Annotated in this window: 44 protein-coding genes (1 of these 44 cut by a window edge); 15 read left to right on the forward strand and 29 right to left on the reverse strand. The window is 62.8% G+C overall.

Annotation, left to right across the window (positions count from 1 at the left end):
• The 3 genes in view from JAO74_RS16090 to JAO74_RS16100 are tightly spaced (at most 42 nt apart) and all read right to left on the reverse strand, a layout consistent with a single transcriptional unit that may run on beyond the window.
• Window positions 1–1,061 carry the 5' portion of a PepSY-associated TM helix domain-containing protein gene (locus JAO74_RS16090; RefSeq protein ID WP_199040466.1) on the reverse strand. 532 nt of this gene lie to the left of the window's left edge, so 1,061 of the gene's 1,593 nt are visible here — the first part of the coding sequence; its start codon is at window positions 1,059–1,061; the stop codon falls past the left edge of the window.
• A gap of 10 nt (window positions 1,062–1,071) precedes the next feature.
• Window positions 1,072–1,377, reverse strand: coding sequence for a hypothetical protein (locus tag JAO74_RS16095; RefSeq protein WP_199040469.1), 306 nt, complete (start codon window positions 1,375–1,377; stop codon window positions 1,072–1,074).
• Window positions 1,378–1,419: 42 nt separating this feature from the next.
• Window positions 1,420–3,672: a TonB-dependent siderophore receptor gene (locus tag JAO74_RS16100; protein ID WP_199040472.1), complete on the reverse strand. Its 2,253-nt coding sequence runs from the start codon at window positions 3,670–3,672 to the stop codon at window positions 1,420–1,422.
• 237 nt (window positions 3,673–3,909) lie between these two features.
• Here JAO74_RS16100 and JAO74_RS16105 point away from each other — a divergent pair, with 237 nt between their 5' ends.
• A complete protein-coding gene (locus JAO74_RS16105; protein WP_199040475.1) occupies window positions 3,910–4,338 on the forward strand; it encodes a response regulator in 429 nt (142 codons plus the stop codon).
• A 39-nt stretch (window positions 4,339–4,377) separates the two neighbouring features.
• Window positions 4,378–5,160, forward strand: a complete 783-nt coding sequence (locus tag JAO74_RS16110) for a hypothetical protein (RefSeq protein ID WP_199040478.1) — start codon at window positions 4,378–4,380, stop codon at window positions 5,158–5,160.
• Window positions 5,161–5,183: 23 nt separating this feature from the next.
• On the opposite strand, the gene JAO74_RS16115 is transcribed toward JAO74_RS16110, so the two are convergent.
• The 3 genes from JAO74_RS16115 to JAO74_RS16125 all read right to left on the reverse strand — a co-directional run bounded on the left by JAO74_RS16115 (window position 5,184) and on the right by JAO74_RS16125 (window position 6,795).
• Window positions 5,184–5,771: a GDSL-type esterase/lipase family protein gene (locus tag JAO74_RS16115; protein ID WP_199040481.1), complete on the reverse strand. Its 588-nt coding sequence runs from the start codon at window positions 5,769–5,771 to the stop codon at window positions 5,184–5,186.
• Window positions 5,772–5,846: 75 nt separating this feature from the next.
• Window positions 5,847–6,218: a hypothetical protein gene (locus JAO74_RS16120; RefSeq protein ID WP_199040484.1), complete on the reverse strand. Its 372-nt coding sequence runs from the start codon at window positions 6,216–6,218 to the stop codon at window positions 5,847–5,849.
• Between the two features lie 172 nt (window positions 6,219–6,390).
• Window positions 6,391–6,795: a DUF3597 domain-containing protein gene (locus JAO74_RS16125; RefSeq protein WP_199040487.1), complete on the reverse strand. Its 405-nt coding sequence runs from the start codon at window positions 6,793–6,795 to the stop codon at window positions 6,391–6,393.
• Between the two features lie 156 nt (window positions 6,796–6,951).
• On the opposite strand from JAO74_RS16125, the gene JAO74_RS16130 reads away from it, so the two are divergent.
• On the forward strand, window positions 6,952–7,527 hold the full coding sequence (locus JAO74_RS16130; protein ID WP_199040490.1) for a DUF4142 domain-containing protein: 576 nt from the start codon (window positions 6,952–6,954) through the stop codon (window positions 7,525–7,527).
• 60 nt (window positions 7,528–7,587) lie between these two features.
• Here JAO74_RS16130 and JAO74_RS16135 read toward each other — a convergent pair whose 3' ends face one another.
• Window positions 7,588–7,977, reverse strand: coding sequence for a type II toxin-antitoxin system VapC family toxin (locus JAO74_RS16135; protein WP_199040493.1), 390 nt, complete (start codon window positions 7,975–7,977; stop codon window positions 7,588–7,590).
• The gene (locus JAO74_RS16140; RefSeq protein ID WP_199040496.1) at window positions 7,970–8,218 is read right to left on the reverse strand and encodes an AbrB/MazE/SpoVT family DNA-binding domain-containing protein; all 249 of its coding nucleotides are present in this window, start codon (window positions 8,216–8,218) and stop codon (window positions 7,970–7,972) included. The genes JAO74_RS16135 and JAO74_RS16140 overlap by 8 nt, the downstream gene beginning before the upstream one ends.
• 484 nt (window positions 8,219–8,702) lie before the next feature.
• Here JAO74_RS16140 and JAO74_RS16145 point away from each other — a divergent pair, with 484 nt between their 5' ends.
• Both JAO74_RS16145 and JAO74_RS16150 read left to right on the forward strand, forming a co-directional pair.
• Window positions 8,703–17,438 (forward strand): autotransporter-associated beta strand repeat-containing protein, encoded by an 8,736-nt coding sequence (locus JAO74_RS16145; protein WP_199040498.1) that lies wholly within the window; start codon window positions 8,703–8,705, stop codon window positions 17,436–17,438.
• A gap of 126 nt (window positions 17,439–17,564) precedes the next feature.
• Entirely contained in the window at window positions 17,565–18,242 is a 678-nt protein-coding gene (locus JAO74_RS16150) for a recombinase family protein (RefSeq protein WP_199040500.1), read from the forward strand.
• 29 nt (window positions 18,243–18,271) lie between these two features.
• On the opposite strand, the gene JAO74_RS16155 is transcribed toward JAO74_RS16150, so the two are convergent.
• Window positions 18,272–20,425: a TonB-dependent siderophore receptor gene (locus JAO74_RS16155; RefSeq protein ID WP_199040502.1), complete on the reverse strand. Its 2,154-nt coding sequence runs from the start codon at window positions 20,423–20,425 to the stop codon at window positions 18,272–18,274.
• Window positions 20,426–20,510: 85 nt separating this feature from the next.
• On the reverse strand, window positions 20,511–21,176 hold the full coding sequence (locus JAO74_RS16160) for an HAD family hydrolase (RefSeq protein WP_199040504.1): 666 nt from the start codon (window positions 21,174–21,176) through the stop codon (window positions 20,511–20,513).
• 217 nt (window positions 21,177–21,393) lie between these two features.
• Between JAO74_RS16160 and JAO74_RS16165 the strand changes: the two genes are divergently transcribed.
• Window positions 21,394–23,958 (forward strand): GAF domain-containing protein, encoded by a 2,565-nt coding sequence (locus tag JAO74_RS16165; RefSeq protein ID WP_199040506.1) that lies wholly within the window; start codon window positions 21,394–21,396, stop codon window positions 23,956–23,958.
• Between the two features lie 214 nt (window positions 23,959–24,172).
• Here the strand turns inward: JAO74_RS16165 and JAO74_RS16170 are convergent, their stop codons facing one another.
• Both JAO74_RS16170 and JAO74_RS16175 read right to left on the reverse strand, forming a co-directional pair.
• Window positions 24,173–24,964: a glutathione S-transferase family protein gene (locus tag JAO74_RS16170; RefSeq protein WP_199040508.1), complete on the reverse strand. Its 792-nt coding sequence runs from the start codon at window positions 24,962–24,964 to the stop codon at window positions 24,173–24,175.
• Window positions 24,961–25,425 carry a MarR family winged helix-turn-helix transcriptional regulator gene (locus tag JAO74_RS16175; RefSeq protein ID WP_199040511.1) on the reverse strand — a complete coding sequence of 155 codons (465 nt, stop codon included), beginning with the start codon at window positions 25,423–25,425 and terminating at the stop codon, window positions 24,961–24,963. Before JAO74_RS16175 ends, JAO74_RS16170 begins: the two co-directional genes overlap by 4 nt.
• Window positions 25,426–25,529: 104 nt before the next feature.
• Here JAO74_RS16175 and JAO74_RS16180 point away from each other — a divergent pair, with 104 nt between their 5' ends.
• A complete protein-coding gene (locus JAO74_RS16180) occupies window positions 25,530–25,955 on the forward strand; it encodes an organic hydroperoxide resistance protein (protein ID WP_199040514.1) in 426 nt (141 codons plus the stop codon).
• Between the two features lie 7 nt (window positions 25,956–25,962).
• Here JAO74_RS16180 and JAO74_RS16185 read toward each other — a convergent pair whose 3' ends face one another.
• From JAO74_RS16185 to gntA, 6 genes are all read right to left on the reverse strand, one after another.
• A complete protein-coding gene (locus JAO74_RS16185) occupies window positions 25,963–26,238 on the reverse strand; it encodes a ribbon-helix-helix domain-containing protein (protein ID WP_199040517.1) in 276 nt (91 codons plus the stop codon).
• Window positions 26,235–26,885, reverse strand: coding sequence for a ParA family partition ATPase (parA, locus tag JAO74_RS16190; RefSeq protein ID WP_199040520.1), 651 nt, complete (start codon window positions 26,883–26,885; stop codon window positions 26,235–26,237). Before parA ends, JAO74_RS16185 begins: the two co-directional genes overlap by 4 nt.
• Before the next feature lie 253 nt (window positions 26,886–27,138).
• The gene (locus JAO74_RS16195; RefSeq protein WP_199040522.1) at window positions 27,139–27,945 is read right to left on the reverse strand and encodes a helix-turn-helix domain-containing protein; all 807 of its coding nucleotides are present in this window, start codon (window positions 27,943–27,945) and stop codon (window positions 27,139–27,141) included.
• Window positions 27,946–28,342: 397 nt separating this feature from the next.
• Window positions 28,343–29,323 carry a replication initiator protein A gene (locus JAO74_RS16200; RefSeq protein ID WP_233151100.1) on the reverse strand — a complete coding sequence of 327 codons (981 nt, stop codon included), beginning with the start codon at window positions 29,321–29,323 and terminating at the stop codon, window positions 28,343–28,345.
• A 251-nt stretch (window positions 29,324–29,574) separates the two neighbouring features.
• A complete protein-coding gene (locus tag JAO74_RS16205; protein WP_199040525.1) occupies window positions 29,575–30,168 on the reverse strand; it encodes a DUF1989 domain-containing protein in 594 nt (197 codons plus the stop codon).
• Window positions 30,165–30,872 (reverse strand): guanitoxin biosynthesis heme-dependent pre-guanitoxin N-hydroxylase GntA, encoded by a 708-nt coding sequence (gene gntA / locus JAO74_RS16210; RefSeq protein ID WP_199040528.1) that lies wholly within the window; start codon window positions 30,870–30,872, stop codon window positions 30,165–30,167. Before gntA ends, JAO74_RS16205 begins: the two co-directional genes overlap by 4 nt.
• A 197-nt stretch (window positions 30,873–31,069) precedes the next feature.
• Here gntA and JAO74_RS16215 point away from each other — a divergent pair, with 197 nt between their 5' ends.
• From JAO74_RS16215 to JAO74_RS16225, 3 genes are all read left to right on the forward strand, one after another.
• The gene (locus JAO74_RS16215; protein ID WP_199040531.1) at window positions 31,070–31,450 is read left to right on the forward strand and encodes an antitoxin Xre/MbcA/ParS toxin-binding domain-containing protein; all 381 of its coding nucleotides are present in this window, start codon (window positions 31,070–31,072) and stop codon (window positions 31,448–31,450) included.
• A 52-nt stretch (window positions 31,451–31,502) separates the two neighbouring features.
• Window positions 31,503–32,165: an RES family NAD+ phosphorylase gene (locus JAO74_RS16220; RefSeq protein WP_199040534.1), complete on the forward strand. Its 663-nt coding sequence runs from the start codon at window positions 31,503–31,505 to the stop codon at window positions 32,163–32,165.
• 164 nt (window positions 32,166–32,329) lie between these two features.
• Entirely contained in the window at window positions 32,330–33,721 is a 1,392-nt protein-coding gene (locus tag JAO74_RS16225; RefSeq protein WP_199040537.1) for a sugar transferase, read from the forward strand.
• Here JAO74_RS16225 and JAO74_RS16230 read toward each other — a convergent pair.
• The 9 genes from JAO74_RS16230 to JAO74_RS16270 form a co-directional block, all read right to left on the reverse strand.
• On the reverse strand, window positions 33,715–34,833 hold the full coding sequence (locus tag JAO74_RS16230) for a glycosyltransferase family 4 protein (protein ID WP_199040540.1): 1,119 nt from the start codon (window positions 34,831–34,833) through the stop codon (window positions 33,715–33,717). The genes JAO74_RS16225 and JAO74_RS16230 overlap by 7 nt on opposite strands.
• Complete coding sequence (locus JAO74_RS16235; protein ID WP_199040543.1) at window positions 34,830–36,143, reverse strand: hypothetical protein; 1,314 nt, start codon at window positions 36,141–36,143, stop codon at window positions 34,830–34,832. The genes JAO74_RS16230 and JAO74_RS16235 overlap by 4 nt, the downstream gene beginning before the upstream one ends.
• An 8-nt stretch (window positions 36,144–36,151) precedes the next feature.
• Window positions 36,152–37,351, reverse strand: coding sequence for a glycosyltransferase (locus JAO74_RS16240; RefSeq protein WP_199040546.1), 1,200 nt, complete (start codon window positions 37,349–37,351; stop codon window positions 36,152–36,154).
• Complete coding sequence (locus JAO74_RS16245; protein WP_199040549.1) at window positions 37,351–38,424, reverse strand: hypothetical protein; 1,074 nt, start codon at window positions 38,422–38,424, stop codon at window positions 37,351–37,353. Before JAO74_RS16245 ends, JAO74_RS16240 begins: the two co-directional genes overlap by 1 nt.
• 116 nt (window positions 38,425–38,540) lie before the next feature.
• Window positions 38,541–40,703 carry a GumC family protein gene (locus JAO74_RS16250; RefSeq protein ID WP_199040552.1) on the reverse strand — a complete coding sequence of 721 codons (2,163 nt, stop codon included), beginning with the start codon at window positions 40,701–40,703 and terminating at the stop codon, window positions 38,541–38,543.
• An 18-nt stretch (window positions 40,704–40,721) separates the two neighbouring features.
• Window positions 40,722–41,321: a polysaccharide biosynthesis/export family protein gene (locus JAO74_RS16255; RefSeq protein ID WP_199040555.1), complete on the reverse strand. Its 600-nt coding sequence runs from the start codon at window positions 41,319–41,321 to the stop codon at window positions 40,722–40,724.
• Window positions 41,322–41,496: 175 nt separating this feature from the next.
• Window positions 41,497–42,789 (reverse strand): O-antigen ligase family protein, encoded by a 1,293-nt coding sequence (locus JAO74_RS16260; RefSeq protein WP_199040558.1) that lies wholly within the window; start codon window positions 42,787–42,789, stop codon window positions 41,497–41,499.
• 155 nt (window positions 42,790–42,944) lie between these two features.
• On the reverse strand, window positions 42,945–44,669 hold the full coding sequence (locus tag JAO74_RS16265) for a hypothetical protein (protein WP_199040561.1): 1,725 nt from the start codon (window positions 44,667–44,669) through the stop codon (window positions 42,945–42,947).
• Window positions 44,666–45,610, reverse strand: coding sequence for a rhamnan synthesis F family protein (locus JAO74_RS16270; RefSeq protein WP_233151101.1), 945 nt, complete (start codon window positions 45,608–45,610; stop codon window positions 44,666–44,668). Before JAO74_RS16270 ends, JAO74_RS16265 begins: the two co-directional genes overlap by 4 nt.
• Window positions 45,611–45,797: 187 nt before the next feature.
• Here JAO74_RS16270 and JAO74_RS16275 point away from each other — a divergent pair, with 187 nt between their 5' ends.
• On the forward strand, window positions 45,798–46,676 hold the full coding sequence (locus tag JAO74_RS16275) for a glycosyltransferase family 2 protein (RefSeq protein ID WP_199040567.1): 879 nt from the start codon (window positions 45,798–45,800) through the stop codon (window positions 46,674–46,676).
• Between the two features lie 173 nt (window positions 46,677–46,849).
• The gene (locus JAO74_RS19180; protein ID WP_199040570.1) at window positions 46,850–47,962 is read left to right on the forward strand and encodes a glycosyltransferase; all 1,113 of its coding nucleotides are present in this window, start codon (window positions 46,850–46,852) and stop codon (window positions 47,960–47,962) included.
• A gap of 4 nt (window positions 47,963–47,966) precedes the next feature.
• Here JAO74_RS19180 and JAO74_RS16285 read toward each other — a convergent pair whose 3' ends face one another.
• A complete protein-coding gene (locus JAO74_RS16285; protein WP_199040573.1) occupies window positions 47,967–49,415 on the reverse strand; it encodes an oligosaccharide flippase family protein in 1,449 nt (482 codons plus the stop codon).
• A 197-nt stretch (window positions 49,416–49,612) separates the two neighbouring features.
• Complete coding sequence (locus JAO74_RS16290) at window positions 49,613–50,911, reverse strand: glycosyltransferase (RefSeq protein ID WP_199040576.1); 1,299 nt, start codon at window positions 50,909–50,911, stop codon at window positions 49,613–49,615.
• Window positions 50,912–51,072: 161 nt separating this feature from the next.
• Here JAO74_RS16290 and gmd point away from each other — a divergent pair, with 161 nt between their 5' ends.
• From gmd to JAO74_RS16305, 3 genes are all read left to right on the forward strand, one after another.
• Complete coding sequence (gene gmd / locus JAO74_RS16295; RefSeq protein WP_199040579.1) at window positions 51,073–52,110, forward strand: GDP-mannose 4,6-dehydratase; 1,038 nt, start codon at window positions 51,073–51,075, stop codon at window positions 52,108–52,110.
• The gene (locus tag JAO74_RS16300; protein ID WP_199040582.1) at window positions 52,110–52,970 is read left to right on the forward strand and encodes a GDP-mannose 4,6-dehydratase; all 861 of its coding nucleotides are present in this window, start codon (window positions 52,110–52,112) and stop codon (window positions 52,968–52,970) included. Before gmd ends, JAO74_RS16300 begins: the two co-directional genes overlap by 1 nt.
• Before the next feature lie 166 nt (window positions 52,971–53,136).
• The gene (locus JAO74_RS16305) at window positions 53,137–53,454 is read left to right on the forward strand and encodes a hypothetical protein (protein WP_199040585.1); all 318 of its coding nucleotides are present in this window, start codon (window positions 53,137–53,139) and stop codon (window positions 53,452–53,454) included.
• Window positions 53,455–53,997: the final 543 nt, after the last annotated feature.

A 53,997-nucleotide genomic window follows, 5' to 3' on the forward strand; every position in this document is an offset into this window, starting at 1 on the left:
ATCACCGTGCCGCCCAGCCCGCACAGGAAATACAGCCAGCGCATCGTCAGGTCGCCGAAGCGGCCGGCGTGCAGGCCGATCATCGCGCCGTATGTGGTGATCGCGCCGTTCGGCGGAGGCGACCGCCACAACAGCCGCCCGGTGACGCCGTCATAGGTGACGCGCGCGCCATAGGTGGCCAGCGTCGCCTTGCTGGCCCGCGTCATCGTGACGCGCGCCGCGGCGTCGCCGGGTTCGGCCACCTCGATAAAGCCGACCGGGCCGCCCAGCTGGTGCTCGCCGTCGCGGACCAGCGCGGCCAGATCGACCAGCGGCGCGGGGCGGCCGGTCCGGGCGACCGCCTCCGACGCGGGGAACAGCGCGGTGAACAGCTTCGTACCGTCGGCATAATTGGCGACGGTCGCCCACGGCATCAGCATCGTCGCCAGCGTGACGAGGCCGGTATAGGTAATCATCAGATGGAACGGCAGGCCCAGCACCGCGGTGGCGTTATGCCCGTCGAGCCACGACCGCTGGCCCTTTTCCCGGCGCAGCGTGAAGAAGTCTCTGAAGATCTTCTTGTGCGTCACGATCCCGGTCAGGATCGCGACCAGCATCATCATCGCTGCCACCCCGACCAGCCAGCGCGCCCAGATCACCGGCATGTAATGAAGGTCGAAATGGAAGCGGTAGAAGAAGTCGCCGCCCCGCGTCTCGCGCGCGACGGGCGCACCGTCCGCGCCGATCAGCGCGAAGGTGTCGCGCCGGCGTCGCCGCTCGCCCTTGGCGGCCGGATCGGGCTGCGGCACCCAGAAGACATAGGTGCCGGGGCCGTCGGTGCCGGCGATCGTGACGAACCACGTCTTCGCATCCGGCACCTTCCGCTCCAGGAAACGCTGCGCACCGGCGAGCGCCGCCAGCGGCCGTTCGACACGCGGGGTTTCCGGTCGCATCCAGCGGTTGAGCGGCTCGCGCCAATAGGCGGCGGTGCCGGCGACGAAGATGATGAACAGCACCCAGCCGAGCAACAGCCCCGACCAGGTGTGGAGCGTCGATTGCGACTGGCGGAAGCCCCGGTTCATGCCCAGATGCTCATACCCGGCCCCCCATCGCGACCGACAGCCATGCGATGGCCCCGGCGACCGCGCCAGCGACCAGCAATGTCCACAGCGCCCGCCAGCCGCTGCGCGCGGCATAGGCCCACATCGCGGCCCCGGCGCAGAGGGCAAAGGCGACCATGGTGGCGGTGACGGTCGCGCCCGCCGGCGTCATCGGCAGCAGCCGGGCCAGCGCCATCGCCCACAGGCTGGCGACCGCATAGCCGACCGGCATGGCGGCGAGGATGCGAAGGCTCGCATCGCCGCGCCGTCGCCATGACATTCCTCTGCGCCGCGCCATGTCCGGTCCCGCCCTGTCCGCTCCCATTGCCCGGCTCGCCTTCTAGAAGGCCACGCGGATGTTGCCCATCACCCGCCGCGGTTCGCCATAGAAGCCGCCCGGCCCGCCAAAGGCGAAGCGGACGTTGCGGTAATAGCCCTTGTCCAGCAGGTTGGTGGCGTTGACGCTCAGCGTCACGCGTTCGGTGATCTTGTACCGGCCGAGCAGGTCGACGGTGGCATAGGCGCCCTGTTCGACCGTGCCGGGGATCAGCACCGGCGTGCCGTTGGCGTTGAAACGACCCGACGGCACGTTGCCCCGGTCGAAGATGCGCGACTGCGCGGTGACGCCCCCGCCGATCGTCAACCGGTCACCCGGTAAACGATACGTCGTGTAGACGCGCCCGACATGCAGCGGGAACCACGGCACGGCGCGGACGCCCAGCCGATCCTCGGTCCGGGCATAGGTATAGCTGCCGTTGATCGTCCAGCCGGGCAGCGGATCGCCCGACACTTCCGCCTCGCCGCCCCAGGTCTTGATGCCCGACACCGAGATCGACGGCGTCAAATTGCCCGGCAGCGAGTTGGGAATGCCGTTGGGGTCGGTAAGCGTCAGATTGTCCTGCTTGATGTGGAAACCCGCGACCGACAGGGTGAAGCCTTCGCCGAACGGCGTCGCCTTCACCCCCGCCTCGTAATTCGCGCCCGTCGTCGGGGGCAGGACGTCGTTGTTCACGTTGCGCGCGGACACCGGATTGAAGACCGACGCGTAGCTGGCATAGAGCGACACCGCCTTGGTGAGATCGACCACGACACCGCCATAGGGCGCCCATTTCTTTTCGTGCTGCACGCTGTTCGGACCATCCGGCACCAGCGCACCGGCGGCATTGTAATCGTTCCGATCGACGCGGTAATCGGTGTAGCGCGCACCGACGATGACCTTCAGCCAGTCCGCCGGGTTCAGTCGCACGACGCCGTATCCGCCGATCTGGCGCAGGTCCTGCGAGAACAGCAGCGCATCGGTACGGACGATGGCCGGCCGGGGGATGGCGGGGTTCCACGGATCGATATCGATCGTGGCGGCGGTCGGATAACCGGGAGTAATTGCAGTGGTGAAGCCAGTGCGGCCAGCCGCGAAATCGCGCTCGAAATAGTTCAGGCCACCGACCACCTCATGCTCGCGGCCGAACAGCCTGACCTTGCCCGCGACATAGCCATCGACCGAATCCTCGTTCTGGTCGACCTCGCCGTAAAAGCTGAACGGCGTGCCGATGCCGGTGCCGTCGCGATTGGGATAGCCGTTGGGCGCGTTGAACAACGTGCTGTCATTGTCGCCGCGCCGACCGTTGTAGCTGACCCGCGCCACCCAGTCGCGACCGATATCCTGTTCGACCGACGCGAACACCGTCGTCGTCTCGCGCAGCCACTGGTTGAAATTGGCGGCGGTGCTGAACGATCGCGGGAAGTTCGTCTTCGTGCCGTCGCTATAGAGCAGCGGCACCGATCCCCAGCCGGAACCGCGCGAATCCGTGCGCAGATAATCCGCCCCGATGCGCAGCCGGGTGTGCGGCGTCACGTCCCATTCGATCGTGCCGTACAGCACGGGAATACGATCATGCTGGTAATCTATATACGACGCCCGGTCGGTGTACGCCGCGACGATGCGCGCGCGGACCGATCCGTCCTTCGTCACCGGCCCGCCGACATCGCCCTCGAAGCGATAGGTCGAGAAGCTGCCGCCCTGCATCGTGTAATAGCCGCGGAATTCGGCCGGCGCGCGCTTGCGGATCAGGTTCACCGTCGCCGACGGATCGCCGACCCCCGCGACCAGACCGGCCGCCCCGCGGATCACCTCGACCCGGTCATAGATCGCCATGTCGCCGACCGCGCTGTTTTCGTACCCGCTGACCTGATAGATCGTCGGCACGCCATCCAGCTGGAAATTGCGCACCGCGAAGCCGCGGATGTTGAAATTGGTACGGTTGCTGTCGGTGGTGGAGATCGTGACGCCGGGCGTCTGGGCCAGCACCTCGATCACGCTGGTGAGGTTGAAATCCTCGATCCGCTGGCGATCGACGACGGTCACCGATTGCGGCGTTTCCTTCAGCGTCAGCGGCAGTTTCATCGCCGTGGTCGGCCGTTTGTCCTTTTCGCCGGTGACGACGATGTCCTGATCCTGATCGGGCTCCCCGGCACCGGTGCCGGCGTCCGCTGATGATGATGACGATGGGGACGGCGACGGTATTGCGGCAGGATCGATCGCCGGCGCCCCCGCCAGAACAAGCGCCATCGACAACAGGCTAGAACCAGCCAACACTTCACCACCCCTTTATTTGATAGCTATTCTCATTAGCGAACAAGGGCGGGGGCGTAAACCCTCATGACGGATCGTTCATGGTTTTTATGTCCCGGATGGAACCCACCGGCGGAAACGGGTGCGTTAACCCATATTTACTCCGGAAGATTTTATACCCTCGCATATCTTATCGTCGGCAAAACCGGTGATAGGCCCGGCCGGCACGCATCCCGCCTGCATACGGGCGTGAAATATCCTATGGAAATCAGTGCAATCGCCGGCCTGTCGGTCCTGGTCGTTGAGGACATGTATCTGATCGGCGCCAGTCTGGCCGCGGGGCTGGAACAGGCCGGCGCGCATGTCATCGGCCCGATCGGCACCGTCCGGGAAGCACTGGCCGCGCTCGATCCGCTGCCCGATCTCGCGACGCTGGACATACAACTGGACCGCGAGACGTCGTTCCCGGTCGCCGACGAACTGGTCCGGCTGGGCATCCCCTTCGTCTTCGCGACGGCGACGGGCAGCAGCATTCCGGCCGCGCATCGAGAGCGTATCGTCTGCGCCAAACCCTATACGATCATCGCGATCCTGACGGCGCTGCACCGCGCGCTGGCGGGTGCCGGCATCAGCAATCCGCCCGTAATGGCCGCGACAATCGTCACGCAACGCCTTGTCTTATCGGCCTGAAACGGACATCCGCGAACCGAACAGGCTGGGGGCAGCGCCGTGAACACCAACCGCACCATGGACGTCGCCGCGCTTGCCGCGCTGGTATGGATCGCAGCCGCCACCCTGCATGAAGGGCTGGGGCACGGCGTCGCGTGCCGGCTGATGGGCGGCGACCCGATCGGCTGGAGCACCTTCCACTTCAACTGCGACCATCGATCGGTATCGCTGCCGGGATGGCGGACGATCGCGGGGGCGGGCACCGCCGTGAACGTCGTCCTGATGGTATTCGGCTATCTGTGGTGGCGTCGCGGCATCGACCCGATGGCCCGGCTGGCGGCGTGGACCGTCGTCGCCGTGAACGGCCTGACGACATTCGGCTATCTGGTGTTTTCGGCGGCCTTCGGGATCGGCGACTGGAATACGGCCGGCGTGATCGCCGGCGTGTCGAACACCGGGCTGGCGCGGGCCATGCTGGCGATCATCGGCATCGCCGGCTATGTCGCCGTCATCCGTTTGAGCGGCACGATGCTGTCACGGATGCTGCAAGGCCCGACCGCGACGGCGGACGCGCGGCGGATCACGACGACCATCTGGCTGACGACGGGTATCGTCTCGCTGTTGGCGGGCCTGATGGCGGGGGCCGACTGGCGCTCGACCCTGGGGGCCGCGCTCGGCGTGGCGCTGGGCGGCAATGCGGGGCTGCTGACCATTCCCCGCTTCACGACGTCATCGAACGAGCCGGGGACGTTCGCGCCCCGCAAAAGCGTGGCGTTGCGCGTGGTGGCGGTCCTGTCGGTCGCGGCCTTCGTATCGATCCTCGGTCCGGGCGTGCGCCTCTGACGGCTGGCGGCTTCAGGCCGTTTTCAGCCGGCCGCCCGTATCGCCCCCGTATCGCCCAGCGCCCGCTCGATCGCGGGCATCATCGCATCGGCGACCAGCGTGATGGCGGCTGCGTTGGGATGAAAGCGGTCGGCCAGCACCATCGCCGGATGGCCCAGCACCCCGGCGGGGAAGAACGCACAAGTGTTCGCGCCATGTTCGGTCGCCAGCAACGCATGCACACCCAGATACGCCGCGGCGCGATCGCGCAGGATGGCCGGCGGATCGACGATGGTCAGCAGCACGGGCACGCCGCACCGCCCCAGTTCGATCAGGATCGCCGCCAGATTGGCACGCATCGACGCCGGGGCTACCTGACGCAGCACATCGTTGGCGCCCACCTGCACGATCGCGAGATCGGGGCGACGGGTCAGCCGCGACATCACCGTCGGCAGGCGGCGCAACACGTCCCCCGTCATGTCGCCGGATACGCCGGCATTGATGACGCAGGCGTCCGGCCAGTCGACGCGCAGACGCTGTTCGATCCGGGCGGGCAGGCTGTCGGCCGAGGTCAGGCCGTAACCGGCGATCAGGCTATCGCCGATCGCCAGGATGAGCGGGGAGGAAATCATCGTTCCCGAACAGATAGGAAGAACGATGGCGGCCGGAAAGGATGCCGGTCCATCGCCGATGGACCGGCGATCGACCTATTTCGCGTCCGACGCCTTGCGCCGCGTGCCGGTCGCGGCTTTCGCGCGGCGGGGCTTGGGGGGCGATTTCGGTGCGGACCGGGGCGATGATTTCGGCGCAGGCTTGGCTGGTGCCTTCTTGCGGCCGGTCAGCGCATAGAACAGTCCGCCCACCACACCCGCCGCCACGACAGCGATCGCACCGATATAGGCGGTGCGCGGTTCGACCGACGGCAGCCGGGCGACGATGTCGGTCACGGTGCTGCTGACCGTGCCGTCATCCTTGCCCGACGATGCGTCCGCTGCGGGGGCGGCGGACTTGGCGTGGGGCGGCTCGGCGATCGGGTAGGGGGACTGGTTCCCGGCCGGGACGGTAGGAGAATGGGACATGATGATCTTTCGCGGTTGATCCAGGATAACGTCTGGTTGCCCGGAGGGTTGCTCGGGGATGAACCACTGACGGATCATCCCCCCGCCGTTCGGCCTGAGCGAAGTCGAAGGCCAGTTCTCCGCAAAGTGCTTCGACTTCGCTCAGCACGAACGGGCTGATTAAATCTGATCCTCAGTTGCGCAGCGAATCCGGCACCACGCCGCCATTCTCGGCCAGCTTCGCCATCACCGCCTTGTGCAGCGCGATGTTCTGTTCGGCGCTGCCGTCGGCACCGGCCTGCACGCCCAGCTCGTCACCCAGTTCCTTGCGCGCGGACAGGCTGGAATCCAGATCGAGCAGTTTCAGCAGATCGACGATCGACGTCTGATAATTACCGCCGCCATCCTTCATCGACGCCATTTCCGACAGCACCGCGCCGACATCGACATTCTGTGGTGCCTCGGCCGGGGCGGGCGCGGGGGTCGGGGTGGCTGCCGGAGCCGCCTGCGGGGCGGGAGTTGGCGCGGCGGGGGCCGCAGGGGCGGCCGCCTTGGGGTGGCCGAAGATCTTCCCCATGATATTGCCGAAGATGCTCATCGTGTCCGTCCTTCATGACGCCCGCACCGGGGCGATTGTCGCCAAGAACGACGCGGACCGCGCAGAAGGTCCGTGCCGAATAGGGCATACCGGAACGTAACCCCGCCGATGCGCGCTTGTGACCCGATGCGCCCACGCGCAGCCAGGAGACACAGCATGAACATCCGCCACACGATCATTGCGTCCACCGTCCTGCTGGCACTGGCCGCCTGCGGCAGCGGCAAGCAGTCGAGCGATGCCAATGCCAACGCGGCCGGCTTCGACGCCGCCAACGTCTCGGCCCCGGCGACCGCCGCGCCCGCGGTCAGCGCCGCGCAGACCTTCGCCAACACCGCGGCCGCCAGCGACGCGTTCGAGATCGCGACCTCGCAACTGGCGCTGACCAACGGATCGGCCGCATCGGTGAAATCCTATGCCCGCAAGATGATCGACGCGCACACCGCCTCGACCGCCAAGCTGAAGACCGCCGCAGCCGGCGCGACGCCGGCGGTGACACCGGACCCGACGCTCACCCCCGACCAGCAGCAGAAGGTCGATCAGTTGAAGGCGCTGAACGGCAAGGCGTTCGACGAGGCGTACATCACCGAACAGACCGCCGGCCACCAGCAGACGCTGGACGCGCTGAAGGCCTATGCCGCGACCGGCGACACCCCGACGCTGAAGGCCTTCGCGGCCGGTCTGGTTCCCACCGTCACCGCGCATCTGAACATGGCGAAGGGGTTGAAGGCGTAAGGGAAGGCGTTCCCTCCCTCTCCCGGCGGGAGAGGGAGGCCCACGATGATATCCGGTCGGTCAGCTGCGAATATCGGTCGCCGTGATCGCGACGTCCGTCTTCGTCAAGGCGGCATCCGTCGTATAGATTTCCGCATCCAGCTCGATCGCCAGCGCCAGACAGGCGCGATCCCCCAGCGACAGGCCGAGCGGCCGGGTGGCGGGACGCAGATCGCCGATCAGCATCGCCTGCGCCGGCGACAAGGGGCGGACATCGAGATGCAGCCCCCCCAACGCTTCCCGCACCTCGTCCAACGAAAGACCGCGCTCGCGGAGTTTCGACACGACCTCGGCCAGATTCACCGCGCCGATCATGGAGCGGGTCAGAACCTCCGCAACCCGATCCGCACCGGGTTCGTCATTGAGCAGGCAGAGCAATGCCGACGCATCGAGTACGATCCTGTTACTCATGCTCCGCCTCGGCACGACGGTCATCGATCAGCTCATCGGCCAGATTGACGCCTTCGGGAATATGACGGCGCAGGATGGCACGCGCGCGTTCCAGCGCCTTGGACACCGATCGCACCCGTAGCTCACCGTTGTCGATATCGACCAGAACGGTATCGCCTGCCCCAATTCCCAGTTCACGACGCATCAGAGCAGGGATTACTAGCTTGCCCCCCTCGACGATCTTGACCCGCTGCGCTTCCATTCCAGAAAACTCCATGCTCTGACCTGTTTGAGAAAAAGGTATCATTTTCTCATTTGGGTGTCACCCCGGCATCAGGTACATTCATATTCTAATTACCGGCTCATAAAGGTCGGTTAGCTTGGCCAGGCTACACAGCATCGCCCTTGCCAGTTATTGGCCATCACCGGTAATGATAGCCACCAGAGGTGTACCCCAAGGAGCCATCGTATTAGTCATAATCGCGTACTTACTTGGTCAATCAAGGATCTAAGCGAATATAAAACCTCCATGCCCTTCATATGCCAACTCAGATCAAGTAGTACTTTACGCGAATTTAAGAACATCGATTTACCTCGACCCCTGCCGTGGGGGCGGGGTTCATCAAGAACCGCATTCTGGTAAAACGACGTCTCGGACGCAGCTTGCTTTTTGCAAATTGCGTCCGCGGCGATGCTTCGCCTGCCAACAAACCTCCATCGGTGTGAATCTTTGGGGTTTGATGAATATGAATAATCGCGTGAAGCTGCTGGCGTCCACGGCACTGATCATCGGTCTGCAGATGGGAAGCTCGCCGGTTCGGGCGCAGACCGCGACGCAGGTTGTTGACGGTGCGGGCGGCAAGGGCTTCATCGTGTCGGGGGGCGTGTCCAGCGCAGCCAATCCAACGGTGATCGGCCAGACCGCGACCGTCGGCCATGCCGACAGCGCGACGGTTTACACCAATTTCAACACTGAGGGTGCGGCCGGATCGGGCGGCGGAGCCGGCTTTGGCGGCGTGTTCTTCATTGATCGCGGCGCCACGCTGACCCTGTCGAACGTCAGCTTTTCCAGCAACACGACAAAGGGCGGCGAAGGAGGCGGTGCGCCAGTTGTCTCGGTTGCCCCACAGGCATTCTCTCTGGCGAGCGCCACAGCAGATGGATCGTCGGTCCAGCTGTTCCTGCCAGGTCTGACCGCCACCTACACCGGCGGCAAGGTCAGCGTCACCGGCCTGACGCTGAAGCAGAGCAACCCTCTGCTGGGGGTTGGCAGCGGCTTGGGCGTAACCGGGTCGGCGCTGGGCGCAACAATCTCAACAATTGGCACGGATAACGACGGCAACCAGCAGATCACGTTCGATCAGGCCTATGAATTGCCGACATCGGCAATCATCGAGGGTACATATCAGAACACCCCCGGTGCTGCGGGCTTCTACGTCAGCGGCTCGTTCGAGGCATCGAAAATCCTTCCGGGCGCGGTCGTCTATGGCAGCGGCATCCCCGCCGGCACGACGGTGAAGACCGTCACCTACAACAACGATCAGACGATCAAGAGCTTCACGCTGTCCGACAACAGCATCACCAGCGGCAACGTCGCCGTGGTGTCGGCCGCGACGTTCGACGTCACCCGCTATTCAGCAAAGCTGCCCGGTTCCGGCTCGACCTTGTCGGACACGATCACGCCCACCGGGCCGATGGCAGGGTTCGAGGTGGGCATGACCGTGACCGGCACCGGCGTGCCCGCCGGCACCATCGTGACCGCGATCGACGCCGATACCGGCGCGATTACGCTATCGAACCAGATCGACCTCAGCACGGTGACGTCGATCAAGGCGGCATCGAACCCGGTCCTGTCCAACGTCGGCCAGGCCGTGGTCAAGCTGCGCTCGACATCGGGCATGGTGGTCGGCCAGGCGATCAGCGGCCAGGGCATTCCCGCCGGCACCACGATCACCGCGATCAACGGCGACACGATCACGCTCAGCACCACGATCGGCGCGGCGGGTCTCAGCGCGGTTCAGGCCGGCAAGATGATGGTGACGCTCAGCCCGGTCGCCAGCATCAACACCGCCGCCCGCACGGTTACGCTGGTGGCGATAGACGGCCTGCGTGTCGGTCAGGTGCTGACCGGCGATGCCGGCATCCCGGACAATGCGGTCATCACCGGTATCAACACCGCGACGAAGACGATCAGCTATGTCATCGATCCGGCCGTCGCCAACCTGAACAAGGGCGGTGCGATGAACGGCATCGTCACCACTGCCGCGTCCGGCGCGAACGGTGGCAACGGCAGTGCCGCCAGCAGCTTCAATGCGATCCTGGTCGATGGCGAAGGCTCTAAGGGGACCAACGGCTATAATGCCCGTAACGGTGCCGGTGGCACCGGCGGTAACGGTGGCGTGGGCGGCAGCGGCAGCAACGGCATTCCGTTCAACACATCGATTACGCTGGACGTGCTCAACAGCGGTCTGGGTATGGGAGAGGCGATCGGCGAGGTCGCGGGAGCGCTCGCGAATTTTCCACCGGGCGTAGCGCTGGCCGCGGCCCTGGGCGTCAAGGTTGGCCTGGCGGCGACCAATCTGGCGCTGTCGATCGCCAACCTGACGACCTGGAATATCGATCTGGCGCGCGGCAAGGTCGCGTTCGGTGGCGATGGCGGCTCTGGTGGTAACGGTGGCAATGGCGATACTTTCTTCGGGGGGGGTGCCGGCGGTGCGGGCGGTGCGGGCGGATCAGGCGCCTTGCGCATCACCGACGGCGGTGAAGGCGGCTATGGTGGTGACGGTGGCGCGGGTGGTTTCGGCGCTGGCGGCGGATCGGGTGGTCGGGGCGGTGCCGGTGGCTCGGGTGGGCAAAGCCTGACCGGCCTTGATGGAACTGGCGGCATCGCCGGTTTCGGTGGTGGCGCGGGTTCGTCGGCGGACGTCGGCGGTGGTGGCGGCTCCGGCTATGGCGGTGCGCTGTTCGTGCGCAACGGCGGTACGCTGTTCGTCACCGGCAACGCCCTGTTCGACGGCAATGCCGCCCTGGCCGGTTCCAGCAACAATGGCGGCGCGGCGGGTGGTTCCGCGGGTTCCGACCTGTTCATGATGAAAGGGTCGACCGTCTATCTGACGCCGGGTGCGAGCAAGACGATCACCTTCAACGGCACCATCGCCGACGACAGCGCCGCCAGCATCGGCAGCACGTCGATCGCTTCGGGTGCCGGCGCGGATATCCACATCGGCGGCGGCGGGCTTGTCCAATTCAACAGTGCGAACACCTATACCGGCACCACCTATCTGCATGGCGGCACACTGCAGGCGGACGACGGCACCGGCATCAACGCCAACAGCCATATCCTGTTCGCCGGCGCCAGCACGATCGGCAGCGGATCGGGCCTGACCACCACGGATGCCGGCACGCTCATGACATCGGGTACGATGACACGCCGCGTCGGCACGATGCCCAACCAGGTATCGTGGACCGACACGACCGGCACGGCTGGCGGCAGCGGCGGTTTCGCCGCGACGGCCGATGGCCTGACGCTGAACTTCGGTTCGCTGAACGGCGGTCGCGGCCAGACGCTGACGTGGAACGCGGGCGGCTTCGTCCGCACCACCGACACCCTCGTCTTCGGGTCCGATGCCGTGGAGGCGACGGGCTCGGTGACGATGCTCAACAACATCAACCTGAACGGACTGGTGGGCAAGGTCGCGGTCTATGACAATGCCGGTGGCGACGGCGACCGGGCAGTGATGTCGGGTGCGATCACCAACGGCCAGTTGCTGGTCAACGATGCCCGTTATGCCGGTTCGCTCTACCTGACCGGACAGAACGGGCTGACCGGTATCACCGTGCAGAACGGGCTGGTGTCGACGAAGCTGGGCGATACCGCCGGACGCCTGATGAATGCCTCCAGCGGCGGTTATGTCGCCGTCAACGACGGCACCCTGATGCTGAGCGGCGCCGAAAAGCTGACGACGACCAATGTCGCGCGTGGCGGCACACTGACGGCAGCAGGGGCGATCCAGGCGACCACCGTCACCAATGCCGGCACGATCGCCTTTGGATCGACAGCGAACACCGGCGACATCGTCAACACCGGCAACCTCGTGCTGGGCGGGACGGCCGTGGCGGGCAACGTCGCCAACGCGAACGACGTCGCGCACGGCCGGACCGGCACGGTGCTGATGAACGCCGATATGACCGCCGCGTCACTCGTCAATGACGGCGCATGGTCGATGAACGGCAACCTGACCACGACCGGCCCGACAATCAACAACGCGCTCATCGCGGTGCAGGGCAACCGCACGCTGCACACCACCGGATTGTCCGGCAGTATCGACGGCGTCCTCGCGCTGGGCGGCGCATCGACGCCCGCCACGCTGACGATCGACCAGTCCGGCAACAGCACCTATCAGGGTGTCGTGACCGGCGCGGGTTCGATCGCCAAGACCGGCGCGGGCACGCTGACCCTGACCGGAGCGAGCGATTTCACCGGCGGCCTTGCGATCAATGCCGGCACGCTCGACACGACGGGTGGCGGCAAGCTGGCCGACACGCTGCACGTCGCGGTCGCGGCGGGGGCGGGTTACGTCGTGGGTACAGCCGACATGGTCCGCTCGATCACCAATGCGGGCACGCTGACCGGCAATGCCGATCTCGCCGTCGCCACCCTGACCAACAGCGGCACGACCCAGTTGAATGCCCGTCTCGGCGCGAGCGGCACCGTGACCAATACCGGATCGTTGGTGGGCATGGCCGATGTTGGCGTCGACTCGCTCGTCAACAACGGCACAGCGACCCTGGCCGCCCGGCTGGGCGCGACCGGCGCGGTGAGCAATACCGGTTCGCTGACCGTGGCCGGCGACACCGGCGTCGGTTCGCTCGCCAACAGTGGCACCGCCGGTTTCGGCCATGGCCTGCTGGCGAGCGGCGCGGTGACCAACAGCAACCAGCTGGCGGTTGGTGGTGATGTCGGGTCCGGATCGTTCGCCAACACCGGCACCACGACCCTGGCCGGACGGCTTGCCACCGGCGAGGCGACCAACGGCGGTATGCTGACCATCGGTGGCGATGCCGACGTCGCGTCGCTATCCAACGGCGGCACCGCGCAGATCGGCGGTGCGTTCGCATCGACCGGCAATGTCGGCAACGACGGCACGCTCTCGTTCGCCGGCACCAGCCGCACGAACGGCAGCTTCGCCAATACCGGCATCGTCGATGCCGCGGGCCTGACCATCGTCGATGGCCAAGTGACCAACGCCCGCAACGCATCCGTGACGCTGCGTGCGCAGGCGGCCTTCGGCAGCCTGACCAATGCGGGCATGGTGATGGCCGATGGCGCGCTCGTCATCGGGGGCGCCTATGTCCAGAATGCCGGCACGCTGACCGCCAACGACGATGTGACGACGGGTTCGCTCTCGGGCCTGGGTGGCGACATCGTCCTGACCGGCGCGCACCGGATGATCGTCGACCAGACCGTGGACGGCACCTATGCCGGCACCATCGCCGGCAACGGCATCGTCACCAAGACGGGCACCGCCACGCTGACGCTGGCGGGTGCGGTCGACAGCATCGCGCCGACGGCGCTGGGGATCGCACAGGGACAGGTGACGGCGGCCAATGCCGGCATCCTGAACACCGCGCTGACCGTTGCGGTCGGCACCGCCGGCACGCTGGTGGTGCAAGGAGACCAGTCGATCGCCACGCTGGCGAACGACGGCACGACGACGCTGGCGGCCGACCTGACTACCAGCGGCACGACCACCAACAACGGCCTGTTCGCCGTACAGGGCACGCGTACGCTCCACACCGACGGTTTCCAGGGCAGTGCGACCGGCATCGTGACGCTGGCCGATGCGGCGCTGACGATCGACCAGTCGGGTGCCAGCACCTATAACGGCATCGTCACCGGCACCGGCGCGCTGGCCAAGACCGGCGCGGGTACGTTGACGCTGACCGGGGCGAGCGACTTCACCGGTGGCCTTGCGGTCAATGCCGGCACGCTCGACACGACGGGCGGCGGGACGCTGGCCGACACGCTCGACGTCACGGTCGCACAGGGTGCGGGTTACGTCGTGGGCACGACCGATGTGGTCCGCTCGATCGCCAATGCCGGGACGCTGACCGCCAATGCCGATCTGGGCGTCACCACGCTCGTCAACGACGGCACGGCACAGCTGAATGCGCGGTTCGTCGCGACCGGCGCCGTCGCCAACACCGGCTCGCTGACGGCGGTGGGTGAGGCCGGCGTCGCATCGATGGTCAACGACGGCACGGCGCGGTTCGCCGACCGGCTGGTGGCGACCGGCGCGGTGGCCAACAACGGCGTGCTGACGGTCGCCGGCGATACCGGCGTCGGCTCGCTCGCCAATCGCGGCAATGCCGGCTTCGGCCAGCGGCTCGTCTCGACCGGTGCCATCACCAACAGCGACCGCCTGACGGTCGGCGAAAACGTCGATGCCGCCTCGCTCGCCAATACCGGCGCGGCGCAGATCGGCGGAGCCTTCACGGCACCCGATAACGTGACCAATGGCGGCACGCTGACGATCGGTGGCGACACCACCCTTGCCTCGCTCGCCAGCACCGGCACGACGCAGGTCGGTGGGGCCTTCACGGCGACCGGCAACGTCAGCAACGACGGGGCGTTGTCCGTCGCGGGGAATGCCGGCGTCGGCTCGCTCGCCAATCGCGGCAATGCCGGTTTCGGCCAGCGGCTCGTCTCGACCGGTGCCATCACCAACAGCGATCGCCTGACGGTCGGCGGAAACGTCGATGCCGCCTCGCTCGCAAATACCGGCACGGCGCGGATCGGCGGAGCCTTCGCGGCGCCGGGCAACGTGACCAATGGCGGCACGCTGGTGATCGGTGGCAATGCCACCATCGCCTCACTCGCCAGCACCGGCACGGCACAGATCGGCGGGAGCCTCGCGGCAGCCGGCAATGTGAGCAACGACGGGACGCTGTCCGTCGCCGGCGACAGCCGCGTGGGCGGCACGTTCGCCAACACCGGCCGGGTCGATGCGCTGGGCCGGATGGTCGTCGGCGGGGCAGTGGGCAATGCCCGCAACGCCGTGCTGACGCTGGGCGCCCAGACGGCGTTCGGCAGCCTGTCGAATGCGGGTACGTTGACGACGGCGTCCTCGCTCGTCGTGGCGGGCGCGGTGGCCAATGCCGCAGGTGGCACGATGTCGCTGGCCGCAGGGTCCGGGCATGCGTTCGCCAGCCTGACCAACGCCGGCACGATGACGGTCGATGGTGGTCTGGCGATCACCGGCAGCTATGTGCAGAATGCCGGGACGCTGACCGCCAATGCCAATATATCGACGGGGTCGCTGTCGGGCGCCGGCGGCCGGATCGTGCTGAACGGCACGAACCAGCTGACCGTCAACCAGACGATCGACGGCACCTATGCCGGCACGATCGCCGGCACCGGCATCGTCGTGAAGACGGGGGCCGCCACGCTGACGCTGGACGGCGCGGTCGACAGCTTCGCACCCTCGGCGCTGGCCATCGCACAGGGTCAGGTGACCGTCACCAAGGCGGGTATCCTCGACAATGCGCTGCAGGTGGCGATCGCCGGTCCCGGCACGCTGGCGCTCCAGGCCGACCAGACGATCCGCGATCTGACCGGCACCGGCGTACTCAACATCGGCAGCAGCAACCTGACGCTGGCGACCGGCGGCAACTTCACCGGCAAGGTGAACGGCAACGGCCGCATCCTGCTCGCTTCGGGATCGCTGAACCTCGATACCGCCACCACCACCAGCGGTACGTTCACGGTGCAGGCGGACAGCACGCTGAATGTCGGCGCCACCAGCGCGATCACCGCCCAGACGCTGAACGTCACGCGCGGCAAGATCAACCTGTCGGGCAATGCCACCGCCACGACGACGAACCTGACCGATGGCGGCATCCTGCACCTGGGCAACGGGCTGGCGCCCGGTGCGGCGGGTGCGACGATGGGCACGCTGACCAGCGTCACAACCATCATCAACGGTGGCAGCTCGGCGACCGGCAACGGCTCGATCACCGGCACCACGCTGGTGGGCGGCGCGTCGATGGGTACGGTCGCGCCCGGCAACTCGCCGGGTGTCATGACCTTCGGTGACCTGACCTATGGCAACCGCGCCATCGCGGCGATGCAGATCGACGGCGCGCGTGGCGCTGGCGTGACGGGTGGCCACGATCTGGTCGTCGTCACCGGCAAGCTGACGCTGACCGGATCGTCGACGCTGGCGATCGACAAGTCGCTACCGGCATCGACCTACGAGATCCCGCTGGGCACCGGCATCCGCATCTTCCAGTTCGCGCCCGGCAACGTGACCGGATCGTTCGGGTCGGTGACGAAGACGAATTTCGCGCAGAACATCGTCTTCAACGTCTCCAACGGCACCGTGTTGGGACTGGGCAGCTACACCCCGCAAAGCTTCACCGCGGCGGTGACGAGCACGCAGAACCAGGCATCGGCGCTGCGGTCGATGTTCGTGACCGACAATGGCGGCGTCACGCAATATCATGGCGGCAACCTGCTCCCCACGCTGACCGCCGCGCTGGCGAGCGGACCGGACAGCGTGAAGGCGGTGTTCGCGCGCTGGTCGCCCGATGCCTATGCCGGCATCGTCGACGAGATGAAGGTGTCCGTGCTGGATAACCTGCCGGCGGTGGGCGATTATGCCACGCTGTCGCCGGGCCGCACCTCGGCCACCGGGGCGCTGCATCGCGACGGGATCAAGGGCCGCGAGGTCGATGGCTATGCGCGCAACCGCTTCCGCGGCACGGCGTATAATCTGGGCTTCACCCATGATCTCGACTTCGCCCGGATCAACCTGTCCTATGGCCGGTCCGACGGCGGCTTCCGTGGCGACAACATCGATGCGGATGTCGACGGCAACCAGTACGGCCTGGCGGTGTCCGCGCCGCTCACCGCGGATCAGGCGCTGCGCGTCACCGGCCGCGTCGTCCATGGCGACTACACCTCGCGTGGTAGCCGCAACGTGCTGGGCGGTACTGCCCGGTTCCGGGCGGTCGACAGCGCCATCACCGCCCTTGGCGGGGGGGTCGGCTATTACACGCAAAGCGGGCGGACATCGTTTGGTGGTACGGCCGAGTTCCTGGGGCTGCACCAGACGGTCAATCGCTTCACCGAAACGGGCACTGCCGGACTCGATCTGTTCGCGCTGCGCCGCGTCAGCCGCGATACCGGCATCGGCAAGGTTGACGTCAAGCTGGGCCATGCCTTCACGCCCGGCATCACCGGTTTCGTGAAGGGCGACTATGTGCATGAATTCGGTAACGGCTTCACCGCGATCGATGCCGATGGCGTGACCGATCCGATCAGCCTGCGCATGACCAATGCCGGCCTCGGCCGCAACCGCGTCAACGGCGGGGTGGGAATGCAGATCGACCTGACGTCGCGCTTGCAGATGAACCTCGATGCGACGGCCGGCACCTACCAGACCTATCGTCTGGGCGGCAGCATCCGCCTGACGTTCTGAGGCAGGCGTGACGATGCGGTCCGCCCGGTATGACCGGGCGGACCGCCATTGCCGGTCGATCGGTTGTCATGATCGGATGCGTACTCGTAGAAGTCGCGTGCAGATATGATCCGAAAGAGCCGGTAAATGACGAGCGACAATCATATGATCCGCGCCGCGCGCGTCTATCTCCGCGTCAGTACCGAGGAACAGGACCTCGCGCGGCAGGAGGCGATCGTCGCCGGCGCACGGGCGGCGGGATATTATGTGGCGGCGGTGTACCGCGAGAAGGCATCGGGCGCGCGGCCCGACCGGCCGGAGCTGTTGCGGATGGTCGCCGACCTGCAACCCGGCGAGGTGGTGGTGGCCGAGAAGATCGACCGGATCAGCCGCCTGCCACTGCCCGAGGCCGAGCTGCTGGTCGCCGCGATCCGCGCAAAGGGTGCGCGGCTGGCGGTGCCGGGGATCGTCGACCTGTCCGATCTGGTCGCCGACAGCGCCGGCGTCGCGCGCATCGTGCTGGAGGCGGTGCAGGACATGCTGCTCCGCCTGGCGCTCCAGACCGCACGCGACGATTACGAGACGCGCCGCGAACGCCAGCGCGAGGGGATCGCGATCGCTCGCGCGGCAGGGCGCTATACTGGGCGGAAAGCCGACATCGCCCAGCATCGCCGCATCGTCTCGCTACGCGAGGCCGGCATGAGCATAGCCCGCACCGCCGAACTCGCCGCATGCAGCATCGCGCAGGTCAAACGGGTGACGGCGCTGCACCGGGCGAAGGCTGGCATCGCCCCGACCCATCCCGTTCGTCCCGGGCAGGACTGAACCATTCGGGGGCTAACCGATAGACGCCCTCAATACCGGAAGCTCACCGTCCCCAGCACCGTACGCGGCGCGCCGTAGAAGCCCTGGTCGTAATTCAGCGCCCCCAGATACTTGCTGTTCGTCACGTTGCGCAGGTTCGCGCTCACCGCGAGGTTGTCCGTCAGCGCATAGCGCGCGAACAGGTCGAGCAGCGCATAGCCCCCTTGCGTGATCCGCACCTGCTGCTGGGTGGTGGACGACACGACGCCCACCGGCTCCAGATAGATGCGGCTCTGATACTGGAACGACGCGCCGATCTTCGCCCGGTCGAACACGGGCGGCGCATAGCTGATGTTCAGGCGCGCGGTGTTGCGCGGTACGAAGGTGCGCACCGCCCGGTCGTCGTCGCCGCGCACGCGCATGATCGTGTAGCCGCCCGTCGCCTGCAGGCCCGGCGCCAATTGGCCGCTGAATTCCAGCTCCACACCCTGCGATGTCGCATCGACGCCGCGATAGATCGTCCGCAATAGGACCGGGTCGTAACCGGCGCTTTCCGCGGTGTTCTTCTGGCGCGCCTGGAACAACGCGGCGCTGGCGTTCAGGCGCCCGCCGAACCATTCGCCCTTCACCCCCGCTTCCAGATTGTCGCCCTTGATCGGTGCCAGCAGGCGGTTGCTCGCATCGAACTGCGTCTGCGGATTGAAGATCGTCGCGAAGCTCGCATAGGCGCTGATGTTGCCGGTCAGATCGAACGTCGCACCGACGAACGGCAGGAAGCGCTTGCGGTCGTAATCGGTCGCGGCCCCGTACGACACGCCCTCGCTGAACGCGCGGGTGTAGTTGCCGCCCAGCATCACCTTCAGCGGATCGGCGAGGTTGAGCCGGACGAGACCGTAAACGGTCTCCCGGCGCAGGTGCGAATCCTGACTGAACGCCGGGCTGATGTCGAAGGTCGTAGGAAAATTCGGCCGCGGGAACGATCCATCGAATGCGGTCGCCAGCGGCAACGACACGCCGATCGTCGAATTGTCATAACTGGATTGCTGACCATAGGCCTGCGCGCTGCGGTTCACGCCCAGCATCACGTCATGTTCCCGACCGAACAGCGACAGCTTGCCCCCGACATTCGCGTCGATCGTCAGATTGCGCGTCTGCGCCCGGAACGCGCCCGGATAGCTGGCGATACCCAGCCCCGTCGCACGATCGGGATTGCCATAGACGTAGAAGATCTCGTCATTCTCATCGACCGCGCGCCGGATCGCGCTGACCTTCGCGACCCAGCCGCCCCCCAGCTGGTGGGTGATATCGCCGAATATCTGCCGGTCGATCACGTTCCAGCTCGACCAGTCCGGGCCGGTGTTGGTCGATCGCGGCAGGTCGATACGCGTGCCGTCGGTATAATAGAGCGGCAGCGCCCCCCACATCGCGCCGTTCGACATGTGCTCCTGATGGCCATAACCGGCGCTGACCACCGTGTCCGGCCCCAGATCGGCCTCGACGATGCCGTATCCGGTCCAGCGGCGCAGGTGATAGCGATCGAGATAGCTGTCGGTGTCGAGCAGCGCACCGACCGCCCGCGCGCGGATGCTGCCGTCCTTCGTCAATGGCACGCTGACATCGCCGTCGAGGCGCAGGTTGTCGAACGAGCCATATTGCGCGCTGCCCGACGCCTGGAATTCGCGGGTTGGCCGCTTGCGCACGAAGTTGACGACGGCGGACGGATTGCCGGTCGACGACAACAGGCCCGGCGCACCGCGCACGACCTCAATATGGTCATAGGTCGCGGTGTCGATCGATCCGGTCTGCACCTCGAACGCGAAGGGCAGGCCGATACCGTCGATCTGGAACGTCTGGATGTCGAAGCCGCGCGCCGAATAATAGAAGCGGTCGCTCTCCTGCGCCTGCACGGTGACGCCCGGCACCGTCGCCAGCAGCGCGTTGGCGTCGTTCAGCTGGAAATTGGTGATCTGCGCGCGCGTGACCACGCTGACCGATTGCGGCGTCTCGCGCTGGCTGAGCCGCATCCGCGTCGCGGTGGTCTGCGCCTTCACACCGTAATCGTCGCTGCCCTCGGTCCGCGCGGTGACGACGATCTCGTCGCCGCGCTGCGGATCGGCGACGGCCTCCCGATCGGCAACCGGACCGTCGGCGACCGGAGCAACCGGCGCCGTTGCCGCGGCGATCAGCGCCAGAACCATCGACATGAAACACTCCCCGATACGTAACGGGGCGTGCCATAAAACCATGCGCGGCTAATGCAAGTGATTATCACTAACCGCGATGGGACACCTATCGTCCGAGCGGCGACGCATCGTAATCGCCGAGCAGCGCCGCGACATCGTCGTACAACGCAATGGCACCGGCCCCCAACAGGGCCGCGTCGGGAAACCTGCCCGATCGCAGACTGATCGCCGCGATCCCGCACTTCTTCGCCGCCTCGATGTCATAGGGCGTGTCGCCCACCACCACGACCTCGCCGGCGGTGAGCGGCGCCACCTTCTCCAGCGCGATCGCGAAGATGTCGGGCGCGGGCTTGGTGCTCTTGACATCGTCGGCACTGGTGGTCGCATCGACCAGATCGTGCGCGTCGAGCAGGTCCAGATAATGGTCGAAATCCTCGCGCGAGGCGGAGGAGGCGAGAACGACCGTCTGCCCGCCCTCGACCGCCCGCGCCAGCAGCGCGTGCGCATCCGGAAACGGCCTGATCGCGTCGCGGAACCCCGTACGGAATGCCGCGCCCTGCGCCTTGCCCAGCTTCTCCTGCGTCTCCTCGTCGCTGTCGGGCATCAGCGTCGGCACCAGCATGTCGGCGCCCTTGCCGATCTGGTCGTGGATCACCTGCCGGTCGAACGTCGCGCCGACGCCCGCGAACGCCGCCTCCCACGCCGCCACGTGACTGTCGTTGCTGTCGACCAGCGTGCCGTCGATATCGAAGAAGATTGCGCGGAAGGCCATGATGATATCGCCGACAGGAAGAGGAGGGATCGTCTCCGCGGACAGAAGGCGGGGGCGTCGATGATGATGAAACGCGCCGATTACCGGTCCGGCCCCGCTTTAATACTGGAACGCGAAGGATATTTGGCCGATCGGTCGTTTGGACAGGTGAAAGCACCACCGGCGGGGCACATGACGGATGAGTGACGGCAACGGGAGCAGTGACAGGAACGGGGGCATGGCATCCAATGATCGCGCCCGGATCGACGCGATCGCCCGCTATGGCATTCTCGATACTGCACCGGAGGCAGCGTTCGACGACGTCGCGGCCATGGCGGCCGACATCCTCGACGCGCCGATGGCGATGGTCAATTTCGTCGCCGGCGACCGGCAATGGTTCAAGGCCGCGGTGGGAGTGGGCTGGAACGATCTACCCCTCGACATGTCGATCTGTCGACAAATCATGCTGAAACCGGGCGTCGTGGTCGTTCCCGATCTGACGCTGGACAACCGGTTCGACGGCAATCCCCTGATCCACGCAGCGACAGGCCTGCGTTTTTATGCCGGTGCCGTACTGGAGACGCCGGACGGCGTACCGGTCGGCGCGGTCTGCGTGCTCGACACGGTTCCGCGACCGGACGGCATCAGCGTGCGGCAGGAACGCACGCTGAAGATGCTGGCCGCCTATACCATGACGCAGCTGGAACTGCGGCGCACCACCGCGCTGGCCGAAGCGGAAGCAGCGCGGGCGGAGAAGCGCGGACAGCGACTGGCCCTGCTGACGAAGGGCGCCGCCAGCCTGCTGGAAGCGGACGATGCCGCGACGATGATCCACGACGTCTATGCGTTGCTGGAGGAGCCGTTCGGGCTCGATGCCTCGTTCTTCTACACCTGCAGCGACCAGGATCTGCGCCTCGTCGCGTCGGCCGGACTGACGCCCGGGCAACAGCGGCAGGCCCACCGCCTGGAATTCGGCAAGACGATCTGCGGCATCGTCGCCGAAACGCGGACGCCGGCGCATCTGGCCGACATCCAGCTATCCGACGATCCGGAGGCTGCGTTCCTGCGAACGCTAGGCCTCGACGCCTATCTCGGCGCGCCATTGATCCATGACGACCGCCTGCTCGGCACGCTGTCGTTCGGGCGGCGGGGACAGGCGTTCTCGGAGGGCGAGCTGGGCGTCCTGCGCACCCTGATCGCGCAGATCGCCACCGCGATCGGCCGCCTGCGCGCCGATGATCGCCTTCGCGAAAGCGAGGCGCGGTTCCGCAACATGGCCGACCATGCACCGGTGATGATGTGGGTGACCGGTCCGACCGGTTTCTGCACCTATCTGAACGCGCATTGGTATGATTTCACCGGGCAGGAACCTGGCACCGGTGAGGGGTATGGCTGGCTCGACGCCGTCCATCCCGACGATCGGCCCGCGGCCGGCCAGGCCTTCGCCACCGCCAATGCGGCGCAGCGCCAGTACCGCGTCGATTTCCGCCTGCGCCGCGCGGACGGCGTCTATCGCTGGACGATCGATACCGCCGCCCCGCGCTTCGACGATGACGGCGCCTATCTGGGCTATGTCGGATCGGTCATCGACATCGAGGAGCGCAAGGTCGCCGAGACCGAACTGGAAGCCCGCGTCGCGGCCGCGCTCGCCGAACAGGCGCGGATCGAGGAAACGCTGCGCCAGGCCCAGAAAATGGAGGCGGTCGGCCAGTTGACCGGCGGGATCGCGCATGATTTCAACAATATGCTGGCCGTCATCATCGGCTCGCTCGACCTGTTGAACCGGCGGGTCGACAATCAGGATGCGCGCATCAGGCGCTATGTCGATGCCGCGCTGGACGGGGCGCGGCGGGCGGCCAACCTGACGCAGCGGCTGCTCGCCTTCACCCGCAACCAGCCGCTCAATCCCGAACCGGTCGATGTCGACGCACTGGTCACCGGCATGACCGACCTGATCCGCGGTGCGCTGGGCGCGGATATCGTGATGGAGACGGTGCTGGCCGATGGCCGCTGGCACGTGCTGGCCGATGCCAGCCAGCTCGAGAACGTCGTCCTCAATCTGGCGATGAACGCGCGCGATGCGATGCCGGAGGGCGGGCGGCTGACGATCGTGACACGCGATGTCGTGCTGGATGACGATCAGGTCGCTGCGTTTCCCGGCCTGACCCCCGGCGACTATGTCGCGATCACCGTCGGCGACACCGGCACGGGCATGACCGCCGAGGTGATCGCCAGAGCGTTCGACCCGTTCTTCACCACCAAGGAAGTGGGCAAGGGCACCGGCCTCGGCCTCAGCCAGGTGTACGGGTTCGCACGCCAGTCCGGTGGCCATGTCGCGATCGATTCCGCCCCCGGCCGGGGCACCCGCGTCACGATCTCCCTGCCGCGCCAGACCGCCACCGATCCCGCCCGGTCGCAAGGCGACACGACGGCCGGGCCGGCACCGGGCAACCGGGGCGAGGTGGTGCTGGTGGTCGAGGACGAACCGGCGGTCCGCCAGTTCAGCGCCGATGCGTTGACCGAACTGGGATACCGCGTCCTGTCGGCCGATGGCGCCGCGACCGCGCTGCGCCTGCTGGAAACGCATCCCGACATCGCGCTGATGTTCACCGACATCGTCATGCCGGAAGTGAACGGCGTGAAGCTGGCGCAGGAAGCGTCATGGCGCTGGCCGGGCCTGAAGATCCTCTTCACCACCGGCTATGCCCGCGACGCCATCCAGCAGGACGGCATCGCCCTGATCGGCAAACCCTTCACCATCGAGGAACTCGCCACCAGGGTCCGCCAGACGCTGGACGGCTGAACCTCCCTCTCCCACCGGGAGAGGGAAAAGACGGCGCAGCCGGCGAAGGGTGAGGGCGGCGGGTATGTCCTACACGAGGGGGATCGATTATCCCCGTAATCCGCTCTTTCTCACCGTCTGCCAGCCCCCCGCCACACTACTCCGCGCGCGTACACGCGCGTACGTGGGTGTGACTTTCGGGACTTTCCGCCCGCTCCGACGGGGCCGCGACTGCCTATTCCCCCGGCCAGGAAAACCGGATGTTATCCGCCGCCAGCCCGTCGGTGACGACCTCGATCCCGCCCGACCGGATCATCCATTCCAGCCGATGATCGCGATATTCCCGGCGCCGCCCGCCGGTGGTGTAGAGCGTGGCCGCCTCCGCCATCCGTGCGGCCGCGGCATCGAACTCGCGGAACGTCCCGGCCACCGACGGCCGCAGCCGCACCCGCCGGTGCCACAGGTCGAGCGGCGATCCCGGCGCCGGTCCCAGCCCGTAATGGACGGACCGGTTGACCATCGGCGCCACGGCCACGTCCGCCCAGCCGAACGCCTGCCCGCCGAACCACTCCGCCCCGCCCAGCCGGCCCGCCAGCCATGCCTGCAACGTGGCGGTATCCCGCGCCGCGACCGCGTTCAGCCGATCCGCCAGCGCGCCGGTCGCCCGGCCGAACCACAGGATCTCGCCAACCCCCCAGTTCACCGCCTCATATTGGGTATCGCAGATCTCCTCGATCTGCCGCGCCCGTGCCCGGGCGAGCGGCCCGGCCGGCATCAGTGCCGGCTGCGGCCAGCGATCCTCCAGATATTCCAGGATGATCGTCGAATCGAACAGCGCCGCGCCATCGACCACCAGCGCCGGCACCTCGCCGCGTGGATTGGCGGCGACGAACGCCGTATCGCGGCGCCCGGTGCCGAAATCGTCGGGCAGCACCGCCTCGAACGCGAGCCCCTTTTCCCGGAGCGCGATCTTCACCTTCTGCGCATAGGACGACAGCGGGTGATCGTAGAGCAGCACCGGGTTCACGCCGCGGCCAGCCCGCGGCGCAGCGCCGACACCTCCGCATTCAGCGCCGCCAGCCGTTCCGGCGTCATCCCCGACCGCGCCACGATCAGCGGGGCGAGGCACCCGGTCTCCGCCCAGCGCGCCTTGCCCGTCTCGGTCAGGCGGACATGCACCTGCCGCTCGTCTGCGGGGTTGCGGACACGGGTAACGAGGCCCGCCGCCTCCAGCCGCTTGGCCAGCGGCGTGATCGTGCTCGGCTCCAGCGCCAGCCGCTCGGCGATCGCCCCGATCGACCGCCCGGTCCCCTCTTCATCCCCCGCCTCGTTCAGCGTCTGCAGGACCAGGAACTGCGGATAGGTGATGCCCAGCCGGTCGAGCACCGGCTTGTACGCCCGATTGATCGCGATCGTCGCGGCATAGAGCGAAAAGCAGAGCTGCTCGTCGAGGGGCAGGGGACCAGAAAGGGGGATGGCGTCTTCCATACCTCACCATTAGCACAATAATGATTATCGCGGCAAATTAGTGATGGACAGAGCTTTTCATCACACCCATATGATTATCACGATAATCAATACGGAGATAAGCAATGTCGGTCGACGTGAAGTACACCACCACCGCCACGGCCACCGGTGGTCGCGACGGCCACGCCCGGTCGGACGACGGCACGCTCGACGTGAAGCTGTCGACCCCAAAGGAACTAGGCGGCGCCGGCGGTGACGGCAGCAACCCCGAACAGCTGTTCGCCGCAGGCTATTCCGCCTGCTTCATCGGCGCCCTGAAAGTCGCCGGCCAGCAACTGAAGGTGAAGCTGCCCGCCGACATGACGGTCACCGCCAAGGTCGGCATCGGCCCCCGCGCAGCCGGCGGTTTCGGTATCACCACCGATCTGACCATCGCCCTCCCCGGCCTGGACCGCGACCAGGCGCAGCATCTGGTGGATACGGCGCATGAGATTTGCCCGTATTCGAATGCGACGCGGGGCAATGTGGAGGTGGGGCTGGTGGTCGTCTAAATGGAGTTTACTCTCCAATCGGACTTTCACCGTGCTTCCTCAGCACATCATTGAACGCTTCGGCCATCAAGTCCTGCAGGCTTCGCCCCTGACGCCTCGCCAGCATGTGCATGGCGAAGGACATGTCGGGGGTGAAGAAGCCGGCGATCTGTTTGCGGCCTTGTCGGCTGGCGGGCCCCTTGCCTTCCGGTTCGCGGGGGCTCTCGACCGGCGTGGCTGACGCAGGCGCCGTTGCCGGCACCGCGCGATCGCGCAGGTTGGCGAAGCTGGGTTTGCGGCTCATGCGGTCTTTCCCTTGCGCTTGATCGGTTCGCCGACCTGTCGACATGTCCACTCGTATAGCTGTCTGATCTCGTCGGCCGCCTTGCCGGTGGGTTCCAGTTCCATGACGGTGCGTCCCTCCGCCGATGCGTGGCGATAGGCGGCGCGGTCGGGGATCAGTATCGGACAGGGCGGCGTGCCATAGCTTTCCACGAGTTCCCCCGCTTCGGCATAGATACGCGGGGCGTTGGGGCTGCCGGCGGTGAAGACGACGAAGGCGGGTTTGCGGAGCAGTTGGACCAGCTTGGCGGTGGTCTGGATCGCCGACAGGTCGAAGGCGCTGGGGCGGCACGGGATCAGGACGAGATCGGCGATCTCGACCGCGGCACGGGCGGCGCTGTCGGCATGGGGGGGCGTGTCGATGACGATGAAGTCGGCCCCCTGCCCGCTGGCCTGCGCTGCCTTGGCAGCCAGGCGCGGCGGTGGGCTGTCGATTACTTCGGGTGGCGCGTCCTGTCGCCAGGATGCCCATTGGCTGGCCGTCGCCTGCGGATCGGTGTCGATGATGAGCGCGACGCGGCCGGCGTCCTGCGCTGCGGCGGCGAGGTGGAGCGCCAGGGTGGTCTTTCCCGCCCCGCCCTTCTGACTGATGATCGCGATGGTCGGCATGTCTGGTCCTGTACATGTCTACACGGCGACATGTCATCAGCGAAGATCATGTCTCCCATGCACAAGAGATGTTCGGCCCGCTCAACGGGCGGAATGCCACATAGCCCCTTCATGCCGCTCGTTCAGGCCACGCCGGAAACCGCTTGATCCCCATAGGGAGCATGCGGCGGCGTAGCCGACGCTTTATGGTTTCAATTTAAATTTCGATCGTTTTTGTGTGTCGCATCTCAGCATGGACAATTTTTGTTGGCTGTCAGGCCAACTCCGTCCGAGTAGTTGAATCAGAATCTGTTAGCGGTTGCGGATTGTTTTGAGACTCACGCTCCAGACCATCGATCCGCTCACCCAGCCGGGCGAGCATCTTACCGAGCGTACCGCCCACCGTCGCTCTCGCCAGATCGCGACACGACAGGCTAGCCAGCATCGTCTGCGTCTCCTCGATCCGATCCGCCTCTCGCTGGATCTGATCGTCCGGCACCGGCGCAGGGCGCATCCAGCGCGGCAGATAGGCCATGACGATCTTCGGCAAGGCGGGGCGATAGACGTTCGACGTCTGCTTGTAGCGAGGGCCCGGCCCCTCCCCCTCGACGCGCTTGAACCGGCGCTGGCGGACGATGAAGCCGATCCCCTCGAGGATGTGGAGCGCACGGGCGATCGTCGCACGGCCGAGCTTCGTCGCCTCGGCCAGATAGTCGTAGCTGGGATAGACGCGACCGCGATTGAGGCGGGCGAGCGTCAGCATCTCCTCATAGACGCGCACCGCCCCCGCGGTCAGCGCCGCGATCGCGCGCTCTGTTCTGGTCAGATCGCGCGTGCCGGCGCGCGCCTCGCGGGCGAGCTGGCGACCGGCATCGAGCGTGCGCCGGGCCACACGCAGCAATCGGTCGGTCTCACCCTTGGCGGGCACGCTGAAGAACATGTCCTCGAAGGTACCGGCCTCGATACTGTCGCGCAGCACCGGCGCACCGGTACGATGCGGGGCGCCCGAACGCGCAGGCTTGCGCATGCGAACGCCGCGCAACGCCAGCGTCGCCGCTTCCCCCAGGGTAAACGCCGTCATCTTCCATCCCCTCATGGGCTGGGACCGGGACAAAAAGAGGGCGTGGCGCGAAACGCGCATCCTTGAACCGATGGTCGATCAGGGGTATCTGGAGGAAGTTGTTCTACTTCGGGTCGACGTTTGGCGACGTCGCTCCATCAAACCGGTCATCGTACCGGGGGATGCCCGGCCTTCGTGCCGGGCTTTCTTTTATGAGGTCACAGCCGCTCCGATTGCTGTGCCGGCATGACGCCGGCTGGAACCTTTACAATCGCAGGTAAAATCCAACATCGGAAGCGTTCACGGTTCGTGCTTTCGAGTATTAATGCCCGAAAAAGTTCGTGCTTTCGGGTATCAATGCCATCGAAAGTTCGTGCTTTCGGGTATTAATGCCATGCCGAGTTCGTGCTTTCGGATATCAATGCCCCGTGCGGATTGTCGCCGATACGAGGCCCGGCTCGCGTGATTCGGCCGTTGATTCGCTGGTGCCCTCTGACCCGTCCTCGATCGCCGGCGGACGGCGGGTGATGACGACGCGGACGGGGCTCGCCTTGCGGCCCGGCCGGGCGGCGCCGGTGTCGGGCTCGCCGATCGTCTCGACCAGATCGAGCCGGTAGTTGGGGATCGCATCGGTGCCGGCGATCTGCTTCAGCGCGCTGCGGAAATTGGCGAGCGGGTTCTGGTAGCCGATCTGAAGGCGGAAGGTGGCGAGGTCGATATCGATCCCCTCCCCGTCTCCCGCCGATCGCGCGACTTCATAGATGCGCCGCTCGATCGGGCCGAGCTGGAAATAGGCGGCCGCATAATCAAGCACATGCCGGTCGAGCAGGATCGCGCGGAACAGCCAGTCGCACAGCCGCACCTTCACCGCCTTCAGCCGGCGTTCGCCGGTGCGCGTCTTGGTATAATGCAGCTTCGCCTCGGACAGCCATGAAAAGAAGCCCTCCTCCCCCTCCCCGCCCGCTTCGATGTTGGTCTTGATCTGCGTGCCCTGCAGCCGCTCCAGCGCCTCGGACAACCGGCCATAGGACCGTGCCGAATGGTTGCTGCCGGTGACGTTGAACAGGTCGTGCGCGGTGAAGACGAAGTCCTGGTCGACCGCCTCGCCGGCATCCAGCTTGGCCGCCATCAGGCTGGCGATGTAGAGGACGATCTCCTTGTCATAGATCGTCGCGACGCCGCTGGCCGACGGGCGCACCTCGATCGACACCTGATCGGTCTGATAGGTGAGGGGCTTCATCCACCGCGTCTTGGCGAGCGCGAAGAAGGGGAACGCCATCAGCGACCGCTCGCCGCGGATCTCACCATAGAGCGGACTGTCGAGCAGGAAGAGTTCGCCCTGAGGAATGGCCATCGGCTTGCTGTCCTTGGGGCGTTTCGGCGCGGGCGGGCGGCTCATCGGTATTCATACTCGAAAGCACGAACTTTCGGCCTTCCATTGGGGGTCGCACAGGGGGAAGGGCCGCTGAAGGGGCGTCCATTCGTGCTTTCGAGTATGATTGGGTGGGCCGTGCTCATCACCCCATATACTCTGATCCGGGGCCTATCCGCAAAAACGGGAATGGTCGGCGATGGATCGATCGCGCGGGGAGTGAGGCAGTGATGGTCGATGATCCGACGTGTCGACACGACGACATCGCGACAGATCGACTATTCGTCGCTGCCGATCATGTAGTGGATCGGTTTGAACGTACCGCCATTGGAGTCCGGTGCCGAACAGGCGGTCAGGCCGATCACCAGTTCCATCGTCGCGCGAAAGACGATGCGGTCGCCCGCCTTGCTGATCGGGGGCAGGACCCGCAGCTTGCCCGTCTCCGCATCGATCGGCACGTTCATGAAGCAGTTGAACGCGGTCGGGATGCGATCGGGTACGATGCCATAGGGCTCCAGCGCCGCGGCCAGATTGCCGAAACAGCCACGATGCGGCGTCAGCGTCGGGTAGAAGTGATGGAAGGTGTCATAGGAGCAGGGCGTCAGCAGGAAGTCGTGCCGCCCGACATCGTCCGCCACGATCTCCAGCATCGGTTGCGAGCGGTTGGAATACAGGATGTGGCCCGTCGTCAGGTAGATCGTCTCGGCATAATCGAGCGTTCGGCCCGACGAGATGACCTCGTCGAGATCATCGGCGTTGAAGGCGAGGAGATCGGCCACCTGCTCGCCGCGCGGGTCGATCACGGTCAGCGTCTGTCCGCGCGCCAGGCGGAACGCGGTGCCGCTGCGCTCCGGTATCTCGGTCACGCTCATTCGGCCTGCCCCTGATACGAGAAGGGGCAACGCCACACCGGGTCGACCGCACGGCCGCTATACTGGCGCGCTTCGCTCAGTTCGCCGTGGCGCGTCAGCATCGGGTTGCGCGAGCCGGCGATCGCCTCGTCGCGGACCATGATCTTCTCGCGCATCGTTTCGTAGCGGCCCTGTTCGCGCAGGGTCGTGAACTGGTCGTGCAGGTTGAACACCATCGTCGGCCGCGCGAAGCGGCGGGCGGGGCGGCTGGCGTTGGGGTGGAGGCCGACGACGAAGAACGCCTCACCCCCGAAGCTCAGCGAGAAGTGCGGGCTGTCGGGATCGGCGCTGACGCGGGCGTCATAGTCCTGGCCGCGCCAGACGTCCTTGTCCGACAGCGACTGGATGCGGTCCCACAGCTTGCGCTCGAACGTCTCCTCGTCGAGCGTCACCGGCTCGTCGAAGACGACCGCGAAGCTGCGGAATAGGGCGGGGTCGGCACGGTACGCCGCGGCGAAGTGCAGCAGGCCGTCATGGATGCGGACATCGTCCCACGCGCTGTCGATGCGGTTGCACGACAACACCTCCAGCGTCCCCTTCGCCACCGCCGCCTTGGCGCCGACGCAGGGGAAGGTCGCCTCGGCGATATGGTCGAGCAGGAGGGCGTTGTGGGCGGCCTGATCCTTATGGCTCCAGGGGAAGAGCGGTGACTGATGGATAGGCATAGCGATGGAGGACGTTCGCCCGGCGCCGTTCGTTCCCTCTATTGCCGCAGGTTAAGCGGTATATGGATAAGTTCGCCATCTTCACGCATGTGCATCGGCTACATGTCCAAATGTATACGTGTCGACATACCTACATATGCTGATCGGGTTGTTTCCATAGAACGATAATGCTATATATTGTTCCAAGGAGCATGGACATGGCCACATCCGCACCCGCGCTGCACGATCCCGACGCCCCCCGCGTGTTGAGCGAGGCGGTGGGGCGGATCGCGGCGTTCTGGCAATTGTCGAACGCGCAGGCCGGCGCGATCATCGGCGTGTCGGGGCCGACCATGTCGCGGTTGCGGGCCGGGCAGTACCGGCTGGAACCGGGCAGCAAGCCGTTCGAGCTGGCCCAGCATCTGCTCCGCCTGTTCCGCTCGGTCGACAGCTGGCTGGGGCAGGACGACGGGTCGGCGCGATCGTGGCTGGCGACGCCGAACCTCGATCTGGGCGAGCGGCCGCTGGACCTGATCGCCACGGTACGCGGGTTGCTGAGAACCAGCGATTATGTCGATGCCTTGCGTGCCCGGATCTAGAGGGCCCGGATCTGAGGGGCCAGAATTTGACGGCCGACCCTATCGCGGCCGCGTGATCCGCATCGTCGAGGCCCAGCACCGCATCTCCACCAACCGGCTCGCCGCCACCAATGCCGACCAGGCGCTGCTCGAGGCACTGGCCGAAGAGGTGAAGCCGAGACTGCCCGATGCCGCGCAGCATCTGCCGTGGCTGCTCGCCTCGCCGTTTCGCTATGGTCTGGGGCGCCCGTCGCGGTTTCGCGGCGCCAACGTGCTGCCGGGCATCCTCTATGCCTCGGAAGCGATCGAGACCGCGGTGACCGAGACCGCATACTGGCGACTGGTCGGCTTCGCGCGATCGCCGGGGTTCCAGCGACCGCGGACACCGACGCCGATGTCGGCCTTTTCGGTGCTGGTCGCCACCCCGCGCTGCCTCGACCTGACCACCGCGCCATGGAGCAACCCGCCCGGCCGCTGGACCCACCCCGACGATTACGCCCCGACCCAGAAACTGGCGACACAGGCGAGGGCAGCCGCCATCGCCACGATCCGCGCGCCCTCCGCGCGGCTGGCGGGCGGGATCAACCTCGCCGTCCTCGACCCCGCCGCGCTGGTCCCGCCACCCCGCCCGCATTCCAGTTGGGCCTTCCTCGCAACCGACGAGGGCCTGCTGGCGACGCGCGAGATGAGCGATCAGGCGATGCGGTTCACGGCGGAGGGTTTCGGGATCATGTGAGCGCTCAACTTACCATCGCGTACATGGTACAATGAACCGTCGATCGTGTGATGGGTGGTCCAAACAGCACTTTCCAATCTCAATTCTCACCAGCCAGCATCATGCCTCGACCTTGGCAACGCACAGGATTATTACGGCACAATGCAATTCCCGGTTCGATCAATATGAACGTCATCCACCCGATCGATGCACGCATCGGTTTTACGCCTCTTCTTGTTCGTGACAAGAAAGTTACCCGACTGCATTGCTACTTCCTGCTTGCGTTGAGCGATGTGGCGGCAATCGGAATATCATTCGTCGTCGCGAATTATTTGGTCAGCCTTACGGCCGCCACGCCGATCGAACATGGCTTCATCATGTTGGGCGCAATCCTACCGCTGTTTGCGATACAGGCAGGCACCAACGGCACCTATGGCGCCGCCACGCTCGACGACGCCAATCTCGGCGCGCGCCGTGCCGCGCGGGCCTTGACTATCGCCGGGGCCGTGGTGCTGCTGATCGCCTATATGCTGAAAGCCAGCGCCGCCTTTTCGCGCGGCGTGTTCGCAATTGGCTTTGTCGCATCGTTTGTGCTGCTGATTGTTGCGCGCAAACTGCTCCGGCCTCGCATCGCCCGCATGCTAGCTGGCTCCGCTCACACGACGATCGTGATCCTAGATCAAGTAGCCTATCAACCGCAGGAGTGCGAAATCATCCTGACAGCAGGCGATCTGGGTTTCGACCCGGAAACAAACGATCCACGCGCCTATCATGACCTTTCGCACGCCATCGCACATGCCGATCGAATGATCGTCGCCTGTTCGCCGAACCGTGCATCAGCCTGGGCGCCGGTACTGCGTACGCTGGCGGTGGACGGCGAAATATTGACCGATGTCAGCGACAAGGTTGGAGCAATCGGCATGCGCCGCCTGGGTGATCGGCGTACGCTGATCATCAACTACGGACCGATGACCTTTTCGTCACGGGCAATGAAACGCATGTTTGACATCGCATTTTCGATCGGCGCCATCCTGATTCTTTCGCCTATATTATTGGGTACTGCGATTGCCATTCGCTGGGAAAGTCGTGGTCCCGTGTTTTTCCGCCAAGAGCGGATTGGGCGCGGCAACCGCATCTTCCGGATCTTCAAGTTCCGCAGCATGTATGCGCATGCAACCGACGAGCATGGCGCGACGCTCACCCAGATCGGTGATGCGCGCGTCACCAGAGTAGGCGGCTTTATCCGCCGCACCTCGATCGATGAACTGCCGCAGCTTTTCAACGTGCTGAAAGGCGACATGAGCATTGTCGGTCCCCGACCGCATGCGCTGGCGGCCAAGGCGGCCGATCTCCTATATTGGGATGTAGATACACGCTATCGTCAGCGTCATGTCATCAAGCCGGGCATGACGGGTCTGGCACAGGTGCGTGGTTTCCGTGGCAATACGCATCATGTCGAGGACCTGACGAACCGGCTTCAAGCGGATCTTGAGTACGTAGCGACATGGTCGCTACAGCACGACTTGGCGATCATCTTCCAAACGATGAATGTGATGCGGCATAGCAACGCCTATTGATACGCCTGACTTCCACCCGCCAAGGCACTGTTGAGAATGTCTGCGGTGTGTGCGCCAGCCTTGTCCCATGTAAAGCCCTCCGCGATCACGCGATTACGAGCGGACACCGCATTCTGCCAATCGCCGGCTGTTTCGCACCCAATCGCCATAGTGCGGATCGCCTGTATCCATCCTTCTCTATCGTCCGGATCGACAAAGGGAATCAATGCGCCGGACGCGACCTCGACTAGGGAAGGAGCTGTGGAAGAGATCACTGGTGCTCCCGCCCGCATCGCTTCGAGCAGTGGCAGCCCAAATCCCTCATAACGCGATGGCACCAATACAAAACCGGCACTGGCGTAAAGCGCGTCGAGATCGGTGTCGCTGATACCACGAAGGATATGGACGTTCGCGATCCGCTCCGCCTGTTCGGTCAGATCAATCGATGAACGCAGATCATCGCTCGGGGTGACGAGGGTGAGTTGCCAATCTTTGAGATTGGCCTCCCGCCACGCATCCAGCAGCAATGGCAGGTTCTTGTGCTTCTTTGCTGCGGCAACGGCCAATGCGGTCTTGCCGCGCTTATGCCCCGACGCCATGACAGGGGGAGCGCCGACATGATCAATGCCAAGATGCACCACGCTGGATTTTCGGGGCGTCCCCACCGCTTTTTCGAACACACGCGCACTGAAGCGGCTGTCGAAAATAATATGTGCGGCATCACGTCTGACCTTGCCAAAGGTACGCGCGGCGGCAATCCGCTTCATAGCCGATGCGGGAAAGCTTGGCTCAAGATGGATGAGATCGTGAACGGTCGTCACGAACCGGCCCGACCATCGTAGCGGCACCCAGTAATTTGTGAACCAAGTAAGATCGTATTCACGCGCCAATCCCGGCAGCTTCGTCTGCTCGCCCAGCGAGAATGATCCGATGGGTGTAGCCTTTACGGTGACGTTGCTCCAGTCTGCCGCGAGGATGTTTGCCCGCTCTGCGTCAACGGGGGAGATCAGCAGCGTGAAGCTGACCGACGGCATTCGGGCCGCAACGCTTGGAACGATATTACGGACATAGCGACCAATCCCCGATCCCCAGGGGAGGCGCGCATCGACCAAAATGCGAGGCATTATCGTCATGTCCTGGCCCCGTGCCGATTACCGGCTGGCAGCTGTGACACCCGGCCGATCGGCACCAGCGCCGTAACCGTAGAACGATGTACTTTTTCAATCGACAGCGCACCCAGCGCCATGCCCATCACAATCCAGGGATAGGCGAAGTTAAGCTGCACACCGAACAGTGCCGCCAACAATGGATAAGCACTAAGCAAAAATATCCACGCCCGCGATCGCAGCGCCATCAGCAGCGGGTACGCATAGATATAGAGTACGAATATCGTCATGGGTATGCCGAGTTCGGCTAGGTAGCCAAGCAACCCCAAGCCGTGCAGATCCCAGACCTCGGTTCGCGGCAGGCCGAGCAAAATGTCAGGATCGTTGCGGACAAGGCTGTAATTGCCGATCCCGACGCCAAGGATGGGATGCGCCTCGACGATCCGTGGCAGCAACACCGACCCCATTAGCCGGCCATTGACGAGATTGCCGTCCGTGGACCGCTCATAAGCTTCGCTGCGAAAGTTGACGAGGTTCGAATAATACCCGTTCAGGCCCTCGACCAGATTGCTGGCGATCGCGATCGGCAGGATCAACGCTACGGCCACGAAGATCAGGCTGGCGCGGCGCTGCTGAAGGAAACCAAGAGACGCAAGGAGCAGGATCACCAATACCGCCGCCTTGGATTGCGAGCCCACCACCGCGAGCACGATGATTGCCATGCTGGCCCTATAGCTACCCCGGGAAATATAATGGAGCATGGGGCCACGGATATATTGCACCAATGCGCCACCCGCCAGATAGACACCCAGCGGACCACCCTCGTTGAAAAAACCACGTACGCGTGGAATCCTAGAACTCAATGTAATCCCTGGCAACTCCAGTCCGGCGAAATGCATCCCGAAGCAAAAGACACCCCACATGGCATTTGCGATCGCAGCCCAGCCGAAAGCCATCAGTATCAGCTTGAGCTTGCGCGGATCGTCACGGATCGCAAGTGCGACGACGAACAGCGAGCAAACCGAGATCACAACCTCGATCAGCCGGGCGATGGTCGCAAAGGGCGGCTGCTTCAGCAGCCCGATATCGCTGGGTGGATAGAAATTGAGCCGCAAGGACATGAACGAGCCGCATGCGATCAGTGTGATCATCAGGATCACCCGCGGCAGCAGATTGATGATCACACCCGGACCCTCGATCCGCGCCTGTTGCTGCGGCTGGAGAAAGGACAACATGAGCGCGCCCACGATGGCGAACTCAACGCTTTGAATGTCGCCCAGTCTCAGATCGGTAAACCCGCTGAGGAACGCGATGACTGCGGCAAGACCAAGAAGCATGACTTACCCTATGCCGTGCGCAAGGAAGATGGGGACGCGATCGATATGCCATGATCGAGTAGTACACGCGTCATTCCTGCCATGAACGCCTGCTTGCCGAACCGCGCGGCGTTGGCGATGCATGCCGGGCTGCATGTCTCTGCCAAGCCTGACGCTTCAAATGTCCGAACAGCTTCGGTCAGACCTTCAGTGTCGTCGTTCTGGTATAATATTCCCGTCTTTCCAGGCAGCACCGTCTCCAGCGCGCCACCCCGTGCAAGGGCGACGACCGGCCGGCCGGACGCTTGGACCTCGACTGGAACCATGCCGAAATCCTCTTCACCAGGAAAGATCAAAGCACGACATTGGGCCATATGATCGCGCAGGACGTCAAACGATGCTTTGCCCAGAAAGGTAATGTTGGGTCCGGCGCGCTGCCTTAACCGGTTGAGTTCTTCCCCCCCTCCGATCACGACCAGCGGCAGGCCGAGCGTGTTGAAGGCATCGATCGCGACATCGGGCCGCTTATAAGCCACCAGTTCTCCGCACCAAAGATAGAAATCATCAACCGTCGCGGGTTTTGTGGTCGCGAAGGCGTCGACATCCACCGGCGGGTAAACGACCGTCGCATCGCGACGATAGGCTTGTCGCAGACGTCCAGCGACAAAGTTGGAATTGGCAACGAAGGCGTCCACCCGCAACGATGATGCAGCGTCCCAGATCCTTAGATAATGAGCGACCAACGGCATTAACATCCGTGTTAAAAAACCAGCCCGCCCACGGTAAAAATGATACTTATCCCAGATATAGCGCATCGGCGAATGGCAATAGACGATCTGTGTCGCTCCCGGATGCAGGATCACACCCTTGGACGGTCCCGCCTCGCTGCAAATGACGAGATCGTAGTCGGACAAATCGAGCGCTTCGAGCGCCAGTGGCATCAATGGCAAATATCGTTGATACCAGCGTATGGCACGCGGCAACCGGCTGATGAAAGTGGTTTGGATGCGATGCCGCTTCAGCCTGTCGGACAGCCGCTCCGGCGCGACAACATGGGTGTAGATGTCAGCGTCCGGAAACAAATCACCTAGCGCTTCAAGAACACGCTCCCCACCGCGCATGTTGACTAGCCAGTAATGGACGAGGGCAACCCGGCGGGGCGACCTGGGTAATGCCGCCACCATCGACTGCGGAAATTCACCTTCGATCGAGGCAGACACCCCGGTCATCAGCCGATCCGATCAAGCCGGATCGTCCGCAACACGACAGACGCCGACGACGATCCTGTCTGCGTCAGGCCATATAACTCAAGCTTGGGAAAATCGCATGTGACGCGACCAACGCTGACCAGCTGCATATGCCCTGTCGCACGGGGATTAGCCGGATCGAGCTGCGTCATCTTTCCGCCGGGACAGGCGAGGCGAAAACCAATCCGGTCGGCGATCATCGACATCGGTGTATCGCCTGTCACGTCCAGTTGATAACGACCTGCACGTCCACTTGTCAGCTGACTAACGAACAGCGGCGCCCCGCGGCCGTTCCAGTCGATACTGACGAAGCTGCCGCGATCATCATGGTTCGCATCGGCGAAATAACCGCTGCCGCTGGCCAGCTGCCATTCGAATGGAACCGGGAGTGCATCTGTGGCTATTGGCAAGGATGCGATGGCAAAATTGGTGTCAGCAAGCGGGGTTGCGACTGTGCCGGCCTGTGCCCGCCAGAGATCGAAAGCTTGCGCTGTCCGACCCACCCCCGTTAGCTTGGCTAGGATGGGAGCGACTTCGTTGCGGGTCAGCCGGTCACCGCGGCGCTGGATAGCGCGCATGACAAGGTATCGTCCCTCGATCTGATCCGGTTTCGAGAGATCCGAGGCTGACATGAAATAATAGCGCCGCCACGGCGGACGGGTCGCAAGCCGTTGAATCAATAGATTTCGAAATGCCGGATCGGTCGTCATCAAATTGAGGACAGGATAAATCTGACCAAGCAACTTCTCACGACGGAGAAGGGCATCCATCGTATCCATGACTAACGATAGATCACCCGTCGTGCCGGCCAGCCACAATAGATTTTGAAGCGCCGTCGTACTCCGCCATCCTAGCTGACGCAGTAACATGATATTGCTCGCGGCACCGTTCAGGTTTCCTGTCGCGCGTATTTTTGCGGCAATCACCCCGTTGACTACCTGCTGATCAAGTGGATCGGCGGCTAGCGCGGATACGTTGGCGAGCGCTTTTTGGCCAAGCGGTGGTCCGCCCGACGGCGCACCCACCAGATTGGTGCCGTTGCCCGTCGTCAGCAAAGCAACTCGCCGTGTCATGCCGACAAAATATATCAACGCGACAACTAGCGATGTGGCAAGAACAAGAGGAAACAGCGCCCGCCGCCCCAATAGTATGTTACCGGTCCTCATCGACGTCACGATTCGTACCGGTACTCGTAGGCGTAATCGTTACCATAACCATAACCGAGACGACCGGGATTGTACTTAGTAAGCAACGCGCCGGCTAGATTGCCTCCGCCACGACGCAAACGTGCCAGCGCATTGGTGGCGCCACGGATCGAGTTGCGTCCGGCTTCAATGACGAAAACGGTTGCTTCAACCTCGCTCGACAGGATGACGGCATCGGCGATGCCCAGCACCGGTGCCGAGTCGATCAGTACCACGTCGTACCGGCCGGTGAGTTCCGTCACCATCTTCATGAATTGCGGACTGTTCACCAATTCGGACGGATTGGGCGGGATGTCTCCGGCGGGAAGTAGAAACACGCCATTACCCTGCGGCGACTGGACGGCTTCATGCGCCGGCAGCAATCCGGCAAGTACCCCACTCAAGCCATTCTGATTCTTGACGTCGAACAGCCGGTGCGCATTCGGACGACGCAGATCCGCGTCGATGATGAGCACCGTCTTGCCGAGCCTTGCTAGGCTGAGTGCAAGCGCATGGCACGACGAGGACTTGCCTTCGCCCGCCTGACTCGACGTGAAGAGCACCGTCTTGGGCATCCCTCCCTCAGACAGGGCAAGCGCGGTTCGCACGCTGTTGAACGCCTCGCTGACCGACGACTTGGGATCGGCCATCTCGCCACCGATATCGTCGGTGTCGGGTACGCTGCCGAGCAGCGCAAGACGAAGGCGGTCGGTGACGTCATCGGGAATGCGGACCGCGTCGAACAGCTGCTCGCGCAGAACCACGCAGACGAACGACAGCAACATACCGATGAAGATGGCAAGCGCCAGGATCAGTGGCAATTTGGGCCAGGACGGTCCTTCGCTGATCTGTGCCTGATCGACGATGCTGAGGTTGTTGGTCTGAACGCCCGCTTCCGCATTGAGCGAGTTGAAGCGGCGCAGGAGAGAGTCGTATTGCTGGCGGCTGGTATCGGCTTCGCGACGCAGGATCGAAAGCTGAATGCCTTGGCTTTGCTCATCCAGGGTGGTGCTCTTCAGCTGCTCGATCTGACGGGCCAGCGTCTGTTCGCGACTAAGCGCGATATCGTACTGGCTTTTGACCGTATCACGGATGTTGCGCGCGATCGTAGCGATCTGGCGGTCATATTCGCGACTTTGAGCGGACGCTTCCAGCACCGTCGGATAATCCGCCTGACGAGTGCTGAGCTGCTGACGATACGTGGCGGCAGATTGCGCACGCTGCTGGAGCAGTGACTGCACCGCAGGATTCTGTAGAACCTCCGGTATCTTCAGATCCGGCATCGCCTGAGTGCGCTGCCACTTCTGTTCGGCACCAATCCGGTCCGAAAGAGCACCCGAATAGGCTTGGTTGAGCTGGATCAACTGCGCCGACAAAAGCGACTGGGGAGTGCCAGCAACGCTGCCCGCTGCGTTGCTGGGATCAACCAGTCGAAGTCGACGCGCATAACCAAGCGCCTGCCGCTCCGCTCGCTCGAGCCGCTGCTGCGCTTCGCCCAGCTGATTGCGCAGAAAGTCGAGCGCATAGGTGGAACTGTCCGCCTTGCGCGATAGATTGTTACGGATGAAAGCGTCAGCATAGGCATTGGCGACCCGCGCCGACAGCCGTGGATCGGGACTAACGAACGTCAGCTCGGCGATGCGCGTATTGCCGGTATATTCGACATCGACATGGGCGATCAGCGCCTGTTCCACCTGCTCACGGTGGATCTGTTGAAGCGACTGGTTAGGCGTTCCCTTTTCGGCGGGCTCGATCTTCATCGCCTCCAAAAAGGCATCACCCCGGTAAAGACCCAGGCTCTCGGCGACGGTCGCGGCTACGCCACGGCTACGAATGATTTCCAGCTGGGTCTGTAAAAACCGCTCGGTATCGTTCTTGGAGGACGCACCTTCACGATCCGCCTCGGTGCCTAGCACCTTCTCGGCTTCCTGACGGACCTCGATCGAAACCTCGCTTTTGTAGAGCTTGGTGGCGAGCAGGGAGTAGGCGATGGCGACGCCGATGCACGCCGCCATGATGATTCCGATCCAGACACGTGAGCGATAGACGCCAGCCCAGATCTCTCGCAGGCTGAACGCCTTGGTGCCATCGGCCGGACGTTGGTCCAGCGGGATTTCGAAGCCCGCGTCGGGGGCCGTGGTGAACTTCATTTATGACGATCCGTCAGGTCAGCGCAACGCGACGAACACGGCCGCCGCGCTGGGGAGGGTGGTCACGATATCACGGAAGAAGGCGGCAGCACTATTGTAACCGACAACGACGGTGTCACGCTGCCGCAGCTGGAAATCGGGTGCTTGGCCAGTCCTGATATCGTTCATATCGAACCGGGCGGCGTAACGCTGTCCGTTGATGTCACGAAACACCACGATCTCGTTCATCTTGGCGAATTGTGCAGCACCACCGGCGACCGCCAACGCCTGCGACAGCATCAGACGTCCGGGAATGTCGTAGATGCCGGGTTTGATCACCGCGCCATCAACGGTCACGGTATAGTTGGTTGCGGTTACCACCGATACCGCGGTCCGCGCGTTGCGCAGATAGCGCGTGTTCAGGCGTGCGTTGATGTCGTTCGCCAGCTCTGCTGCGGTCTTGCCCGAAGCAGGTAGCGTACCGATTAGAGGCATGGCGATCGTCCCGCCACTGGATACCGGCAACTGTTCGAACGTAAGACCAGGTTCGTTGAAGACGGAAACCATCAGAATATCGCGCGGGCCGATCTGATATTCTTCCAGATCAACAGGGCGGGGAGCAGGGGACGCGACCGTCACGGCAGGAAAGGCGGCCGCTCCGACTGGAAGATCGGAACGAGCGCCACAAGCGGAGAGAAGGGCAGCAACACTGACTACCGTCACGCACCTGACAATCACCGATTATTCCCTTGGTGTAGGATCGGAAGCATAAGCGCTTTTCCGATCGGAAAATGCAAACGCCGCTCCCTACCGCTCAAGTCCGTTGCCTACGACGCACAAGACCTGTCGAAGCGGTCAGATCGCCGCGTATAACCAATATCATAGCAAGGGCAAGGATCGGCAGTACTGCCGGCCTCCTTAGCGGATAATCCACCCCGCTATGAACAGCGATTAACACCAGGATCAGCGCGCCGCAGAGCAGGGGCAGGCGATTATCGTACTCTGCCTGCCGCCAGACGCCCACGCCGCGCCATATCAGCCCTCCGATCATCATGAGAAAGATACCTACCCCCGGCAGACCCGTTTCCAGTAACAGCTGCGGATATTCATTATGCAACTGGTTAACGAACGTCGGCTTCACCCATGCCAGATTCTCGCCAACCGCATATAGCGTGCTGAAGCTGCCGATTCCGGACCCGAACAGCCAGTAGCGTTCGATCAACGGACGGCTGGTCCGCAGGAACTGCCAACGCAAATCCTCGTCCACCGCATTGAAACGACTGAACACCTGCTCGAAAGCGGACGAGGTGCTGACCAGTATGATGCCCCCGACGACCACGGCAACGATTCCCGCGATGTAGATCGGCTTGATCGCGCGTACGTAGAGGCTGCCGAGCAATAGAACGGCCATGACGCCCAGACCGATGCCGGCACGGCTGTTCGTCGTGACGAGCGCCACCAGCACGATGCCAGCGTAAAAGCCCAACCACGTACGCGCTCCCTGGGGCTGTACGCGCGAGCCAAAGAGATAGGCAGCGATTGGCAGGGAAGCGGCGAGTACAAGCGCCGCATGGTTCTTGTTCGCATAGAAACCAAGCAGCGCGCCATGATCCGCCGCGGTGTGAAAACGCAACACCTGTCCGCCCGACGCGACCTGCACCAGACCGATCAGGATATTGAGGCCGATCAGACCGAAGATCAGCCAGACCACGCGGCGAAAATCCTTAGCTGGCAACACCAGGAGCAGCGTGACCAACGCGACGAAAGCGATGGCGATCACGACGGTGCCGGCGGTAAACAGCGGCGTGACGCTAAGCGGTTGCCAGCTGTCCGCCAGCCCTGCGAGCGTCAGCATGCGGACCCGCAGCTCCTGTCCGGGCAGCATATGCCATATCGACGGTGGTAGCGGCACGATCTGGAGCAGCGGCAGAAGCGCGACGCCGGCCAGGCCGATGCGGAAAGCCAATGGCTGATTCTGCAATGCCGTCCGTTCATCGGAGACGGTAAGGGCGCCCAGCAGCAACAGTCCCGCAATGCCGATCAGGATGGTCGCTACGATACTGGGGATCGGACCTCCGAATACCATCATGACAATGACTGCCAGCATGGCGATCCCGGTCCTGCCCGGCCGACCACGCATGGCGTTCACATTGCGCAGTAAGGCGGCAATTCCCCTTGGCTGGCGGTGTCCACCATGGCCTTTTCGACGGCCGTCCGTACGACTACGCGTGCGCGATGGACCTAGTGCTGCACTCACGTTCATCAACCCCTGATATCCAACTGCACCGGTCGCCAAGCACCGGCGCCATAACGCCAGCCGATCACCATACGTCCCGTCTTAGCCAACTGGTCGTCGGTTGTCGCTAAATTGACGCTCCATGCCCCCGGCGCCCCCGGCACGCTGGGCGCTCCCCAGCCGGATACAGCCCCTTTCACCACGGCATTGTCATCGGCACGGACATCATGAACGGGACCACGAACTGTAAGATTGCCCGTTATCATGCCCGTGAGACGTAGTGCTACATTTTGCAGTACGACGTTGCCTTCGACCCGCGACGAAGCATCCACCTCTATTGTCTGATCGGCGCAAGCCAAAGTGCCGGCCGCCGGAACCAGCTGACTGCCGTTGCGAAGACGCAACGCACGCAATCGACCCGCGCCTGAAATGGTCCCGCTGGCAACCCGCGTAGCGCTCAACGACAATTCACCCTGATCGCTACCACGCTGGGGAACAAGTTCCCTCACGATACAGCCCGTCAATGTCGACGATATACCCGGCGACATGAAGCCGACCTCCAATCGGTCGATCCGACAACCCGACAAGTGCCAGTCGCCGCCCATGCCGTTCACCGACACCACGCCACCGATAACGTTGACGATACCATTCTGGTTTGATGCCGGTTGCAGGACGGCACCGGGATTATGAAAGTTTACGGACCCGCCGCTCGCATCGACAGTGACGGGAATTCCACCTTCAGCGCGCAGATTGCGGAAATCGGTCTGATTGCCCGTCACTGTCAGGGTGGCCTCGGCCGGGTTCATCGCGGAGAGCCGAACCGAATCGTACGTGCACGCACCACCCAGCAGCCAGGTCAGCACACCCTTGTGTGCGATCGACCGCTCGCTGTGGATTTTAACGAAGCTGCACGACAGCGCACCGGGATCCACCCGGATCGCGCCGCCCACCGCCTGCTCGACGTGGATGCGCGTCCATGTCGTCTCGTTGCAGGTGCGACGATCGTCGCCGGCGATCTCAAAAGCATAAATACCATCGCGACCACACCGCTCGACGCTTACCGACAAAAAGGTCGAATCCCAGCATTGCGCATGCCGGACGCCAAAGCCGGCCAGATTGTTGACGCGTACCGACCTCACCGTGGACATGGCAAACGGCTCGTCATCGGAACCGAAGGCGATGCCGTTGATCCTTGGCCGCCGATCGTCCACAATCCGGCCGTCTTCTGGAATACCGATCGTTCCGTCACCGGTCACCGTGACGCAGAAGTCGGCAACACTGCCAAGCACGGTCAGAACCGTGTATCCCGTACCAGATGCCAGAAACCCAGGCGCCCCCGCCGCCCCGTAACTCGCCGGTTCGAACACGATACCTACCCCCCGGCTTTTCAGGGGACCGGTGATGCGGACGATGAGTGCGCCGAAATAGGCAATACGCCCGCCCGTGTTGGCGCAAAGATCAAGGAAGGCCTGTACGGCGCGGGTATCGTCCGTCCGACCATCACCGACGATGCCGTGTGCCTGTGCAAACAATGGAAGGGCGGCAACCACCAAGGCAAGGTTGCCGTCTTGTGTTCCCACGCCTTCCGCCCCGGTTGGTTTCGCCAAATCGGCCAGGGAAGCGAGCGTCCGTACGGGGCCGGTGTTCGCCTTCGCACTCGATTGCTCGCCGACCAGCGGCAATGTCAGCGCAGCGCCCGCCCTGCCCAACAGCGTGCGGCGACTGGGCAGAGCAGAATTGTCCTGTGTCATTCTTCCACCTTGGTGTCGGCGGTCCCGGAGAGAACTATCTCGTCCACCGGATGCCCCAAAGAACGCAGCCGGTCAGGCACCTCGTCCGGACCGTAGAAGCGTGCATTCTTGCCAAGAAGGGACCGCTTCAGGAAAGGAAATCCGGCATTGAGCAGTGGCAGCGCGGCGAATACACTGGGATCGCCTGCCCGCCGATTGTCGGCATACCAGAGGGATCCCACGGTCATCGACCGCGCGGCCTGTGCCGCAAACCGCGATTCCCGGCTGTACACCGCATCACGATAGGTGTCGGACGCACTATGACGGGGAAAAATGGCGCGGAGGCGACGAAGCCGGCCCCGCGTGCAGTTCTTCAGATGAAAAGCATAGGACTGAATATGGTTTTCGAGTTCAGCCGATGCAGTGAAACCGGTCAGATCCCAGCGCATCGCGGGCCAGAGACTGTCCAACGGAACAAACGGACCGAATACTGAATCGTTCAGTACGAACACGTCCGCGCCGGAGCTGCGTTCGGCCACCTCGTGCAAGGCCAATGCGTAGGCGGAAAAGTCGAATCCGCCTAATCCTTTCCAGTAAAGCGCATCTGCCTGATGGTGGAGTTCGGCAGGAACATCACCGTCCGGGGTTGCGCAGATGACAGCGAGGCGAGCATCGGCAGCGTGGAGCCGCTCCAGCGTATAACGGTGCGCAGCGGTAAGGCCGCCGCTAGGCAAATAAATGAAATAGACGATCCATCGCGGCGCCGGCGTGATCGGGATCAGCGCGCGGCTGGCGGGCGCCGGCACCCGGCCACGCATCACGAGCAGACGAATCAGGATCGTCACACCATCGGGCATCGAACGGCGGAAACTCCAGTTGCGCTCCAGCGCCTCGATGCCGACCCGCCGGTACACGGGCGGACGCTGGCCCAATGCCCGGTATATTGCTCGTTTCAATCTCATCAGTTTTTCTGACCGCAATGGCACCGACCATGAAGATAAGCGCGCGACAGCATTTCACACGGAGCTCGCGCACAAGGCACCCCGGCAGAAGAATGGTTGGCCGTAGAAAGCAACATGCCTATTGGCAAGCTTCTGCAATGCCAGCGCACCCCCTCCGCACGCATGCCCATCCAATCAGGCCATCTGCATGAACGTTGTCGTCACCATCACCTACAATGCCCGGAAATACGGCATTCTGGATGCCTTTTTTGCCAGTATGGAGGCTCAGGACGATCGGAATTTCCTGTTACTGGTTATCGACAACGCCTCAACCGACGGCACGTCGGAGTATCTGCAAGCGCTGAATCTTCCTAATTTGCGGCTGATCCTGAACGAGGAAAATGTCGGTTTCGGTCGCGCCTGCAACCAAGGCATCGCCTTTGCGCGCGAGGCGGGTGCCGAGCACATTACCTTCATCAACAATGATGTGGAATTTGGACCGGATCTGATCGGTGGCATGGTCCACTCGCTCGAAGAACAGGACGCAGCGGTGCTTTCGCCGCTTATCACTCCCTTCGACCAGCCAGACCATATCTGGTTCATCACAGGCAGCTTTCGCTGGCGTCGCGGGCTCATCCCCTATCACAACAAGATCTGGCAACCACGATCCGCTGCATCGTCCGACCGGATACAGAAGAACGATTTCGTCACCGGTTGCTGCATCGTTTTTCGGATGAGCGTTTTTGATGTCATTCCCGGCTTCGACGACCGCTTCTTCGTATACTGGGAAGATGCGGATCTCAGCATGGAAATGAAGAAGAGGGATATGAAGGCGGTGACCGACACGTCGCTCGTCTGCCGACACAAGGTAAGCATTTCAACCGGTGGGTCCTTCAGCGCCTTTTCGGTCTATCATGCCACACGTGGCCACCTGTTGTTCGCGCGCAAGCATTACGGTGTAATCATACTGGCCTATGTGATGCCGGTAATCGTCGCGAAAATGATCTTGAACCTGGCGCGCAGGCGCATGCGCCTGCGCGAAATCCGGCCATGGTTTCAAGGTCTCCTGTCTGGCCTGTTCGACTAGCCATTGTGAGTGGGGTCCCGCCCGGCTAATTCGCCTGCGATGACGCAGACTTTGCCCTCCATCGGGACCCTTGGTATCCGACCCGTTGCCCGCGTCGCATCCATCACGAAAGCCACCTGTGGGTCGGGCATCGGTACGGCAATGCAAGCGGCCGTATCTGGCCGGGTCCTTAGGTGACGGCCGATCCGATCCGTATCGCGATCGATGCACGCCCTTTTACAGGCGCGCCGTGCGGTTATACCATCTATCTTGGTTCGATCCTGCAATCGCTGCGTACGGCCGGCTTCGACCTGACATTGCTCAGCAATCAACCTCTTCTGCCGCAATATGACGAGGCTGCGGCACTTGAGACGCGAGTGTTCGGCAGTGCGGGTTCGCTACGCTGGGAGCAGTATGATCTGCCACGATATCTTGTCGAGGCTCGACATGACCTCTATTTTTCCGGCGCCAATCGCGGCATTCCGCTCCGCAAGACCGCAGGCACCCGCTACGTACTGGGACTTCTCGATGTTATTCCCTATCTATTCTTTAGAGAATATTATCTGCGCCGTTGGAAGACATTGCTGACCCGGCCAAAGAACAACGTCGAGACGATCGCTCAATTGATCGCAGTCGCGCGAGCCGATGCCATCCTCACGATCTCGCAACAAAGCGCTAGAGACATCCACCGCATCTTTCGACGCCGTGACGTCACTGCTCTTTTGATACGGCTGAAAGATGCCGGACAGCGGCCTTCAAACCCGCTACGGCACCAGTTCGTCTATATCGGTGGCATCGACGCCCGCAAAAAAGTGGATGTGCTGCTACATGGCTTCGCACGGTTCGTCCACCACCACCCCGGATATCGTCTTGTGCTGGTCGGTTCAAACTATACCGCTCTCGCACCATTGATCGCGGATCTTGGCCTCGACGCGCATGTGGAGTTGACCGGCTATGTCGATCATCTCACCAAGTTTCAGATTTTGAGCGAAAGCGTGGCGATGGTCTACCCCTCTCTTTACGAGGGTTATGGGATGGCGATTGCAGAGGGTTTCCAAGCTGGCATTCCGGTTGTGGCAGGACGCGGCGGATCGCAAGAGGAAATAGGGGGGGCCGGTGTGCGGCAGATCGATCCCTTATCCCCCGGTGACATCGATGCCGCGATGCAGGAGATGCTTGATCCCGAAGTCCGCATTGACTGGATTAGGCGTGGGCAGCTTCAACTCGGCCATCTTACGGACCCGGCGATCGAGAATGAGACCATTGCCTATTTTGCCGAGCAGGGCCGGCTGGCTCGCCTGCGATAGACGCTCATGACAGGGTACGCGCGAAGTTCAGTTTCCGTCCAATGACCCGCATCTCGTCGCGCAACGGATGACCCATCAGGATGATGGTGCCAAACCAGAGGGTGATCCCAACGAAAACGGCACCAAACACGACAGGCAGGGGCGTAGTCGGCGACCAGTCATAGGTTATCATCGCGATCATCGCCGGCAGGACAGCAACCAAAGTCAGCAGCGCACTGTCGCGATAGACCAAAGGTATCGCGCGGGAATCAAGCTGCGCCAGACGGCGAACATGTGGATAATAAAGGACGAGACCGATCAGGGCGTCAGGGATTTTCGCAATCGCGGCCCACAGGATATTGAACAGACAGCCGACAGCGAAGATAGGGATACCCAGCAGGAACCGCGCCGCTTCAAAGCGTGCCTGCTTTCCGGTTTCACCGCGAAGCACGAACAATTCCCAGTTCATCCCGAACGCTACGCCGATCAACTGGGATACCATCATTGCGGCAAGCGGTAATGCAGCCGGCAGCCATTGCTTTCCATAAAGCAGATGGATGGCCGGACGAGAGAGAATGGCGAGACCGATCAGGAACGGCCACATGAAGGCGGTAATCATCGAAAAGCCGCGTAGGTAGGTTTCACGCCAGTTTCCGCCGTCGCGATAGTCCTTGGACAACTGCACAAATACGACACGGGTAGCCGTGCCATACAGATTGTCGAAGATGATTGCAGATAGCTGCGACGCACGCCCATAGAATCCTAGCGCAGTCACGCCAAGCAATCGCCCCACCAGTAGATCAGAGAGCTTACCGTTGAGCATGGCCACGCCGCTCACGGACATCATCTGCAATCCAAAAGTAGTGATGGGGCGCCATCCGACGAGCGATATCCGAAAGCTGATATACCTGCGACCAAGCTTCTGGGTCATCAAAGTAGATACCAGCACCGACAGCAGGGATGCGTAGGCGGCACTCATATAACTTAAACCCGCAACCGCAAAACAGATGGTTGCCGCGGTTTGCGTTGTGACGTTGGCGACCATGATCATCGACAGCGGCTTGAACAGCATCTCTCGCTGCAGCATTGCTGCGGGCCTGAAATTGACAATCGCAAAAAGATTGCTGATCGAAAGAATACGCAGGACTGAACCAGCCTCGGGGGCGCCGAGCACTGGCCCCGCGGCAAAGCTCAGTCCCATCAACAGCATCGATAGGCTGACAATCAGGATCGCATTGACAGTAAAGGCGGATTCAAGCGTAGCCTGAGGCATTTCAGGCTCACGTACTACAAAAGAAGCAATGCCGAACGTTGTGAATACCTGAATGATACCCAATGCCGCCATCGCGATGGTGTAGATACCTATCTCTCGCGGCGCCAAGAGCCGGGAGATAACGACCAGTCCAACAAATTGAACGGAAAACGCGGCAAACTGACCTGAAAAGGCCCAAGCAAGGGAGCGACGCACTGACATGCCCGGCGCTTAGCCGATGAAACATAAAAAGGGCAGTCTGTCGGTACGCGTCCGGCCTGACCCGTGTTGTCCGGAACGGCATGAGCGGTGATGTCCGCTGATGCGGGGGTCAGGCCGGACGCTTACGTCTGTCGAAGCGCCTCCCCTCGACGTTTGTCGAAACGCCGACATGTAGATATGTTTACAACTGATGGTGGTCAGGCAGGTAATACATGATCCAGCACGTTCACAAGAACACGGTCGAATGCAGCGGGGGAGCAGGTTCGGCGAACATGGGCAATGCCACCATCGCGGGCAATCCGCCAGGCCACCACATCGGTGTAAAGACGCGCACACTGCTCAGCAAAGTCGGTAGCGCCATCCCCTGTTGTGAGTTCGATATCATCGGCTGCCAACTGCTGGGCCAAGAGCGGGGTTGCGACACATGGAATGCCTTCGCCCATCGCCTCCACCACTTTCAGGGGAATTCCCGCAGCATAGCGGGTGGGGGCAACGAACAGGCGGCAACGATCATATAGTGGCTGAAGATCTTCGACCACGCCGTGCAGTATCACGCGATCGGATGTCAAAGCGATAATTTCCGGTGCTTCAACCCGACCGACAATGTGAAAACGATATTTAGTCCCAATCAAATGATCCAGTTGCGGCATCACCTCCCTCGTAAACCATTGGACGGAATCTACATTGGGAGACTGGGATGCTGCCTCAGTGAGGCGTCCGACAAACAGGATATCCTGCCGGCCAGGAAAATCCGGAGATGCAGGACGAACCGTGACAGGGTGAGGCAGCACGAACACCGGTACGTCGAGCACGGATCCGATCACATCGGCATCCCCATGCCCCACCGCCGTCACCGCCTGGACACCCCGAGCGAAAGAGAGCTCTGCGGCGAGCGCCGCCTGATACTCCGCTTCAGACCAAGCCAGTCCGAATAATGCGCGCCGACGTACTTCGCGCGGCGAGAGAACCGCTTCGGCATCGTAGATGACGGAACGAAAATCATGATCGCCGGACGGCTGTCCGAGTGCTTCGATCAACGCTTTCATTGGCGTGGGACGACTGACGAACAGCGTTTCGAAACGGTCGCCTTCACGCCATAGCAAACGGCGTAATCCCCGTGCTCCTTCACCACGATGGAAACGCACTGCACCGGCAAACGCACGATTCATTCGCAGCAGATCATCCGGGGTGGATTCCATCGGATAGAAATCCACTTTGTATCCGCCCTTGACCAACGAATGCACAATTGCACTGGCGCGTGGGTAGCCTGCTCCAAACAGCGGGTCGGGAAGCAGATTATCGATCATCAGGATGTGCCACGCATCCGTGGCGTCAGCCCGTTGTCGCGATGCCCTGTCGAACGTCAGTCGCAGCTTCAACAGAAAATCCTTGACGCCATCGACAATAACCGCGCGCAAGCGGCGAGCTGCTCCAATCAGCACGGCACGCAAATCTGCGCGGGTAGACGAGCGCTGTCCTTGATGGGTCTGGCGCAATCGGATCGTTCCTTGATTACTGTCTTCGCCTTCGCCTAGCGTAAGCCAGCGTCGGCGACCAGCGGCTCGGCACATCTGGCAATTCGGAACATGGTTCTCTAAAGCGCCTTTCATTCCGCATTTTCGGAAGCGGTCGCTTTTCAAAGTCAATAAGGGCAATCATGACGACATCCGCCATTGTTACCGGGATCAGCGGCCAGGATGGCGCCTATTTGGCTGAAAACCTGCTCAATCGAGGCTATACCGTGTACGGCACCTATCGTCGCACGAGTTCGGTCAACTTTTGGCGGATCGACGAATTGGGCATCACCAATCATCCGAACCTGAAACTGGTCGAATACGACTTGACCGACATGGGCTCGGCCATTCGCCTGATCGACACATCGGAAGCGACAGAAATCTACAATCTTGCAGCGCAAAGCTTTGTCGGAGTGTCGTTCGATCAGCCGATCACCACTGGTCAGATTACCGGACTGGGAGCGGCCTATCTTCTGGAAGCCATCCGGACGGTCAATCGCGAGATTCGCTTTTACCAAGCCTCCACATCGGAAATGTTCGGTAAAGTTCAAGCCATTCCGCAGACCGAGAATACTCCTTTCTACCCGAGGAGTCCTTATGGCGTTGCCAAGCTTTACGCTCACTGGCTTACGGTGAATTACCGTGAGAGTTTTGGCATATTTGGCACTAGCGGCATTCTATTCAACCATGAATCTCCTTTGCGCGGGCGTGAGTTCGTGACCCGCAAGATTACCGATACCGTCGCCAAGATAGCTCAAGGCAAAGCCGATATTCTCGAGCTAGGCAATCTCGATGCCAAGCGTGATTGGGGCTATGCCAAGGATTATGTTGAAGGTATGCGCCTGATGCTTCAGCATGATGTACCGGAAACCTTCGTCCTGGCGACCAACCGGACCGAAACGGTACGCACCTTCGTCGAACTCGCTTTCAAACAGGTTGGTGTCGAGATCGACTGGTCGGGCACGGAGGAGCGGGAGATTGGTGTCGATCGTAAAGACGGCCGCAGCCTCGTTCGGATCAATCCCGCCTTCTATCGACCGGCCGAAGTAGAATTGCTGATCGGCGATCCCGCCAAGGCACGAAACGATTTGGGCTGGGAACCGACGGTTCAGCTCGAGGAGCTGGCCGCCCTCATGGTGGACGCGGATATGCGCCGCAACGCCACCGGCTGGTCTTTCTGATGCAGGTAGCGCTGACGGGAGCCAGTGGCTTCACCGGCCGCTTTGTGACCGAAGCACTGAAAACCGTCGGCGTGGAATGCATTCCGATCGAAGCCGACCTCACCGATGCGGATGCTGTCGAGCAGGTGATCGCCAACACCGATTTCGACAGGGTAATCCATCTAGCGGCCCGTGCCTTCGTTGGCGTGGCCGACTGGCAGGCTTTTTATCGCGTAAACCAGATTGGCACCTTTACCCTGCTGGATGCGGTAGCACGCAAAAAACCTGGTGCCCGTGTCGTCCTGGCAAGCAGCGCGCAGGTTTACGGGCCTGGAGCGGAAGGCCTTGTCACCGAAGACGCCTTGATCAACCCCGCCAACCATTATGCCGTCAGCAAGCGGGCAATGGAGCTCGGCGCAGCATTATGGCGCGACCGGCTCGACCTTGTCATAACACGACCGTTTAACTACACTGGTAATGGCCAAGGTACGGACTATCTCATCCCAAAGCTGGTAGATCATTTCCGTCGTCGCGAGAACGTCGTGGAGTTAGGTAACACGTGGGTCAAACGTGATTTCGGCGACGTCAGGTCTGTCGCACAGGCATATGCCGGTCTGATCGTTGCCGAACAGCCACCGCAAATTGTCAACATTTGCACAGGCGTCGTGAATTCAATCGAAGATATACTTAGAATGCTTTCCCAATTGAGCCGACATACAATCGATGTACGGATAAATCCGGCGTACGTTCGTAACAACGATGTTCCATTCTTGGGCGGTAACGTGAAACGATTGCGGGATGCTCTGCCTAATTGGCAGCCGCGCACCCTGGAAGACACACTTGCCTGGATGTACAACCACGAGCACGAAAGCATCCGATAATTTCTATGCTTAACGCTGCTCATGGAGAGAAATATTTATGCTGAAGCGCGCTGTCAAAAAAGATCTTTCATTCACTTGTGTATCGTATCGATCGCGAGAACCTTCCTCTTCCAGAAAATTTGCTTTCATTTCTTGAAAATTGTGGCCTGTAACGGTCGATATTCCCATGATCCGATGCGGCGGCGATGCCGATGGAGCTCATCTTCTTCCTGACGATCTCGATGGTATTACCGCGCTTTTCTCGCCGGGAGTTGAAGCCGTTGCCACATTCGAGACGGAAATAGTGGCCCGGGGGATGATTTGCTATATGGCGGATGCTTCGGTTACTTCACCACCTTTGCATAATGCCGCTTTCCGCTTCGACGCAAAATTTCTCGGTCTGCGCGATAGCTTAGAGTATACAACTATTGACTCATGGGTAAACACTTATGAAGCAGGAAATCATGACCCCCTGCTACAGATCGATATCGAAGGTGCTGAATAGACGGTACTTTCCAATATTTCGGATGATTTACTCGCAAGATTTCGCATTATTATTCTCGAACTTCATTCAATGGGCCAGCTTTTGGATCAATATGGCAAACAGGTCATTCAGTAGTTTTTGTCACGATTACTGAAAACTCACTATATTGTCCACAATCATCCAAACAATTGGGGCCGGCAATTCAGACGTCGCGGGATCGTCATTCCCGATGTGATGGAAATAACTTTCCTTAGGAAGGATCGTGCCAGCCCGGCCGGTCATGAGCATAACTTTCCTCATGCTCTCGACATCAACAATAATCCTGAATCGCCGCCTCTGCCGCTGCCAGCGGGCTGGTATGCGCCAAAACGGGCAACCAAAACCGTTGCCGGTTGATCGGTGAGTGCTAGATCGATGCATAGTTACGCCAAAAAAACTTCCTCTTAGAGCGGTTTCTGATCAGTCTGCATCGTAGCCAGCGGCTGCGAGTAGTTCGAGCATTCCTGGGGCGAGTAGAGGTCGACGATGCGGCCGATGGCATTCCAGAGGCCGTGGATGGTCCGC

It is taken from the genome of Sphingomonas mollis (assembly GCF_016427505.1).
GTDB lineage: Bacteria > Pseudomonadota > Alphaproteobacteria > Sphingomonadales > Sphingomonadaceae > Sphingomonas > Sphingomonas mollis.

Bases quoted from the DNA above. Each gene is read 5' to 3' on its own strand.
- JAO74_RS16215 (WP_199040531.1), top strand. From the start codon at position 31,070: ATGGCCACATCCGCACCCGCGCTGCACGATCCCGACGCCCCCCGCGTG.
- JAO74_RS16250 (WP_199040552.1), bottom strand. From the start codon at position 40,703: ATGAAGTTCACCACGGCCCCCGACGCGGGCTTCGAAATCCCGCTGGAC.
- JAO74_RS16130 (WP_199040490.1), top strand. From the start codon at position 6,952: ATGAACATCCGCCACACGATCATTGCGTCCACCGTCCTGCTGGCACTG.
- JAO74_RS16270 (WP_233151101.1), bottom strand. From the start codon at position 45,610: ATGAGATTGAAACGAGCAATATACCGGGCATTGGGCCAGCGTCCGCCC.
- JAO74_RS16195 (WP_199040522.1), bottom strand. From the start codon at position 27,945: ATGACGGCGTTTACCCTGGGGGAAGCGGCGACGCTGGCGTTGCGCGGC.
- JAO74_RS16185 (WP_199040517.1), bottom strand. From the start codon at position 26,238: ATGAGCCGCAAACCCAGCTTCGCCAACCTGCGCGATCGCGCGGTGCCG.
- JAO74_RS16260 (WP_199040558.1), bottom strand. From the start codon at position 42,789: ATGCTGGCAGTCATTGTCATGATGGTATTCGGAGGTCCGATCCCCAGT.
- JAO74_RS16115 (WP_199040481.1), bottom strand. From the start codon at position 5,771: ATGATTTCCTCCCCGCTCATCCTGGCGATCGGCGATAGCCTGATCGCC.
- JAO74_RS16305 (WP_199040585.1), top strand. From the start codon at position 53,137: ATGATCCGATGCGGCGGCGATGCCGATGGAGCTCATCTTCTTCCTGAC.
- JAO74_RS16120 (WP_199040484.1), bottom strand. From the start codon at position 6,218: ATGTCCCATTCTCCTACCGTCCCGGCCGGGAACCAGTCCCCCTACCCG.
- JAO74_RS16160 (WP_199040504.1), bottom strand. From the start codon at position 21,176: ATGGCCTTCCGCGCAATCTTCTTCGATATCGACGGCACGCTGGTCGAC.
- JAO74_RS16275 (WP_199040567.1), top strand. From the start codon at position 45,798: ATGAACGTTGTCGTCACCATCACCTACAATGCCCGGAAATACGGCATT.
- JAO74_RS16105 (WP_199040475.1), top strand. From the start codon at position 3,910: ATGGAAATCAGTGCAATCGCCGGCCTGTCGGTCCTGGTCGTTGAGGAC.
- JAO74_RS16225 (WP_199040537.1), top strand. From the start codon at position 32,330: ATGAACGTCATCCACCCGATCGATGCACGCATCGGTTTTACGCCTCTT.
- gmd (WP_199040579.1), top strand. From the start codon at position 51,073: ATGACGACATCCGCCATTGTTACCGGGATCAGCGGCCAGGATGGCGCC.
- parA (WP_199040520.1), bottom strand. From the start codon at position 26,885: ATGCCGACCATCGCGATCATCAGTCAGAAGGGCGGGGCGGGAAAGACC.
- JAO74_RS16095 (WP_199040469.1), bottom strand. From the start codon at position 1,377: ATGGCGCGGCGCAGAGGAATGTCATGGCGACGGCGCGGCGATGCGAGC.
- gntA (WP_199040528.1), bottom strand. From the start codon at position 30,872: ATGCCTATCCATCAGTCACCGCTCTTCCCCTGGAGCCATAAGGATCAG.
- JAO74_RS16230 (WP_199040540.1), bottom strand. From the start codon at position 34,833: ATGACGATAATGCCTCGCATTTTGGTCGATGCGCGCCTCCCCTGGGGA.
- JAO74_RS16135 (WP_199040493.1), bottom strand. From the start codon at position 7,977: ATGAGTAACAGGATCGTACTCGATGCGTCGGCATTGCTCTGCCTGCTC.
- JAO74_RS16240 (WP_199040546.1), bottom strand. From the start codon at position 37,351: ATGACCGGGGTGTCTGCCTCGATCGAAGGTGAATTTCCGCAGTCGATG.
- JAO74_RS16125 (WP_199040487.1), bottom strand. From the start codon at position 6,795: ATGAGCATCTTCGGCAATATCATGGGGAAGATCTTCGGCCACCCCAAG.
- JAO74_RS16150 (WP_199040500.1), top strand. From the start codon at position 17,565: ATGACGAGCGACAATCATATGATCCGCGCCGCGCGCGTCTATCTCCGC.
- JAO74_RS16175 (WP_199040511.1), bottom strand. From the start codon at position 25,425: ATGGAAGACGCCATCCCCCTTTCTGGTCCCCTGCCCCTCGACGAGCAG.
- JAO74_RS16285 (WP_199040573.1), bottom strand. From the start codon at position 49,415: ATGTCAGTGCGTCGCTCCCTTGCTTGGGCCTTTTCAGGTCAGTTTGCC.
- JAO74_RS16140 (WP_199040496.1), bottom strand. From the start codon at position 8,218: ATGGAAGCGCAGCGGGTCAAGATCGTCGAGGGGGGCAAGCTAGTAATC.
- JAO74_RS16205 (WP_199040525.1), bottom strand. From the start codon at position 30,168: ATGAGCGTGACCGAGATACCGGAGCGCAGCGGCACCGCGTTCCGCCTG.
- JAO74_RS16145 (WP_199040498.1), top strand. From the start codon at position 8,703: ATGAATAATCGCGTGAAGCTGCTGGCGTCCACGGCACTGATCATCGGT.
- JAO74_RS16265 (WP_199040561.1), bottom strand. From the start codon at position 44,669: ATGACACAGGACAATTCTGCTCTGCCCAGTCGCCGCACGCTGTTGGGC.
- JAO74_RS16180 (WP_199040514.1), top strand. From the start codon at position 25,530: ATGTCGGTCGACGTGAAGTACACCACCACCGCCACGGCCACCGGTGGT.
- JAO74_RS16165 (WP_199040506.1), top strand. From the start codon at position 21,394: ATGGCATCCAATGATCGCGCCCGGATCGACGCGATCGCCCGCTATGGC.
- JAO74_RS16300 (WP_199040582.1), top strand. From the start codon at position 52,110: ATGCAGGTAGCGCTGACGGGAGCCAGTGGCTTCACCGGCCGCTTTGTG.
- JAO74_RS16235 (WP_199040543.1), bottom strand. From the start codon at position 36,143: ATGCTTCTTGGTCTTGCCGCAGTCATCGCGTTCCTCAGCGGGTTTACC.
- JAO74_RS16155 (WP_199040502.1), bottom strand. From the start codon at position 20,425: ATGTCGATGGTTCTGGCGCTGATCGCCGCGGCAACGGCGCCGGTTGCT.
- JAO74_RS16200 (WP_233151100.1), bottom strand. From the start codon at position 29,323: ATGAGCCGCCCGCCCGCGCCGAAACGCCCCAAGGACAGCAAGCCGATG.